66 protein-coding genes and 1 pseudogene (2 of these 67 cut by a window edge) are annotated in these 57,671 nt (G+C 37.7%); 13 read left to right on the forward strand and 54 right to left on the reverse strand.

The window, feature by feature from the left end; genetic code table 11:
• From ACIQZD_RS21860 to ACIQZD_RS21875, 4 genes are all read right to left on the reverse strand, one after another.
• Window positions 1-85, reverse strand: partial view of a C40 family peptidase gene (locus ACIQZD_RS21860; RefSeq protein ID WP_289348859.1) — the beginning only. It extends 395 nt beyond the left edge of the window; 85 of the gene's 480 nt are visible here — the first part of the coding sequence; the start codon lies at window positions 83-85; the stop codon falls past the left edge of the window.
• A gap of 199 nt (window positions 86-284) precedes the next feature.
• Window positions 285-557, reverse strand: coding sequence for a phage holin (locus tag ACIQZD_RS21865; RefSeq protein ID WP_137019549.1), 273 nt, complete (start codon window positions 555-557; stop codon window positions 285-287).
• A 424-nt stretch (window positions 558-981) separates the two neighbouring features.
• Window positions 982-2,160, reverse strand: a complete 1,179-nt coding sequence (locus ACIQZD_RS21870) for an LL-diaminopimelate aminotransferase (protein ID WP_402906365.1) — start codon at window positions 2,158-2,160, stop codon at window positions 982-984.
• A gap of 61 nt (window positions 2,161-2,221) precedes the next feature.
• A complete protein-coding gene (locus tag ACIQZD_RS21875) occupies window positions 2,222-3,112 on the reverse strand; it encodes a TIGR01777 family oxidoreductase (RefSeq protein ID WP_402906367.1) in 891 nt (296 codons plus the stop codon).
• A gap of 219 nt (window positions 3,113-3,331) precedes the next feature.
• Between ACIQZD_RS21875 and ACIQZD_RS21880 the strand changes: the two genes are divergently transcribed.
• The 7 genes from ACIQZD_RS21880 to ACIQZD_RS21910 all read left to right on the forward strand — a co-directional run bounded on the left by ACIQZD_RS21880 (window position 3,332) and on the right by ACIQZD_RS21910 (window position 9,693).
• A complete protein-coding gene (locus ACIQZD_RS21880) occupies window positions 3,332-3,514 on the forward strand; it encodes a hypothetical protein (RefSeq protein WP_402906369.1) in 183 nt (60 codons plus the stop codon).
• Window positions 3,515-3,631: 117 nt separating this feature from the next.
• Window positions 3,632-4,045: a GNAT family N-acetyltransferase gene (locus tag ACIQZD_RS21885; RefSeq protein WP_402906371.1), complete on the forward strand. Its 414-nt coding sequence runs from the start codon at window positions 3,632-3,634 to the stop codon at window positions 4,043-4,045.
• A 284-nt stretch (window positions 4,046-4,329) separates the two neighbouring features.
• Window positions 4,330-4,800 (forward strand): DinB family protein, encoded by a 471-nt coding sequence (locus tag ACIQZD_RS21890; RefSeq protein ID WP_402906373.1) that lies wholly within the window; start codon window positions 4,330-4,332, stop codon window positions 4,798-4,800.
• A 724-nt stretch (window positions 4,801-5,524) separates the two neighbouring features.
• Window positions 5,525-7,096: an S-layer protein gene (locus ACIQZD_RS21895; RefSeq protein WP_402906375.1), complete on the forward strand. Its 1,572-nt coding sequence runs from the start codon at window positions 5,525-5,527 to the stop codon at window positions 7,094-7,096.
• A 317-nt stretch (window positions 7,097-7,413) separates the two neighbouring features.
• Complete coding sequence (locus tag ACIQZD_RS21900) at window positions 7,414-8,238, forward strand: amino acid ABC transporter substrate-binding protein (protein ID WP_402906377.1); 825 nt, start codon at window positions 7,414-7,416, stop codon at window positions 8,236-8,238.
• Window positions 8,222-8,926 carry an amino acid ABC transporter permease gene (locus ACIQZD_RS21905; protein WP_402906624.1) on the forward strand — a complete coding sequence of 235 codons (705 nt, stop codon included), beginning with the start codon at window positions 8,222-8,224 and terminating at the stop codon, window positions 8,924-8,926. The genes ACIQZD_RS21900 and ACIQZD_RS21905 overlap by 17 nt, the downstream gene beginning before the upstream one ends.
• A gap of 29 nt (window positions 8,927-8,955) precedes the next feature.
• The gene (locus ACIQZD_RS21910; RefSeq protein WP_402906379.1) at window positions 8,956-9,693 is read left to right on the forward strand and encodes an amino acid ABC transporter ATP-binding protein; all 738 of its coding nucleotides are present in this window, start codon (window positions 8,956-8,958) and stop codon (window positions 9,691-9,693) included.
• A gap of 74 nt (window positions 9,694-9,767) precedes the next feature.
• Here ACIQZD_RS21910 and ACIQZD_RS21915 read toward each other — a convergent pair whose 3' ends face one another.
• The 3 genes from ACIQZD_RS21915 to ACIQZD_RS21925 all read right to left on the reverse strand — a co-directional run bounded on the left by ACIQZD_RS21915 (window position 9,768) and on the right by ACIQZD_RS21925 (window position 12,948).
• A complete protein-coding gene (locus ACIQZD_RS21915; protein WP_402906381.1) occupies window positions 9,768-10,943 on the reverse strand; it encodes an MFS transporter in 1,176 nt (391 codons plus the stop codon).
• Between the two features lie 438 nt (window positions 10,944-11,381).
• Entirely contained in the window at window positions 11,382-11,672 is a 291-nt protein-coding gene (locus ACIQZD_RS21920; protein WP_034305497.1) for a DUF3817 domain-containing protein, read from the reverse strand.
• 211 nt (window positions 11,673-11,883) lie between these two features.
• Window positions 11,884-12,948: a C45 family autoproteolytic acyltransferase/hydrolase gene (locus tag ACIQZD_RS21925; RefSeq protein ID WP_402906384.1), complete on the reverse strand. Its 1,065-nt coding sequence runs from the start codon at window positions 12,946-12,948 to the stop codon at window positions 11,884-11,886.
• A gap of 239 nt (window positions 12,949-13,187) precedes the next feature.
• Here ACIQZD_RS21925 and ACIQZD_RS21930 point away from each other — a divergent pair.
• A pseudogene (locus tag ACIQZD_RS21930) lies at window positions 13,188-13,343 on the forward strand (helix-turn-helix domain-containing protein); the annotation flags it as partial.
• A 526-nt stretch (window positions 13,344-13,869) separates the two neighbouring features.
• Here ACIQZD_RS21930 and ACIQZD_RS21935 read toward each other — a convergent pair.
• The 4 genes from ACIQZD_RS21935 to ACIQZD_RS21950 all read right to left on the reverse strand — a co-directional run bounded on the left by ACIQZD_RS21935 (window position 13,870) and on the right by ACIQZD_RS21950 (window position 15,894).
• Window positions 13,870-14,040, reverse strand: coding sequence for a hypothetical protein (locus ACIQZD_RS21935; RefSeq protein ID WP_402906386.1), 171 nt, complete (start codon window positions 14,038-14,040; stop codon window positions 13,870-13,872).
• 306 nt (window positions 14,041-14,346) lie between these two features.
• Window positions 14,347-14,589 (reverse strand): hypothetical protein, encoded by a 243-nt coding sequence (locus tag ACIQZD_RS21940; protein ID WP_402906388.1) that lies wholly within the window; start codon window positions 14,587-14,589, stop codon window positions 14,347-14,349.
• Between the two features lie 338 nt (window positions 14,590-14,927).
• Complete coding sequence (locus tag ACIQZD_RS21945) at window positions 14,928-15,131, reverse strand: YolD-like family protein (RefSeq protein WP_402906390.1); 204 nt, start codon at window positions 15,129-15,131, stop codon at window positions 14,928-14,930.
• A 181-nt stretch (window positions 15,132-15,312) separates the two neighbouring features.
• Window positions 15,313-15,894, reverse strand: a complete 582-nt coding sequence (locus ACIQZD_RS21950; RefSeq protein WP_402906392.1) for a cupin domain-containing protein — start codon at window positions 15,892-15,894, stop codon at window positions 15,313-15,315.
• 303 nt (window positions 15,895-16,197) lie between these two features.
• Here ACIQZD_RS21950 and ACIQZD_RS21955 point away from each other — a divergent pair, with 303 nt between their 5' ends.
• From ACIQZD_RS21955 to ACIQZD_RS21970, 4 genes are all read left to right on the forward strand, one after another.
• Complete coding sequence (locus ACIQZD_RS21955; protein ID WP_402906394.1) at window positions 16,198-17,565, forward strand: hypothetical protein; 1,368 nt, start codon at window positions 16,198-16,200, stop codon at window positions 17,563-17,565.
• 121 nt (window positions 17,566-17,686) lie between these two features.
• Window positions 17,687-18,529: a helix-turn-helix domain-containing protein gene (locus ACIQZD_RS21960; protein WP_402906396.1), complete on the forward strand. Its 843-nt coding sequence runs from the start codon at window positions 17,687-17,689 to the stop codon at window positions 18,527-18,529.
• A 137-nt stretch (window positions 18,530-18,666) separates the two neighbouring features.
• Window positions 18,667-18,843 carry a hypothetical protein gene (locus ACIQZD_RS21965; RefSeq protein WP_402906398.1) on the forward strand — a complete coding sequence of 59 codons (177 nt, stop codon included), beginning with the start codon at window positions 18,667-18,669 and terminating at the stop codon, window positions 18,841-18,843.
• A complete protein-coding gene (locus ACIQZD_RS21970) occupies window positions 18,840-19,088 on the forward strand; it encodes a hypothetical protein (protein ID WP_402906400.1) in 249 nt (82 codons plus the stop codon). The genes ACIQZD_RS21965 and ACIQZD_RS21970 overlap by 4 nt, the downstream gene beginning before the upstream one ends.
• 56 nt (window positions 19,089-19,144) lie before the next feature.
• Here ACIQZD_RS21970 and ACIQZD_RS21975 read toward each other — a convergent pair whose 3' ends face one another.
• The 38 genes from ACIQZD_RS21975 to ACIQZD_RS22160 all read right to left on the reverse strand — a co-directional run bounded on the left by ACIQZD_RS21975 (window position 19,145) and on the right by ACIQZD_RS22160 (window position 54,114).
• Window positions 19,145-19,462, reverse strand: a complete 318-nt coding sequence (locus ACIQZD_RS21975; protein ID WP_402906402.1) for a hypothetical protein — start codon at window positions 19,460-19,462, stop codon at window positions 19,145-19,147.
• Window positions 19,463-19,464: 2 nt separating this feature from the next.
• On the reverse strand, window positions 19,465-21,348 hold the full coding sequence (locus ACIQZD_RS21980) for a DEAD/DEAH box helicase (protein WP_402906404.1): 1,884 nt from the start codon (window positions 21,346-21,348) through the stop codon (window positions 19,465-19,467).
• 160 nt (window positions 21,349-21,508) lie between these two features.
• Window positions 21,509-21,853, reverse strand: coding sequence for a YolD-like family protein (locus tag ACIQZD_RS21985; protein WP_402906406.1), 345 nt, complete (start codon window positions 21,851-21,853; stop codon window positions 21,509-21,511).
• 151 nt (window positions 21,854-22,004) lie between these two features.
• Window positions 22,005-22,472: a PLAT/LH2 domain-containing protein gene (locus tag ACIQZD_RS21990; RefSeq protein ID WP_402906408.1), complete on the reverse strand. Its 468-nt coding sequence runs from the start codon at window positions 22,470-22,472 to the stop codon at window positions 22,005-22,007.
• Window positions 22,473-22,599: 127 nt separating this feature from the next.
• Window positions 22,600-24,486 (reverse strand): zinc metalloprotease, encoded by a 1,887-nt coding sequence (locus ACIQZD_RS21995; protein WP_402906410.1) that lies wholly within the window; start codon window positions 24,484-24,486, stop codon window positions 22,600-22,602.
• A 355-nt stretch (window positions 24,487-24,841) separates the two neighbouring features.
• Entirely contained in the window at window positions 24,842-25,186 is a 345-nt protein-coding gene (locus ACIQZD_RS22000; RefSeq protein WP_402906412.1) for a YolD-like family protein, read from the reverse strand.
• A gap of 272 nt (window positions 25,187-25,458) precedes the next feature.
• Window positions 25,459-26,472 (reverse strand): hypothetical protein, encoded by a 1,014-nt coding sequence (locus ACIQZD_RS22005; protein ID WP_402906414.1) that lies wholly within the window; start codon window positions 26,470-26,472, stop codon window positions 25,459-25,461.
• A gap of 178 nt (window positions 26,473-26,650) precedes the next feature.
• Entirely contained in the window at window positions 26,651-27,799 is a 1,149-nt protein-coding gene (locus tag ACIQZD_RS22010; protein WP_402906416.1) for a peptidoglycan-binding protein, read from the reverse strand.
• Window positions 27,800-27,854: 55 nt separating this feature from the next.
• Window positions 27,855-28,100, reverse strand: coding sequence for a phage holin (locus tag ACIQZD_RS22015; protein WP_402906418.1), 246 nt, complete (start codon window positions 28,098-28,100; stop codon window positions 27,855-27,857).
• A gap of 12 nt (window positions 28,101-28,112) precedes the next feature.
• Entirely contained in the window at window positions 28,113-28,382 is a 270-nt protein-coding gene (locus tag ACIQZD_RS22020; RefSeq protein ID WP_402906421.1) for a hemolysin XhlA family protein, read from the reverse strand.
• A 29-nt stretch (window positions 28,383-28,411) separates the two neighbouring features.
• A complete protein-coding gene (locus ACIQZD_RS22025) occupies window positions 28,412-30,391 on the reverse strand; it encodes a hypothetical protein (RefSeq protein ID WP_402906423.1) in 1,980 nt (659 codons plus the stop codon).
• A gap of 17 nt (window positions 30,392-30,408) precedes the next feature.
• A complete protein-coding gene (locus ACIQZD_RS22030) occupies window positions 30,409-31,506 on the reverse strand; it encodes a TrbL/VirB6 family protein (protein ID WP_402906425.1) in 1,098 nt (365 codons plus the stop codon).
• A gap of 11 nt (window positions 31,507-31,517) precedes the next feature.
• On the reverse strand, window positions 31,518-31,928 hold the full coding sequence (locus ACIQZD_RS22035) for a hypothetical protein (RefSeq protein ID WP_402906427.1): 411 nt from the start codon (window positions 31,926-31,928) through the stop codon (window positions 31,518-31,520).
• Window positions 31,928-34,228, reverse strand: coding sequence for a phage baseplate protein (locus ACIQZD_RS22040; RefSeq protein ID WP_402906429.1), 2,301 nt, complete (start codon window positions 34,226-34,228; stop codon window positions 31,928-31,930). Before ACIQZD_RS22040 ends, ACIQZD_RS22035 begins: the two co-directional genes overlap by 1 nt.
• Before the next feature lie 11 nt (window positions 34,229-34,239).
• Window positions 34,240-35,925, reverse strand: coding sequence for a distal tail protein Dit (locus ACIQZD_RS22045; protein ID WP_402906431.1), 1,686 nt, complete (start codon window positions 35,923-35,925; stop codon window positions 34,240-34,242).
• Window positions 35,922-40,859, reverse strand: coding sequence for a phage tail tape measure protein (locus ACIQZD_RS22050; RefSeq protein WP_402906432.1), 4,938 nt, complete (start codon window positions 40,857-40,859; stop codon window positions 35,922-35,924). The genes ACIQZD_RS22045 and ACIQZD_RS22050 overlap by 4 nt, the downstream gene beginning before the upstream one ends.
• Window positions 40,860-40,875: 16 nt before the next feature.
• Window positions 40,876-40,998, reverse strand: a complete 123-nt coding sequence (locus ACIQZD_RS22055; protein ID WP_318285165.1) for a hypothetical protein — start codon at window positions 40,996-40,998, stop codon at window positions 40,876-40,878.
• A gap of 59 nt (window positions 40,999-41,057) precedes the next feature.
• On the reverse strand, window positions 41,058-41,384 hold the full coding sequence (gene gpG, locus ACIQZD_RS22060) for a phage tail assembly chaperone G (RefSeq protein WP_342615068.1): 327 nt from the start codon (window positions 41,382-41,384) through the stop codon (window positions 41,058-41,060).
• Window positions 41,385-41,448: 64 nt separating this feature from the next.
• On the reverse strand, window positions 41,449-42,024 hold the full coding sequence (locus ACIQZD_RS22065) for a major tail protein (protein ID WP_342615067.1): 576 nt from the start codon (window positions 42,022-42,024) through the stop codon (window positions 41,449-41,451).
• 1 nt (window position 42,025) lies between these two features.
• Window positions 42,026-42,409, reverse strand: a complete 384-nt coding sequence (locus ACIQZD_RS22070) for a DUF3168 domain-containing protein (protein WP_342615066.1) — start codon at window positions 42,407-42,409, stop codon at window positions 42,026-42,028.
• Window positions 42,406-42,807, reverse strand: a complete 402-nt coding sequence (locus ACIQZD_RS22075) for an HK97 gp10 family phage protein (RefSeq protein WP_342615065.1) — start codon at window positions 42,805-42,807, stop codon at window positions 42,406-42,408. The genes ACIQZD_RS22070 and ACIQZD_RS22075 overlap by 4 nt, the downstream gene beginning before the upstream one ends.
• Window positions 42,804-43,220, reverse strand: a complete 417-nt coding sequence (locus tag ACIQZD_RS22080; RefSeq protein ID WP_402906437.1) for a phage head-tail adapter protein — start codon at window positions 43,218-43,220, stop codon at window positions 42,804-42,806. The genes ACIQZD_RS22075 and ACIQZD_RS22080 overlap by 4 nt, the downstream gene beginning before the upstream one ends.
• Entirely contained in the window at window positions 43,210-43,503 is a 294-nt protein-coding gene (locus ACIQZD_RS22085) for a phage gp6-like head-tail connector protein (RefSeq protein WP_342615063.1), read from the reverse strand. The genes ACIQZD_RS22080 and ACIQZD_RS22085 overlap by 11 nt, the downstream gene beginning before the upstream one ends.
• Before the next feature lie 9 nt (window positions 43,504-43,512).
• Window positions 43,513-43,677, reverse strand: coding sequence for a hypothetical protein (locus ACIQZD_RS22090; protein ID WP_202186710.1), 165 nt, complete (start codon window positions 43,675-43,677; stop codon window positions 43,513-43,515).
• A gap of 5 nt (window positions 43,678-43,682) precedes the next feature.
• Window positions 43,683-44,834 (reverse strand): phage major capsid protein, encoded by a 1,152-nt coding sequence (locus tag ACIQZD_RS22095; RefSeq protein ID WP_402906440.1) that lies wholly within the window; start codon window positions 44,832-44,834, stop codon window positions 43,683-43,685.
• Between the two features lie 14 nt (window positions 44,835-44,848).
• The gene (locus ACIQZD_RS22100) at window positions 44,849-45,562 is read right to left on the reverse strand and encodes a head maturation protease, ClpP-related (protein WP_402906442.1); all 714 of its coding nucleotides are present in this window, start codon (window positions 45,560-45,562) and stop codon (window positions 44,849-44,851) included.
• Window positions 45,559-46,701, reverse strand: a complete 1,143-nt coding sequence (locus tag ACIQZD_RS22105; RefSeq protein ID WP_402906444.1) for a phage portal protein — start codon at window positions 46,699-46,701, stop codon at window positions 45,559-45,561. Before ACIQZD_RS22105 ends, ACIQZD_RS22100 begins: the two co-directional genes overlap by 4 nt.
• A gap of 7 nt (window positions 46,702-46,708) precedes the next feature.
• Complete coding sequence (locus ACIQZD_RS22110) at window positions 46,709-48,352, reverse strand: terminase TerL endonuclease subunit (RefSeq protein WP_402906446.1); 1,644 nt, start codon at window positions 48,350-48,352, stop codon at window positions 46,709-46,711.
• Window positions 48,349-48,651 (reverse strand): P27 family phage terminase small subunit, encoded by a 303-nt coding sequence (locus ACIQZD_RS22115; protein ID WP_402906448.1) that lies wholly within the window; start codon window positions 48,649-48,651, stop codon window positions 48,349-48,351. The genes ACIQZD_RS22110 and ACIQZD_RS22115 overlap by 4 nt, the downstream gene beginning before the upstream one ends.
• Window positions 48,652-48,764: 113 nt before the next feature.
• Window positions 48,765-49,094 (reverse strand): HNH endonuclease, encoded by a 330-nt coding sequence (locus tag ACIQZD_RS22120; protein WP_402906450.1) that lies wholly within the window; start codon window positions 49,092-49,094, stop codon window positions 48,765-48,767.
• 61 nt (window positions 49,095-49,155) lie between these two features.
• Window positions 49,156-49,977 (reverse strand): hypothetical protein, encoded by an 822-nt coding sequence (locus tag ACIQZD_RS22125; protein WP_402906452.1) that lies wholly within the window; start codon window positions 49,975-49,977, stop codon window positions 49,156-49,158.
• 171 nt (window positions 49,978-50,148) lie between these two features.
• On the reverse strand, window positions 50,149-50,727 hold the full coding sequence (locus ACIQZD_RS22130; protein ID WP_402906454.1) for a BA5345 family protein: 579 nt from the start codon (window positions 50,725-50,727) through the stop codon (window positions 50,149-50,151).
• A 526-nt stretch (window positions 50,728-51,253) separates the two neighbouring features.
• The gene (locus ACIQZD_RS22135) at window positions 51,254-51,685 is read right to left on the reverse strand and encodes a hypothetical protein (RefSeq protein ID WP_402906456.1); all 432 of its coding nucleotides are present in this window, start codon (window positions 51,683-51,685) and stop codon (window positions 51,254-51,256) included.
• Window positions 51,672-52,103, reverse strand: coding sequence for a hypothetical protein (locus tag ACIQZD_RS22140; protein WP_402906458.1), 432 nt, complete (start codon window positions 52,101-52,103; stop codon window positions 51,672-51,674). The genes ACIQZD_RS22135 and ACIQZD_RS22140 overlap by 14 nt, the downstream gene beginning before the upstream one ends.
• Window positions 52,104-52,117: 14 nt before the next feature.
• Window positions 52,118-52,456: a hypothetical protein gene (locus ACIQZD_RS22145; protein ID WP_402906460.1), complete on the reverse strand. Its 339-nt coding sequence runs from the start codon at window positions 52,454-52,456 to the stop codon at window positions 52,118-52,120.
• Window positions 52,449-52,802 (reverse strand): hypothetical protein, encoded by a 354-nt coding sequence (locus ACIQZD_RS22150; protein WP_402906462.1) that lies wholly within the window; start codon window positions 52,800-52,802, stop codon window positions 52,449-52,451. Before ACIQZD_RS22150 ends, ACIQZD_RS22145 begins: the two co-directional genes overlap by 8 nt.
• 571 nt (window positions 52,803-53,373) lie before the next feature.
• On the reverse strand, window positions 53,374-53,916 hold the full coding sequence (locus tag ACIQZD_RS22155; RefSeq protein ID WP_402906464.1) for a tyrosine-type recombinase/integrase: 543 nt from the start codon (window positions 53,914-53,916) through the stop codon (window positions 53,374-53,376).
• 48 nt (window positions 53,917-53,964) lie between these two features.
• A complete protein-coding gene (locus ACIQZD_RS22160; protein ID WP_402906466.1) occupies window positions 53,965-54,114 on the reverse strand; it encodes a hypothetical protein in 150 nt (49 codons plus the stop codon).
• Between the two features lie 247 nt (window positions 54,115-54,361).
• On the opposite strand from ACIQZD_RS22160, the gene ACIQZD_RS22165 reads away from it, so the two are divergent.
• Window positions 54,362-55,117: a DUF4393 domain-containing protein gene (locus ACIQZD_RS22165; protein ID WP_402906468.1), complete on the forward strand. Its 756-nt coding sequence runs from the start codon at window positions 54,362-54,364 to the stop codon at window positions 55,115-55,117.
• 202 nt (window positions 55,118-55,319) lie between these two features.
• Here the strand turns inward: ACIQZD_RS22165 and ACIQZD_RS22170 are convergent, their stop codons facing one another.
• From ACIQZD_RS22170 to ACIQZD_RS22190, 5 genes are all read right to left on the reverse strand, one after another.
• Window positions 55,320-55,754: an ArpU family phage packaging/lysis transcriptional regulator gene (locus tag ACIQZD_RS22170; protein WP_402906470.1), complete on the reverse strand. Its 435-nt coding sequence runs from the start codon at window positions 55,752-55,754 to the stop codon at window positions 55,320-55,322.
• A gap of 155 nt (window positions 55,755-55,909) precedes the next feature.
• Window positions 55,910-56,161 (reverse strand): hypothetical protein, encoded by a 252-nt coding sequence (locus tag ACIQZD_RS22175; RefSeq protein WP_402906472.1) that lies wholly within the window; start codon window positions 56,159-56,161, stop codon window positions 55,910-55,912.
• Window positions 56,142-56,309, reverse strand: coding sequence for a hypothetical protein (locus tag ACIQZD_RS22180; protein WP_402906474.1), 168 nt, complete (start codon window positions 56,307-56,309; stop codon window positions 56,142-56,144). The genes ACIQZD_RS22175 and ACIQZD_RS22180 overlap by 20 nt, the downstream gene beginning before the upstream one ends.
• 14 nt (window positions 56,310-56,323) lie before the next feature.
• Window positions 56,324-57,106: an ATP-binding protein gene (locus ACIQZD_RS22185; RefSeq protein WP_342615045.1), complete on the reverse strand. Its 783-nt coding sequence runs from the start codon at window positions 57,104-57,106 to the stop codon at window positions 56,324-56,326.
• A protein-coding gene (locus ACIQZD_RS22190; RefSeq protein ID WP_402906476.1) for a DnaD domain-containing protein crosses the window boundary here: on the reverse strand, window positions 57,090-57,671 show its 3' portion. The gene runs 150 nt beyond the window's last position; 582 of the gene's 732 nt are visible here — the last part of the coding sequence; its start codon lies off the right edge, out of view; it ends in the stop codon at window positions 57,090-57,092. The genes ACIQZD_RS22185 and ACIQZD_RS22190 overlap by 17 nt, the downstream gene beginning before the upstream one ends.

Raw genomic sequence — 57,671 nt, forward strand, 5'->3', positions numbered from 1 at the left:
CCGGATTGAATATGAATGCCGTCAATAATGCTCCGATCAAAACTATGGCTGCAAGCCATTTTGAAACTTGTAAACTATAACTCATCCTTTTTCCTCCCCAAACTGAAAATGAACCACAATTTTAAATGTATGCTGCATTTCGGTTTTCAGACCAAAATCATTTTTAATTGGTGCGATCATCATTTCTCTGCAAAAAAACAAATAACCAGATAACGCCGTTGTGTAGCAAGTTACGGTGTTATCTGGTATATTCTACTCTTTAATAGATGAAAGAATAGTGCCCATTACTTAGGCTCATCGTATTGTCGTGCATTCTCACTATCGCTTAGACCTTTCGTGGTATGATCGACCACACCGCCGACCCCAAAGAATGTAAGCGCTATGAAGTTAATGATGCCTAAAGCCCCGTTCAATGCATCATCAGTAATGGTAAAGCCTATAGGGGTAATGAAATTGTTTATGAACGCGGCAACCATCTGCGCCAATAATAAAAGCCCAGGAAGGAGTACCGTGAATATAAACGTCGGATTCTTAAGACGCACTTTCCAGTTGATCATTGCTTTTCCCCCTCTCTATCATATTAAGTCCGAAAATAGTTGCGGACTTGCTATATATTATGCGGCTTGTCCTTTTTACGTTCGGAAACTCCATAAACAATCTATCGTTCTAGTTTCCCATTAACATAAAAAAGCCCATCGGGTGGATGGACCTTCTCTTAAACTTCAAATAGTTTTTAAAAACGATAGAGTGCCTCACTTTGACAAGTAAGCAACAACTTCCTAAAGCTCTATATACTTCCTCAGCGTGCCAGTTGATTCCTTCCTTTACTTAAATAAGCTTCTGCCTCTAAAGGAAGTCACCGTCCGCAAACCTTTTCTCTCAATCTCCCCCGGAAATGATACTGGCGGCAAGTCCTCTGCCAGCCAAAACCGTTTATACTGCTGAGGCAATTTATAACCTGATTATATTGAATGCTTGATTTCAAACTCCAATTTCTTCCTCCAAAAACAATCTGATCCGTTCGGCAGCTTCTGTCAATCTTTCGGTCGGCTGGACCAAGGCCATCCGAACATACCCTTCACCCTGCTTCCCAAAAGCATCGCCTGGAACGACCGTGACCCCTGCTTTTTCAATCAATGCATAGGCAAAATCACGTGATTTCCAGCCAGAAGGAATTCTGGCCCAAATAAACATGGTGGCTGAGGTTTTCGGCACATGCCAGCCCCCTCTCGCAAGACCTGATATCAAGGCATCACGTCGGGACTCGTATTCCTTAACCTGTTCGGACAGCAGCGAAAGATTGGAAGTTAGCGCCATCTCGGCAGCTTTTTGGATAGGATAAAAAACCCCATAATCGATGTGTGATTTCAACGTTCCCAGGATGTTCAGCGCCTCTTGATTGCCCACCGCATACCCAATGCGGCAGCCGGCCATGTTAAAAGTTTTGGAAAGTGAGTTAAACTCAATCCCCACTTCCTTGGCACCAGGAATGGAAATAAAACTAATTTGCGGATGATCATCAAAAATCAATTCGGAATAAGCAAAATCGTGAACCACCATGATCTCGTTCTTTTTCGCAAACGATATGACTTCCGAAAAGAAAGCTTCATCAGCAAGGGCGGTGACAGGATTTCCTGGATAACTGATGATCATCATTTTGGTCTTTTTCACTATTTCATCCGGAATTCCGTTGAGCTGCGGCAGGAATCCATTTTCGGCAGTGAGCGGCATCGGATAAATGATTCCGCCGGCAAGCTCTACACTCGCTTCATAAATTGGATATCCCGGATCTGGCACCAGCACATAATCTCCAGGGTTTATCATCGCCGTTGCCAAGTGTGCAAGGCCATCCTGCGATCCCATCAGTTGGAGGACTTCCCTTTCTGCATCCAGCTCCACTCCATAACGCATCCGATAAAAATAACGGACTGCCTCATGGAATTCAGGCGTACCTTTTAACGTATACCCATAGGAACTCGGATCCTGCGCATACTTCACAAGCGTATCCACTACGAAATCAGGCGGTGGTAAATCCGGACTTCCTACACTCAAATCGATAACATCCAGCCCACGTTTCATTGCATCCTGCTTGCGTTTCGCCAACTCTGAAAATATCCCTGTTGCGAATCTTCCGACTTTTTCAGATGGAGTCATATTCATTCTACAATTCCCCTCCATTAATGATTTATATCTATCATTATAGCAATCAATCTCGAGTACTTTAAGAATTCATCAGTATCTGTTCCAGAGCCTCATCAAGATGGGGGAATTTAAATGCATACCCCGCCTTTTCCAATCTCTCAGGTATGACCCACCGGCTTTTTAATATCAATTCCGTTTCGGTACCCATAAAGAAAGCCCCCATTTCAAGCATAGGTGTTGGACAGGGCAGTCCTATCCTAATATTCATGAGCTTTCTCAAATGAGCCATCAATTCACGATTTGTAACTGGATGCGGCGATGAACAATTGAATACCCCGCTCAAATCCTGATTCTTTCTTAGAAAAAGGACAATGTTAAATAAATCTTCTATATGTATCCAACTGAATTTCTGATTTCCTGATCCTTGATGGCCTCCCAGTCCGAATTTAACCAAATTCCTATATGGGGTCATCACTCCCCCATCTCCCAATACAATGGCGATCCGTAAAGCAATTTGTCTCGTCCTGGGTAATCGGAAATCGAAAAATGAGCGCTCCCACGCTTTCGCCACATCTACGGAAAAGCCTGAACCGATTACACCATTCCCCTCTGTCATTGGTTTATCCTCAGCATGCCTGTATATCGTTGCAGTACTTGAGTTTATCCATAATGATGGAGGATTTTCACATTGTTCAATCGCCTTACCTAGCACTTCAGTCGTATCGGTTCGTGAATCCAATATTTCTTTCTTATTCTTGGCATTGTAGCGGCAATTGACCGTTTTTCCTGCTAGGTTTATTAACATATCCGAATTATCGATCGTTTCCCTTATTCCTTCTATATCTTCCCAGCCAGTATGCGGGGTTTGCCTGGAGATGATCCTTACCTCATATCCCAAATTCCTGAAATGCTTTTCAAAGTATTGACCGACAAAACCAGTCCCGCCAGCTAAAACCACTTTCTTTAGCATATAGCCAACCCGCTTTCTTTTATGAGTGAATAGGTCCAATTGTAACCAGTTCAGCCCTTTTTGTGAATCTCTTCACAATTATACCATATCATTACATTAACTGGTATCACCACTACATAACGTATATGTGTGTAACTAATGGTGAACTTGTCCAAGCAAAAAGGAATATTACACATAAATTAGTAATGTGTAAATTTATAAAGCAAAGGGATGATTACAGTGTCAAAAAAACTAAGAAGAACTGGTGGATCCAATAATGGCGGTTCAGATAATGGCAATTCCGAAAATGGAAATAGCAGTGTTAGGTCTGCCTTGAGAAGAATCTTAAATGATTTATTAAAAAATAATAGAGGTACTTCAATCAAGGAACCTATTTCAATCAAGAAAATCAAAAGGGATTAAGATACTTCTTTTTTGAGATTAACATGGAAACCCTTTGGAATCTTTTAAAGGGTTTCCATATTAATAAACACTAATACGCTTTCCGCATTTTGGTTTAATAGAGAAAAAGGAGAAGTTATGATGTATTTTCGAGACTGGAAACCTAAAAAAGATATCAAAACTTTAACGGATATTACGGTAAGTAATTTCCGGGTTTCGTCTGATACAGTGCATGAAATTTTACAAAAGGCACATAAGGTACTTGTGATTTGTAATGATAAAGGTAAAATAATGGGATTTCTTTGTTATAATCTTTATTTATATAAAGTCGCTCATGTTAATTATGTAGTCCTTGACAAGAAATATAGAGGAAAGGGAATTCTGCAATCCCTTTTACCGAAATTAGTAGCTCATGCGAGAGAAAAAGGTATCCTTACAGTGTCCGGTTTGGTAAACAAAAATAACCCTGAAGCATTGCAAAAATTTAAAGACTTTGGCTTTAAACCAATTATAACTTATCAAGATGACATTCTAATTCAATCCTTTATATAACAAGGGCCTCCTGCCCCCGCTTTGCGTATTAAGAAGATAGATTTAAAAAATACAATCTATTTTTACCTATAGATTAAATATGAATCATGTGTTCCACCATACAAAACTAGGGAATGAAATCGCCTGTAAATTCTGCATGAATTCATGGGCATTTTCCCTGTACTCTCATATAAATTCACCACCTCATATATTTCATTTAATTTTCTATTTTTTCAAATGAATCCCATTATTTTCACCTTCCATTCGTGTATAGTGAATGTATACCTGCAAAAAGGGGGATCTTTATGAAATCGATAGAAATTATCATCTTGAATCTGGAAGAGGTTAGAAGAAGAAACATTAAACTATGGACTTCAATACCTAAAGGAACACTACATTGGAAGCCAGACGACAAGGCAATGAGCTGTTTAGAAATGGTTAGACATGTCCTTGATAGTGAGCATTACTATCATTTATCCATTAAAAATCAAGGCAGCTTACCCGTTTATGAATCACCATTTGAAAAACAGCCGCTTATCTCTGTCGAAGCCGAATTAAACTTTGCGGAACCTTACAGGCGTGATTTTTTGGAAACAATCCTATCCTTCAGCGAGGACGACTTATCCACTATAAAAATTGATCGCTCCGATATTGGGTATATCAGGGATTTAGGAGATATGTTGCTAAGGATCGCTTATCATGAGTCTGTACATACTGGTCAATTATTGGACTACTTAAGAACTGCTGGAGTTCCTAGAATTAGCGTTTGGGATTAACTGCATCATTTTCAAAGGGTGTTTGATCACGGTGAAGCACCCAGACTGTAGGCAAACTCGATGAAAATCGAGTTTGCCTACAGTTTTTTTATTGCTTGTACAATTTGGACGTTGAGTTCCGCTCCAGGCATTCGCTTTCCGCTGGCGGTCCGGGAGCCTCCTCGGCGCCGTTGCGCCTGCGGGGTCTCCCCCTGGACGCGCTTTTCCCGCAGGAGTCTCGCACACCCGTTCCAATTAACTTAGTTTTAAATTTTAGATAGAACCCTTTTGCCTATAGTCTTTATTGTTTTAAAATGGAATTATTTAAACTTGAGGTGATGAGGATGCTTGCTAAATATGATTCTAGAGATCAACTTGAAATGATTACTTAAATCAACTGGTGCGGCAGACCACAAAAGTTTTGTATTGGGAACGATTGTAACACCTGGAAATACACATGACAGTTTTTGAAGATCAAACTGTAGATCATATCAATCTACTCGAAGCTAAATAATATAGTTTTCGAGGCTGTAGAGAAAAAAATCTTCTCTACAGCCTTTTTTGTTTCAAGCCCCTCCACCTTCTCTCCTCTTCAAGTTCCAAACCGCTGTCACCGCCCAATAACATATAATGGAAGAAAACCTTTCATTTACAAAATCCATACTCCCCCCAAACGGGCTCTTAATATTTTTACAATAAAATTAGCTTGTTCAACATTATTTCAATATATGGAGGGTTCCGTAAGATGATTAATAAGTTCAGGGCTTTCACAGTATCGGTTCTAAGCATAGCCATCCTATTTCAGGGTCTTCCGGTCGCGGTTGCTGCAAATGATTCAGCAGACAATCAGACAAATCCGGGAGGCAGATGGATGAAGGGGGAATATCATGCCCATACCACTCAGTCCGATGACGCCGAGGGATCACAGAGCCTTGAAAGCTTGCTAAATAACGCATTTGATAAGTATGGTATGGATTGGATGGGAATTTCCGACCACTTGAGGATGTCTTCAAGGGATGCTGAGGGAAATTTGATTCCAGGCGGGCCGATACCGCTATCTCAGGGAATCATACAATATCAAGCCCCGAAAATGGAGCAACTGCAAAAAGAGGGCAAATTTAAAAATAAAGTCATCTTTTCAGGCTTCGAATGGGATATGCCTACATACGAGCATGTCGGCATAGGCATTTTGGGAGATCAGCCGGGCTCACCTAAAAGTCTGAAAGCTGGCAATCAGTTCGAATATCTGTTCACCAACCAAGATGAAAAGATGTTTGATCCTGATGATGTAGCCGTCTGGAACGCACAGGATCAAAGAGCCAATAAGACATCCGAGGATGCCCGAACAGCATTTGCATGGCTCGAGAAAAATTATAAGAATACAAGTTATGCCATATTGAACCACCCATCAAGAAAAAGGGTGTACAACATATCTGATTTTCGCGACTTCAACAATATCGCCCCGGATGTCATGTTCGGATTTGAAGGTATGCCAGGTAACCAGATGGAGCCTGATAGAGGCGGTTTAAATCTGACAACACCGGAAAACCGGACCTACGGCGGATCCGATTATATGCTTGCCAAGGTAGGAGGTGCATGGGATGCGCTTCTTGGGGAAGGTCGTAAGTTCTGGAACTTTTCCAATTCGGACTCCCATTTTGAAATCAGTGAAAACCGCCTATACTCAAGCGGCTACTGGCCAGGTGAATATTCCAAGAATTATACATGGGTAAATGGTTCATCGATGCAATCCGTTCTTGATGGCATGCGATCTGGGAAATCCTTCTCCGTTTTTGGTGACTTGATCGACGCCCTTGATTTCCAAGCTAAAAACGGAAACAGCAAGGCAGATATGGGCGGGGATCTTAAGGTGAAGGAAGGACAGATGGTCAAGATCACCATCCGATTTAAAAGCCCCCAAAAGAACAATAACGGGGACCCCGTCAAGGTGGATCACGTGGATCTAATTTCCGGGGAAGTAACCGGGAAGGCAGTACCTGGAACACCTGCTTATAATAAAGCCACCAATGATACGGCAAAAGTGGTTAAACGCTTTACAAGTAAAGACTGGAAAGCCGATCGCGATGGTTTTCATACCATCACTTACAAGGTGAAAGCAAATAAGGATCAATATTTCCGTTTGCGCGGCACGAATCTAGGGGAAAATGTCTCTGGAGAAACGATGGACGGTGAACCGCTGATCGATGCAAAGACTGAAATCGAGGATAACGAAACACGCTTTTCAGAAATAAACAAACGTAACTATAAAGACCTTTGGTTCTATTCGAACCCTATCTTCGTCAGTGTAGAGGATTAAAATCATAAAAAACGTTAAGTTAAAAAGAATCCTGAAATAGTTCTGGACAGTCCAAAAAGCCCCTCTTCCACTTAGCTGATAGTTGACGTGGATAAGGGGCTTTTTGTCTCCTTAGAATGGATATCGGTTCAGTTCCTTCTCTGGATGACTATACATCTTTCTTTTAGTATTATTTCATTTCAATGCGTGAAAATCCGTATAATTCACCAAGTTTCATTAACACTAATCATGTAAGTTATTTTCATTGACTTTTTTCCTTTTCTTGTTTAGTATCACAGTGTATCAATCCCTATCAGATTACTAGGAGGTTTACCCAAATGAAAAAAATGGTTGCACTTTTATCGCTATTGTTAGCTTTCACGGTTGTACTTACCGCTTGTGGTACCAATAACAAAAATGAGGCAAACGATACCGACAATAAATCTTCATCACAAGAAAGTCTATATGACAAAGTCAAAAAAGATGGCGTATTAACTGTTGGAACTGAAGGTACATATCCTCCTTTCACATTCCACGATGATTCAGATAAACTAACGGGATTTGATGTTGAAATTGCTAAAGAAGTGGCAAAACGCCTTGGAGTGAAAGCTGAATTCAAGGAAACACAATGGGACGGCATGTTTGCAGGCTTGGATGCAAAACGTTTTGATATGATCGCAAACCAAGTGGGCATCGATGAAGACCGTCAAAAGAAATATGATTTCTCTGACCCATATATTCAATCAGGGGCCGTATTGCTTGTACACAAAGATAATACGGATATTAAATCCTTCGATGATTTGAAAGGCAAGACCTCTGCACAATCTTTAACGAGTAATTACAATGAGATAGCCAAATCACATGGTGCTGAAGTTACAGGCATTGAAGGGTTTTCTCAATCCGTACAGCTTATTGGTTCTAAACGTGTAGATGCCACGATCAATGACAAATTATCTTACCTTGATTATAAAAAGCAACACCCGGATGCACCTATCAAAGTCGCTGATGAGGAAGAAAGCGGAGTCCCAAGTGGTTTAATGTTCAGAAAAGACAGCGGCAAATTAGTGGAAGAAGTAAACAAAGCACTTAAAGCAATGGAAGACGACGGCACGTACGCGAAAATCTCGGATAAATGGTTTGGTGAAGATGTTTCTCCTAAGTAATATTTTCACCGACCCCGAGCGTATGGACCAGCTTGTTTCCATCGCTCAAACCTCCCTCTATCCCATGATAGAGGGAGCTATTCAACATACGATTCCACTAACATTGATCACATTCGTTCTCGGCCTTATTCTCGCTGTACTCACAGCATTGGCTAGATTATCTTCCATTAGAATCCTTCAAATAATTGCGCGTGTATATGTGTCGATCATCCGCGGGACACCTTTACTTGTGCAATTATTTATCATTTTCTATGGACTTCCAAATTTAGGTGTAACCATCAATCCTTTCATATCGGCTATTATAGGATTCTCTTTAAATGTAGGAGCATATGCTTCGGAAATTATCCGGGCAGCCATTTTATCCATACCAAAAGGGCAATGGGAAGCAGGCTATTCAATCGGGATGACATATACCCAAGCTTTAAAGCGCATCATTTTGCCTCAAGCTGCGCGGGTATCCATTCCCCCATTATCCAATACGTTCATTAGCCTTTTAAAAGATACATCGCTTGCCTCACTCATTCTTGTAACGGAATTATTCCGTAAAGCTCAGGAAATCGCTGCAAAAAACTATGAATTTCTACTACTTTACATGGAAGCAGCTGCTTTATATTGGATTTTGTGTACCATTCTATCTTTCATTCAAGGAAGTTTAGAGGACAGACTTAATCGTTATGTAGCAAAATAAGAACCGCAGTAGTTAAAGGAGATTTTAAAATGATCAACATTAAGAATCTTCATAAATCATTTGGTGACCTTGAAGTATTAAAGGGCATCGATTTGGAAGTGGAGCAAGGTAAAGTCATTGTATTGATCGGTCCTTCGGGTTCAGGTAAAACAACCTTTCTTCGGTGTTTGAATCTCCTTGAGGTACCAACGGACGGGACGATTGAAATCGATGAAACCATAATGGACTTCAAAAAACCCGTTAGAAAAAATTCGATTACATCTTTTCGCAGTTTAACAGGGATGGTTTTCCAAAGTTATAACCTCTTCCCCCACAAAACAGCATTGGAAAATGTAATGGAAGGACCCATCATTGTAAAAAACATAGCCAAACATCAAGCGAAGGAAACGGCTGCTGCCCTGCTTACAAAAGTCGGCTTAGGTGAGAAAATCGATTTTTATCCGTTTCAATTGTCCGGCGGACAGCAGCAACGAGTCGGAATTGCAAGGGCCCTGGCCATGGAGCCAAAGGTCATGCTATTCGATGAACCCACTTCCGCTTTAGATCCCGAACTGGTTGGAGACGTGTTACAGGTCATGAAAGACCTGGCGAAAGAAGAAGGCATGACAATGATCGTTGTAACCCATGAAATGCGTTTCGCCCGTGAAGTCGCCGACGAAGTCATTTTCATGGATGAAGGAAAAATAATGGAGCGTGGAACACCCGAGCAGATTTTCACAAACCCTAAAGAAGCGCGCACACGTAAATTCCTCAATATGATTCAATAAAAAAACGGTGCTATTCAAGCACCGCTCGCAGCCCCCCATTTTTAGAAATGGGGGGTTTTTTGCCCACCATCAAATTAATGAGATGCTTGAACCCGTCCAGTCTGTGTCCGTGCATGGTATAACTGAAAAAGAAGCAAAGCAAAAACGGAAAGGATCGCTCCCGATATAAATGGCAAATCAATCGAAATCGAAAATAACCAACCGCCTATCGGAGGACCTGCAATCCTGCCGAACGAGTCGAAGGAAGATAGCAGTCCAGTGACACTGCCATGGCCCGTCATGGAACTTTTGGTCAGCAGCGCCGAAATTGCCGGACGGATGAACCCATTTCCCACTCCGAAAATCGTCAGGAAGATCGCCGATGTCCAAAAACCGGAAGAAAACAGGATGAGAATGAAACCAACTGCCGATACGATGATTCCCATTCGGATGACCGCGCCTTCCCCATATTTCTTTGTCATCCTACCCACTAATCCACCTTGAACGATCGCACTGCCAAACCCCATGATCATAAAGATATAGCCTAATTGGACAAGGCTTATATCAGCCTTTTTGGCTGCAAAATAGGCAAAAGTCGTTTCGAGTCCTGCCATTGAAAGGGTGACGATCAATTGCAGAAAGAACATGGTTTTAAGAGGCCCTTTAAAGGCTTTCCACATGGACTCTTTATTTTTTGACTGTTGGGCCCTCTTTTCAACTGTATGTGATTCCTTCAGTAACGCAATCACTAAGAATAAAGTAATCAAAGAGGATATTCCAGCAATGTAAAACGGTAAATTCAAACTTGATTTGGAGAATACCCCGCCAATCGCCGGTCCAAAGATGAATCCAAGCCCTGTAGCTGCACCGATGATTCCCATCCCTTTTCCTCGATCTTCCGGCGTCGTGATATCAGCCACATACGCCATTGCGGTCGGCATGTTTGCCGATGACAAAATCCCGCCAATGATCCTTGCTACAAATAATACCCATAAGGAATCTGCCGAAGCCGTGATAAAAAACGAAAGAGCCAAGCCAGCAATCCCGATTATCATGACAGGCTTACGTCCTATCCGGTCAGATATACGTCCCCACACCGGGGCAAAAAATAATTGCATTAATGAATAAACAGCCATTAAAAGTCCAAGCTCAGTAGGACTGCCACCAACCTTTTCTGCAAGAAACGGAATGACGGGAATGATGATCCCAAATCCGACCATGACTAAAAACATCACTAAAAAAAGAACGGGTAACACCTTTTTTGTTTCCATTATTTTTTTCTCCTTTTACTCTTCCACATTCGCTGCATACGGCAATGAACTCCTGAATCATATTACTTAGCATAATCTTCCTAACAATACTTTAAACAGTTTATCATACAACCTTTACCAAATCAGTATGAAGCACGATCTTCTTTCGAAACTCCTTTAAACTAAATAAAGATCTGGCATCAGAATCCTCATTTCAACAATACATTTTGAACGCTGTGTAGGCAGCGCTTGTTTTACCATATGTTTTTTTTATATTTTCCACTTTTAATAATGGTTCCATTTGTTTCACCTCTTCAGTATTGTTGATACTTATACTTTACATGCCCATTCTTACAGCATCTTTGTGCCAACCTTACAGCAAGCTTAAATCCATAAAAAAAACGCCTGCCATTTTTATAGGAAGACGTTTTTTTATGGATTTTTTAAAAGTAAAAGTACTTAACTTTGCTTCAGAAGCCTGCGATCGATTACAAAATTACCAAATGGAATGAATGAAACGATGAAAATCATCGCCATTTTTAAAAAGGACCATTTTGATATGATGCTCACATACAGTAATAAAAGCCCAAATACGACAAATAAGAAACCATGGATGCTGCCTAAAATGAGTGTTGCTTCCCCAATATCCAATATGTACTTAATCGGCATACCAATGGCAAGCAATAAAACATATGAGATTCCCTCAATTATTGTAATAAACCGAAACCAACCAATAGCTGTCGAAAACATTCGCTCATCCCCTTATTCATTGTACAAGTACGGCACACAAACAGACTTCCAGCTTCTTGTCCCCAATCCAAAATCTATTACTTTATCATATTATATTACTGTGACATCCACTAATAAATAGTACCAGGTTTGCCTAAAAATAGAACAACAAAAGCCCAATCCAAGGATTGGGCCTGTCAACAGCGCAAGGTTCGAATTTACTTAAATACGTTCAATTCCGAAACCAATTCGCTCCCTCATCCATATGCACGAAGGGAATATCCGTATCAATTACACCTTTGATTCGTTTTAACTCAACATCTTCCCCTTCAAGCCATTTCGCAAAATCTATTGAAGTCGGCTCCTGGTTCCCTCCCAAGGCAATCCAAGCTTTCATCTCCTTAGGTAAATAAGCGGATGTATGAATTGTTCCTGCCCAGCTGCTATATAAATCCGAGAAGACACCTTGATTGGTATCATTAAACAACCTATAAGCATCGTAGGCAGATGAGAGTTTCCCTTTTTGATCTTTGATGATCTCCAATCGGCGTTTCGAATCGATAAGATGGTTACGGTTTTCATTTTTCATGATTTCAAAGTGATTTGTACAGGCATTTGACGTGCGCACCTCTACATTTCTCGGGGAGGTTTCAACGATATAGGTACTTCCGCTTTTATCATAGACGACGTAAGTGAACGAATGACGATGCGGGATTTCCTTCAACATCGCGACCGCTTCCTGAACGTTCGCACAAGATTCAATAATCAGTCTGCCAATCATGCAGCAAATGAAACCATCACCAGGGTTCTTGCGATTCATGAAGTTATAGCCTATCACCAAACCTTTTTCATTCATTCCATCCATCCGACCAGTCCCTCGCTGACTCGGGCCGATGCTTGAATATCCTTGATCGGTTGGCTGGAATAAGACATAGCGTCCTTCATAGGTCTTTGGGTGGTAATCATAATTGCGAATGAGATAATCATCGCCTGTCAGGATGGAACAGCCCGACCGAACATAATCCAATCGGTATCCACCAAACTCTTGCAGCACGCGGTCAATTGGCCATTTCAGCGCTTCTTGCAACCCCAGTAATTCTTCCCAAACTCCAGGGGCGAATTGTGTAATTGCTTTCTTGACCTCTTCTTCATCAACCGTAAACCGAGGCTGCCTGATCTTCCACTGATCTTCACGATTTTTTACCGTTAGTGAATCTTTTAATTCCTCCCCTTGCATGTATCCAAACTCATAATGTGTACCCCGAAATTGTATGACATCACTATATATTTGCTTCACGGCTTATCCCTCATTTACAGTAGTTGCTATTCAAGTTAAGAATACTTGAAGTATTGTTGAAAATAAAGAAGATAAGCCTTTAAAATTCATGAAACAACTCACCACCCCGTACCTCCCTGATAATCTGTAACTAGGCATATTTATGAGGGGGACGGATCTGGAGATGGAATTTACTGCACTCCATGGCGTGGCGATGGCAATGAACCTTTTTGGTCACGGAATAGCATTATCAGGGTAAACAAGAAATAGAAATAGGCACCAAAGCATTCAAGGAATTTAAGGTTAAGAGTGGAGTTAAGATGCATAAAGGGCAGTTTGCTTATTTTAATGGGATTGTTAACAAGCTTATGAATGACCTTTACTTTGATGCTGAGTTTATACACAACTTTAATTGAACATAAGAGGCAGGATAGTTGAGGAAGGATTCACTTTAATAAGACGAAATTTTACTATATTTGAGGAGTCCTGCTTATGGAAAACTTATTCCAAAGATAGAAAAGACCTGTTTCATGTTGTAATAGGGTATATGAATTCTCCTTTTGATTTTTGACTCGTCTTACAATGCCGTATAAGTAAGGAACAAAAAAAGGCCTGGTAATACAGACCTCTTGTCGTAACCTATTTCGGGAAAGTGATTCCACTAATAAAACCAACTACCTTTTAGATTTATCTTTTATAGTTTTTGCTATTGCTAAAAAAACTATAAATCCGATAATACCCACGAAACCTAATATATTAATTATCGTAGACAATCCGATTCTTCCTTTCCGTTAATGATCTTATTCTTTATTTTGAATAACAACTCTAAAGGAACCAAAAGTTTGTTGACTCTCGTAATTATCAATTGATGCTTCATAAGGAAAAAACGGGAAATTGATGAGTTGGAAATTATTTCCTCATTCAACGTCAGGTAGATTAAAATCAAAAAGAAAGATGTCTAGTTTCTGGTGGAACAGTGGTATATAAGACTCCTGTGTTATCTATGACCGGAACTTGTTCCCAATCTTTTAAAGCTATGATTGCATATCTGATCTCTTCATTCGTCTCATTTCCGGCAGAGAGCTTAAGCTTCTTGCCTTCTTTTTCAGTCATAATTGATTGCAACTTTTCCTAGCTATTTGTGATAGATATATTTTCATTTAATCCATCCTTCACAATAGCATCCAGGTTTTACTTCCTTTACTTTATTAACATCTTTTCCGCTGTCAGCTTTGTTGATGGAATACCGCATACTTAAAACTTGTTCTGAAATTCCTGCCTTAATTAGATCGAGCTCCTTCAATTTACACACTGGCTTTTGCACGATTACAAAAGTCAATTCACTGGAGTCGGAACGAATAGGAACAGCAACATTGAAGTTTATGGAGCTGTTAGGTTTCATATCAAAGAAATATTTATTTACGTCCTGCTCCTTATTTTTAAAACTTTAAATTTTACTTGTTTATAATCTTCAAAAACAAGTAAAGCATACTTTCTGTCCTCATCAATGTCGTTGTCTACTGAGGCAACAACTGACACTTCATTGTCTGTACTATTAAGTGTACTTCCTTCATCGATAACTTTACCTTTCAAATTTTTCAACCCATATCCAACCGAACCATAATCAGGCGCATTCGTTGCTTCACGTTCTTGTTCAATCAACCATATCAGAAGTGCTTAGTTCTTTATGTGGAGATGAAAGAATAAAACCAGTAAAAAACTCCAAGCAATAACAACACTGATCTTTTCAAGAATTTAATTGAATATCAAGAAACTGCTAATTTCATTTTTTATTATAATTGGTTTAGAGATTCAGATATCGAAAATAAGTTAAATAGGCAAAAAAGAATAAGAAAAACGACCATTAAACAGGGATTAAAGTTATTGAAAGGTAATGTAGAATGACTCATTTCTATAAAGCATTCATAGGTAAGCCCTCTCGTTAGAGAAAGGGCTTTTTCATCTTAATCCTCTACGATCACGTCAATAATCTCATCAAACTAAATATACTCAAAGGAACTATCTTTCATCTGAACACCCAACTCTTTCGTAACAGGATGAATGTACACACAGTATCCATGCCATTCTTTTGAATTTCCCTCATTATGTAATGTAAAACTTATTGGTAAATGATATTCCATCGCATAGTGAATATTGTTTTCAAACTCTTCAACCTGGTATTCATCAAGGATAGGTTTTTTCATTTAAAGCTTTATGTTCCGGCATAATTAATGATGCTTGCCATTTAACGAGCTCTCTATCACGAATTGTACTCATCAGAAAGGTCCCTCCTTTACATCCATCATGTACGAACGGGCGTTCCTGATAAAATCAGAAAAAAATCCCTTCCTAGTTAAGGAGAAGGGTTTTTTTTAAAGGGTTGATCTATTGCCATAACCGTTGCCCTTCTTCCGCAGCCAATGCATCTGCTTTGGTAACATGAACAGTGCTAAATGGATGGTTAGGAGGAGCATATATCGAATAAAGTTTTAGAGGAATATTACCTGTATTGGTTATATTATGCCATGTGCCAGCAGGTATCATTATTGCATAATCATCATAGACGCTTCTTACAAAATTTAAGTTTTCCTTTCTATTACCCATTTGAACAACCCCTTGACCTTGTTCTATACGTAAAAATTGGTCAACGTTTGGGTGAATTTCTAAACCAATATCTTCACCAACTTTAAGACTCATCAATGTAACTTGCAAATGTTTTCCTGTCCATAAGGCTGTACGGTAGGTAGTGTTTTGTTTCGTAGCCTCATTGATATTCACTACAAATGGTTTATGTCCATAATCTTTTACCTCAATATTATTTCTTCCGTTTGATGATTGTAAAAAAACCAAATTGTTAGCATTATTAAAACTCCAATAAGCAGGATTTCTTACATAGTTATACATCGGAACATTAACATAATAAGAATTTTGATATTGATAGGGATGGATATAAGGAACATAGTACATTTTTTTTCAACCCTTCACAGTTTATAAAATTATAATATGCACTTGTTAAGTGAATGTACTTGAAACATAAAAAAGCCCCCACTCAAATCGAGTAAGGGCTTTATATTATGCAGTAAACAATTCAGTGAAAGTAGCTTTCCCTGCTTGCCTATCTGCAGAGATCTGACCAAGCAATCTCTTCTAAAACTCGATATTTACATCATAAGTGAAAATTAGATAAGCCTTTAAAATTCATGAAACAACTCACCACCCCGTACCTCCCTCATAATCTGTAACTAGGCATATTTATGAGGGGGACGGATCATGGAGATGGAATTAACGGCACTCCATTGGATTTATGTTGTATTCATTGCATTGATAATCGGGTTTATGGTAAGACGTCGTGATACTACCCTCATCTGCATAGTTGGTATTTCCCTTTTGGCTTTAGTGGCTACAGGCAGTTTAGCATCTTCCATTAGCGGGATATTCAACAGCTTCATTTTCGCAATCACGGAATTAATGTCCACGATTTTAATCATTTCAATCATCGTTGCCATGAGCACGGTTTTAACGAAGTCGGGCATTAATGATGTCATGATTGCACCTTTTGCGAAATTCATTAAAAATCCTACACTTGCCTTTTGGGTAATCGGAATCGTCATGATGATGATATCCTGGTTTTTCTGGCCATCACCTGCCGTTGCCTTATTGGGTGCCGTTCTGCTCCCCGTTGCTTTACGGGCTGGTTTGCCTGCCCTTGGCGTGGCAATGGCGATGAACCTTTTTGGTCACGGAATAGCATTATCAGGGGATTTCATCATTCAGGCTGCCCCTAAACTAACGGGTGATGCGGCTTCCATACCAGTCGGTGATGTCATCACTGCGAGCATCCCCCTTGTCATTACAATGGGGGTCGTCACCACCATCTCCGCCTTTATCCTTTTAAAGCGGGATATGAAGCTGGGAAAAATCAAGGCGGCGGATACTGAGGGGATTGTCCAAGAGCAGACAATCAGTGAAAATCTGCTCACGCTGGGACAAAAGAAGTTTTTTGCTATTTTCATTCCGATCGCCTTTCTGTTGGATGTTGTGGCATTGTCGATCTTGAAGCTGCAAGGCGGAGATGCAACGGCATTGGTTGGGGGTACTGCCGTTTTCATTTTGCTGATTTTATCCCTTGTAGCACATAAACAACAAGGACTTGAAAAATCAACGGCCTATTTGATTCAAGGTTTTCAATTTGGCTTCAAAGTATTCGGACCCGTCATTCCGATCGCTGCATTCTTCTATCTAGGTGATTCTGGGTTCAATCAGATCATCGGTGACTACTTACCAAAAACATCCCTCGGCATCGTTAATGACCTCGGTGCCGCCTTAGCGGCCTCCGTTCCTTTAACGAAAGAAATAGCCGCCGTCACATTAACGGGCATCGGTGCCATCACCGGCTTGGATGGATCGGGCTTCTCAGGCATTTCTTTAGCGGGTTCTGTCGCCAAACTTTTTGGCACGGCAATCGGAAGCGGAACCGCAACCTTGACCGCACTCGGGCAAATAACCGCGATTTGGGTTGGCGGAGGTACACCTTCTTCGACTAAAAACATTTCTTGCGTCTACCGGAAAACACAAAAAAGCACAGCGCGTATAAATAGTGTTGGACCACTAACTATACCGTCCGCCTACTCACGATAGGCAAACACTTGCTGTACCCTTATCCACATTTTACAATATGTGCTGGGTTGGAGCAACGTTTGTCATGATCAATAATGGTGAACGTTGCTTTTTTGTTTCCAAAAAGGAGACAGCATCTAGTATGAAAAAACGTATAGACGTAATAGCCAATGAAGAATCTTATAACAACCTTTCATCTTTAAAAGATATTGAAGAATTAAATAAAACGGTAAGAGTATATAGAGACACTATTCGTATGTCTATTAAGCGTACAGATGTACAAGCCAGACTTATCGCTTTACTAGAAGTTCTAAAACGTCACAGCTGCAAGCAAATCGGCGTGAGCTATATGTGTAAGAATACAATTGCAGATAAGCTTGAAGTATCTTATAAAACTGTTCAACGTTTAATGAAGAAACTTGAAGACCTTGGCATGATCCGCCAAGTACCCATGAAGAGAAAAAAAGATATGATGCAAACAGCCAATGCCATTATTATTCAACCTGCGGAAGATGAAATGTCCTACAAGCCCCATGTAAAAGAGTCCAAGAAGTGTCCGGCCATTAAAACAACTACTTCTTTCTTAAAACTAAATATTAAAAACAATAAACGTAAAGCCGCTGCTCATTTCTTTCATGTGGATACTCAAGAAAACTCTTTAAAAAATGCAAATTTCGTAGCCCATTGGGTTCCTGATGTATTCAGTAACCTAGTAGGTTCATTCTACGAAAAGGCTGAAACTATACAGGAATTTTGGAAGGTAATTAAACAGTGTAATAAAGTGATTGATTATTCCACTAACAAAAGAGCATTTACAGGTAAACAGGAATTAGAAATCGGCACTAAATCATTTAAGGAATTTGCTATGAAGGTGAAGAGTGGAGTTAACATGCATAAAGGGCCATTTGCATACTTCAATGGGATTGTAAACAAGATTATGAATGACCTTTACTTTGATGCTGCATTTATGGACAACAACAATTAATTTTTTGATAATACACTTGATGAACAGGGGCAGGGATAATCGATGAAATTAAAAAGCAACCCTTATATATTCTTGAGTTGCTTTTCCTTTTAGTTCTATAGTTCATTTTTAATTGTTCGTACCCATAGAATCAAGTTATGGATACATTCGATAACAGAGACCAGCCCGATAAGAAAAATAAACCTTTTGGCAATTTAATTGCCGAAGTAAATATCCCTTATAATAAAAAAGGTAAAGCAAGGGTTGGCGCAGATAACCTAAATTATAATTTTCAAAAAGAAATAAAGGTATTCTCAATGGGGTGTGAATTTTGAACATAAATATCAAGGTTTATTTACATTCAAAAGGAACAAAGTTCTTACAAAGTGGCAGCTTCCCTGTTCCTAATTCAGATTTTAAAAAGGATCCTGATTGGACAGCAGCTATTGCGGCATACGAGTGGATTCAGCAAATTAATATTAACTTTGCAGCAAGTGAAGATTTTCGAATAAATCAGGTAACTTATAACGAAGATATTGATATTACAGAGTTAGTTAAGAAGGTTAAGCCTATTATTTAGAATGATTTCCCTTTTTATATAAAAAGCAGCCCCTCTCCTTAGGAGAAGGGCATTTTTTAAGCGTTTTTTTTCACCTTATGGCCTATAATTTGAGACATTAATTTTTGTTTTTCAACTTCTCTGTCATAAATAGTTTTTCTTTCCTCTTGAATGATGGATTCTAACTTATAAAGTAAGTCATCTTTAAAATAATATCTATATTCAGCCTCTAATCCATCTTGTAGGTAGCAAAAAGTATGAGCTATTATTACTTCATTAACTTTCTCAAAATTAACTCTGGTATAATTTGGTAAATTAAGATTAGTTAGAAGTGTTTGTGGCGTCAGTTTGAGACTGTACGTTTCTTCAAATAATTTTTCAATTAGTTCAATCATAATCACTTCTCCTTTATATAATGTTTTAATTCATTTACTACAAAATCAGTATATGTTTCGACTTGCTTAATAGCTCTTTCAAAATCGTCTAACTTCCAATCTTTTCTGTTCTTTCTATTGAATTTCAACAGTGACATATTAAGATATTTCCCCAACGTGGCTCCGTTATCATCTTTGTTATCATATGGTACTTTATCAGAGTTAGCAATAAAATGATGGCGCACTTCAGTAATTTCCCGACTATTTAAATTGAGTTTGAAGTAAGAAAGAATATCTGGTATTATTTCCTCATTAATCTTAGAGTTCAACAAAGAGCGAAGGTTTTGTTGATATAAATCCGGACGCAATAATCTCTCAGTTTCAGCATCACTTTTCACGTTCATTTGTTTATTTAAACTAATGGCCAATTCTTCTGTTACTCCAAAATCAGACATTAATTTTTGGATTCTTTCTTGTTCTTCAGCTAATTTATTTTCTCGTCTTTTGATAAGCATTGTGTCCATAAAAGTGTCCGTACTTGTTAAATAGGAATCAGATTCTGCCGTATTTCCAAAATCAAGATCATCAAGAGGTGTAGTGGGTTTTAATGTTTTTTCACTTTTATATTTTTTCTTCATTTCCTTAATTACGTTGCTTCTATCTATTTCATTTTTATATCTTTCCCACAGATCATCTAAATTTAATTCTTTATGATGAATTACTTGCGCAATATTATCTTCTTCGTTCACTGTATATCCATCACTAATGGAGACAGACCTTAAAACCCTTCCTATAAACTGCTGATATGGGAGGTCAGACTTAAAAGGTCTAAAAATCGCTGCAATTGTTAAAAATTTATGGTCATATCCTTCACCTAACAGTGCAACATTGACAACAACTTCAACCTCATGTGTTTCAATTTTATCGAATTCTTTTTTTAATTCACTTTTTTCCATTTTGCTATGGACAATTGCAGTTTTTAAACCCTTTTGTTCATAAATCCCTTTTAATTGTTCTGCATGTTCAATACTACAAGCAACTGCCACAATTTTATGGGGATTATTATTCGTCATATCTTTTTTAACGTTTAGCATACTTATTGACCGTTCAACAACACTCATATTACTTTTATATGATAAGGCAACACTTCTGGCAATCCAATCCTCTGGTTTTAAATCCATTACTTCTTCTAGGGAATATAATTTATCATCATTCTTATCCAAAGTAAAAGACATCTTCTCAGGTACGTGTGTGAATCTTTCTAAAGATTTTACATATCCATTTGCCATGGCTTGCCCAAGCCTATAACAATATATTTCTTCCCCTTCAATTTTAACACCATCACTTCTGAAAGGAGTACCGGTTACCTTTAAGATCTTGGCATCCGAAAAATACTTAATAGCATTTTTCCATGTATGTGCTTCAGAATGGTGTGCTTCATCAATAATTATCATATCGAAGAAGGATTGATCTACTTTTTTAAGCAATGAACTTTCTAATCTCTCTTGTAGCTTATGAACATTCAAAATGACCAAATCAGCACTTTCTAAAATATCCTGACTTAATTTCCCGGAATATTCAATTACCGTTGGTAGTTCATACTTACCAGAAAACACTTTGGTTGATAACCAAAAATTCAACGGATACATGGGATCTAATGAGCCTAGAACTGTATCTTTTACAACTGTTTGAGGAGTTATAATTAAAACTCTTTTTTTAGCTATTCCATAAGGGGCAATCGCCATTAACCCAGTTTTTCCTGATCCTGTGGGTAATACAATTATTGATGTTCTATCATTGTCATCATTCGAATAATGTTTCAACATTTGTTCATATGCAAATATTTGTGGATCTCTTAAATTCACATTACTTCTGATATGCGGATTTGCAACTAAATAATGATTCATAATATTCCTCCCCCTCAAATCTTCTTAGTATTATTTTCCTAATTTAATAATGTTACCATATATTCTACTTCGTTTTGGTAACTTCTTCAAAAAATACAAATACTATATAAAAGAATTAAGTAAGATAAGCCCCTCACAATTAAGAGAAGGGCTTTGTATATTAATCCTCTACGATCACATCAATAATCTCATCAAACTGAATATACTCAAAGGAACTATCTTTCTTCTGAATTCGCAACTCTTTCGTGACAGGATGAATGTACACACAATAACCATGCAATTCTTGTAGGTTTCCCTCATTATGTAAAGTAAAACTTATTGGTAAATGATATTCCACCGCAAAGTGAATATTGTTTTCTAACTCTTCAACCTGGTATTCATCAAGGATAGGCTTTTTATTTAAGAAATAATCAACCTCACCTATTTTTTTATTTAAAGCTTTATGTTCTGGCATAATCAATGCTGCTTGCCATTTAATGAGCCCTCTATCACGAATTGTCCCCATCAGAATAATCCCTCCTTCCATCCATTATACACGAACAGTTGTTCTTATAAAAAGCAGAAAGAAATTCCTTTGAAAATGAAATAACAAAGGAATTCCTCTGAAAGGTGTAACTAGTAAAAAATGTTTTAGAATTAAATATATATTTGAGTTATTATTCTAACGGAGTATATTCATACTCCACATTTTTTTTGTCGTAAACTTGATTACTTTTTTGTGTATTAAATACACCTTTGGTATCAATCCATAAATCATTGATTGTATTTGGGTGTCCAGGATCTTTGTTAGGAATACCTACCCATGAATAAACAGGGAACTTCCATTTTTTTACTTCCCCTGTAATTCTAGAAGCCACTTCAATATAATCAAGTTTCCACGCTGGACTATCGTTATTGAATGATTCTACGTATAAATATAGCTCCTTTATATCACCTAAAAATTCATCTGTTATTAGACCATATGTCCATGAGCTTCCTCTCTCAGCATCCCGATATCTTTCATAATCTAAGTAGTAATCTCCAGCTGTAGCTTGATTACCAATAAGCCTAAGATAAGCATTTTCATCAGTACCTGCACCTTCCTCGTTAGCTGTATACACAGTCACATTATAAGTGTGGGGCATAATTTTACTCCTCCTTGTTATAAGTTAGAAAGTTCTTTTGTTTATTAGTTAGAACATCAATTTTTACACAATACTTAAACATGTTTTTATACAATAGAGAACTTCCTACATAAGATTTCTCTGTTATTTAACTTTTTATGATTGTATAATCATCATTCCAAATACCAGTATTAGAATCCCTGAATATATGAGCCAACTGAGTTTCATTATCACATAATGCCACAACCTCTAGGTTACCAGGGGTACCATAATTACTTTGTATTAAGCCAACAGCATCAACTTCCCCTAATTCTGTAGCAAAAATAGTTCCTTTACTCCAACAAGGATTGAGTTCATCATTATTTCGAGAGAAATGGACAAGTCCACCGGAAGCCAGAGGAATAATTAATTCAAAGTTTCCTTTTGTTCCATATTGGCTCTGAAGAAAAGCTGGGTTTCCTCTAAAAAATAACTTTGGGTTACTTGGTTCACAAAATTCTAGAGCTAATGGTTTACTCCATATACCAGTATTAGAATCACGGGACATATGAGCTAACTTTCTTCTAGTATCATGTAATACCACAACCTCTAAGTTACCAGGGGTACCATAATTACTTTGTATTAAGCCAACAGCATCAACTTCCCCTAATTCTGTAGCAAAAATAGTTCCTTTACTCCAGGACAGTTTGGGATTATCGTTATCTCGCCAAAAATGAGCAAGTCCATTCCTTGAAAGAGGCGCAACTAATTCAAAGTTTCCTTTTGTACCAAAACGACTTTGTATAAATGCAGGATGTCCATTAAAAGTTAACTTCACATTATTTGTATCATAAAGTTCGAGTAAAGAAATGTTACTCCATTTTTTTGTTTCAGAATACCGAGTTATATAAGATATATGGCCCCTATCGTCTAATGCTATAACTTCAAAATTTCCGGAATAATTACTTTGTATTAGTTTTGTACTTATAAATTTATAAGTATTAGGAACATTTATATCAGAGGAAGTCCAATTTGAACTAGCATTATCATTATTTCGGCAAAAGTAAGTAATATCACCAGTAGAAAGAGGAACAACTAATTCAAAATTCCCTTTAGTCCCTACATTACTTTGTATAAACATTGAACTTCCTGAGACAGCGCCAGCAAAAGTTGGATCTTGGTATACTAAAAATGATGATCTTGGTCCTTTGAGGCAGGCATCCATACGAGCAACTTGCCCTTGTGTAAACATATACATGTCCTTATCAGCTGTATAATCCATAAAATTCATGTACATATCACCGTGTGGCCCATTACTACAAGTAATATGTGTACCAGAAGGAGGCGGATTATAATTAGCCATTTCTTGTGTTGGCGTATCGTCAACAAAATCAGTATCCTCACATAATGCTATTTTACTGTCATGCTTTCCCCAAATATGATATAAGTTTAGCCAATGTCCAATTTCATGAGTAGCTGTTCTGCCAAGGTTAAAGGGTGCTCTGGCACTACCGGTTGTGCCAAATGCTGAATGTCTTATAACAGATCCGTCTAATTCAGGGGCACCCCCTGGTAATGTGGCAATTCCTAAAATTCCAGTAAGTTCACATAACCATATATTTAGAAATTGATTTGAAGGGCGAGGGTTCGCTCCTCCAGTAGTGGCTGATTTTACATCGTTAAGATTTGTTTTTGAGAAACTTGAAACTGTCGTTATAGTTCTCGTAATTTCACTCAGTACAAATTCAATGCGAGCATCACCAGTTATTCCAATCCAATGAGAAGGTACTTTACCTAAATCAGAATTCCTTCCTCGAAAATCCAAATTTAAAACATCAATTTGACTGTTGATTTGTGCATCTGTAACAATATTTGGAGTTTGATGCACAATATGAACCACAATCGGGATTGTAATTACGTTTCGATTCGAAATCATGTGATTACCCATTATATAATCATTACTGAATTTTTCAATCTTCATTCTTTCTTCAGCATATGCCTCTGATTGACTTAACAACCAATTATGATAATCCATAGTGCCACAAGAACGTGTCATTTGTTTTCACCCTCAAATAATGATTAACTTACTTTTATATGATTCTCACTCTAATCATAATTTATTTATAATTTCTTTCTATTTAAATTTTGTAAAAAAATAACATTATTACAAATTAATTACTATGATAATTTTTAAGGCTGAAGATTAAAATATTAAAATGGAGAATATTGATAAGGATTAATCTAATCATTTAAACCACTGGAATTATAATAAGGGTTAGGAATTACATAAATGAGTTATTGAGATCCTCATCTCCTTTAATGATCTAACCAGCACCTTTAGTTCATTAAGAAATTCAATTAACAGCGCTTCAACAAAAAAAGCCCCTACTCTTAGCGAGTAAGGGCTTTTATTAATCCTCAACGACCACATCTGTAATTTCTTTAAACTGAATTTTCTCAAAGGAGCTATCTTTCTTCTGGATTCGTAACTCTTTTGTAACAGGATGAATGTACACACAGTATCCATGAAATTCTTTTGGATTTCCCTCATTATGTAATGTAAAACTTATTGGTAAATGATATTCCATCGCATAGTGTATATTGTTTTCAAACTCTTCAACCTGGTATTCATCAAGGATAGGCTTTTTATTTATGAAATAATCAACCTCACCTATTTTTTTATTTAAAGCTTTATGTTCTGGCATAATCAATGCTGCTTGCCATTTAATGAGCCCTCTATCACGAATTGTCCCCATCAGAATAATCCCTCCTTCCATCCATTATACACGAACAGTTGTTCTTATAAAAAGCAGAAAGAAATTCCTTCCTTGGGCTAGATAAATATTGATTTTTGAACAAATAAAAGAGACCACATATTGCGGTCTTCCTTTATGCCCTATGGAACTACTCTCCACAAATGCTTCTTTTGTGGCTGCTTCTTCTAAGGATTACTTAAATGGGACACTTACTCCGATTATTCCGATTATTTTTTAACAGCTCTTGGCCGCAGCTTCTTTCATTTTTGGGATTAATCGTGCACTTGGCGCGACCATGGGTGAGTGTGTTTATTTCGACATTCAGGACCGCATGTAGCAGTTTTAAATATCTCTTTTATTGGAAATGATTTTCCGCAAATCACACATTTTCTATTAACGGTTTTGCTTTTAGCAACTTCTTCTTTATATTTATACTTACTACGGCAAGTTTTCTTGCAAAATCTAGTGTTTTTATGTTGATTTGTAAATTTGATAGACTTTCCGCATCCCTTGCAAGTTCTTGTTAAGACTTTTATTTCTTTCCTGCCATCCCACGGTTCGCCCGTGCCTTTATATAGTTCTTCAAGGGTAATAACACTACCAGTTCCCTTGGAATTATTTTCCTCAGCTGTTATCAGTCTAAGATTAAAATGATGTGACAGGACCGGAGCTGGAACCCCATTTAAATATCCATCGTGAATACTATATTTGTGGTCAATTTGCATACCTTCGGGACGTTCTGTTCCATAGAATCGGTTAGCAATTCTCTCACAAGCCTTTTTATATTCGCCGTAATCTTTTAAATGAGCCATTTCATATCTTAATTGGGCTTTTTCTGATCTCTTTTTATTTATTTCCTCCAATTTTTTCTTATGCTTTTTTTGAAGAGTAGGGTCATTTGCCCACCTCTCCTTACCTTGTTTAATATTATTTTCGGCCAGTAATTTCTGATGGCTTTCAAGTTGAGCTAGTTCGATACCGGCCTCTTTAAGTCTCTTTGTAATGGATTTACGATTTACTCCAAAAAACTCTGCTACTTCATAAATAAACATTCCTTCATTTATTTTCTCAATAATTTTCTCCACCGTGAGAGATCCCCCTAATTTACTTTCAAAATTAGTCCTTAACGACTCTCCTTTTGAACGAATAGGAATATTATATTCATTTAAACGTTTTCTGATTGTATTAACATGGCAATTAAACTTTTTACTAATGGTATTTAGACTCTGTTTTTGATTTATATAAAGTTCGATTAATTCTTCTTTTGAAATATGCAATTTTGGCATTATTAATCACTCCTCATACAAATAATGTCAAATGATAGGGTTACTTTCAAGAAGAATTGAGATATTTAACATGGTATATATTACCAATAATTCCCCCCTTTGTTCATTAAGAAATTGAATAACACATTTAACAGTGCATCAACAAAAAATAGCCCCTACTCAAAGTAAGGGCTATTTATTATGCTACAAACAATTTAGTGAAAGTAGCTTTACCTGCCTTCTTATCTGCAGTTATCTTTCTAGCTTTCTGGAATTTAGATAATGCTGATTCAGTTCCTTTTCCGAAGATAGAATCAAGTGATCCAGGGTTATATCCTTCCATATAAAGTGCAGCCTGTAGGATCCATGTAAGATTGCCTTTTGCACCTTTTTCAACAGTAACGATGGCAGCCTTAGTCTTAGCTCCCCATTTCCCATCCACAACCAACTTTTTATTAAATTGTTTATTAAGTTCAGTTTGTAGTGCTTTGATAAGTGATGATTTTGTTTTAGGGCCATTAAATCCATCCACAATAAGACCAGCTGCATAACGGCTATTTAAAGTTTTTTGAATGGATTTAATTGTTTCATCTCCACTGTTCGAAGTTTCGTCCTCCTCATTTATTTCTGGTTGTACAATAACCTCTATAGCATTTCCAAAATTGATTTTCTGACCTATTTTTAATTTAGTTGGATCGATACCTGGATTTGCTTTTATTAAATCTTCAACTTGAACCCCGCCTGTTCCATCCTTATGTGCAATGCTCCATAAAGTATCACCTTCTTGGATTGTATAAACATCAGGAGCCGGTGCTGGTTTGGATGGAGTTTTTGAACCTTTCCAATCAAAAGCATCTCTGTAGTTATACTGACAGCAGGCTTTCCAACTATAACCTGGCATTTCATTATGGGCATTATCATATTTCCCAATCCCATCTATTACAAGTGCAGTGTGAAGTTCTGCAATACTGGCAAGTGTGGCATCATCCATAGTGTCGTATCGATAATCTCCAGCAACGCAGATACCAAGGGAGAACTGATTGCTATTCCCCACATGATAGGTCCTGCGGTCGATATCGTTCGCATATACAATCCTAGCTCTTTTACCGTTTGGTGTGTTAATAACATTCTTGGGCTCGATAACAAATGTATACCCGATGCCAGGCCACCCCAGCGTGTTTACATGGTAACCCGCGAAGCTTGCAGCATCAGAACCACCCAAATCTTTCTTTGTTAAGGAATGGTGCCAAACTCGGTGGGTAATTGCTTTTGTGCGTTTTGAATAAGTGCCTTTGGATATTAATTTACCTCTTTTATCAACCAATTGATGAAGTTTAGTAAAATTCATTTTCCATCGTCTCCTTTTAATTTAAATTCAAAGAAAAAGCCGCCCGGTGGGCAGCTTATTTTAATCCATTCTTTTTCAAGACTTCTTCTTGTTTTTGAGCTTTCTTAGTCACTAAATATTGATTTTTATATACTCCATATAAAGCAAACCCAAGAGGGACTGCAGCAGTAAGGAAGTTAATAAATGAGTTGATTGTATTTTCATTAAACCATTCAAACTGATAACCTAGCGATTGAAAAAATAAAAGCAGTGCCCCGAGAGCACCGCCAATCATTGCTACATATTGTTTTATTTTATCCATAAATATTATCCCCTAAATGTTTTTAATTGCTGCATAAAAAATGGCTACGGCTCCACCAATTAACGCAACAATTAGAGCGTTAGTAATTGTTCTCCGTAACCATTTCGTATCATCTTTAATATCAGTTAAGTCTGTTTTCATTTCTCGAATATCGTGATCATGAAGCATAGATTTGTCTTGAAGGTTTCTGATATCCTGTTTCATTAATACCCTATCAGCCTTTAATTCATCGATATCATTTTTAACCGCCTGTTGCCATGTGTCCAAAGAATTCTCCTCCAATGTCCATGACCCCCTTTAATAAATTCTCTCTATATATTTATCTTTGCTTCTAAAGCTGCTAGTCGTGCTTCTAGGTTGGATATCTTCTCATCTTGAGACTTGACTTGTTCTTTTAGTAAAGTGATTTCCTCTTTCTGATCACGTACAACAGGAATAAGCAAAGTCCAAAGGCGGTCATACATTAGCCCCTCTACTTCGCGAGTTCCATCTTCATTAAATTCGTATGTCGCATATTCCGGAAGTCCTGCCGCTATAACATCTTCAGCGATTAAGCCTGAAACTCGTTCTAATTGGGGAATATCAAGTTCTGCCCAATCAACAACCTCACCAGCATGCTCCCTTGTAAGTGCATCGGCATAAGCTTCCGTAGCTGCTTTGTCATACCATGTTTTAGGATTAAGGTCTAATATCTTGTACGGGTCCAATTTCGAATCATCAATTTCTAGCTTATATTTAGTAGCCGATGTTGTCCGACCAATTACCCCAGACGATGTTACATACATATTGGCTGCAGGAGAATATGTACGGTTGAATACGGTTATCGACTGAACGTATGGGCTTGTAGCGTCGGAACCTAGGTGCATCTCTGCTCCTCCTGTCGAATTCAGTAAAGACAGTTTTCCTTCTGCTTCGAAACTTCCACCTGAATTTTGGATTACGTATCTGTTACCCGTAATATAGAAGTTACCTGTTAATCCAATGGTGGCTCGTCTAGTTGTTCCTGTGAAAAATTGAAGTTGTCCAGCAGCATTACTACCATCATCCGGTGATTCTTGAATCTTCCAACCATTACCGCCTAACCACTCAATTCCCTCATTATTACCAGGGTCGTTAAAGGTTAAATGGTTGACGTTATTAATGCTTTTGTTGTTCATGTTCAAATCGCTTCCGAGTCCTGCCACTGTCAATTGACCACCAATGGCTACGTTACCATTAAGTGATGCTAGACCATTTACTATCAGTTCACTAGTGGTCACTTTGGGTGTTTCCAAGAACTCAGCCCTAATGTTTGTTTGATGTTTAAGGGTGGCATTGGGATTAAGTTCGGTAAACAGAATATATTTTGGTGCAAGATCTATTTCATATATTCCGATACCATTAGCATCATGACCAACCATAAATATAGCACCATCATTAATGTGAAGGTCGTCGGCATTTGCCCGGGATATAATATCAGGGTTTTTATCGGTTACAAATATCTCTCCCTCTTTCATTTGTACAAATGTGGTACCGTCACCCCAAATTGGCTTATTGGTTACTTTCAAGGTAGAACCAGAAATATCAACACCTTTTATACTACCAGCAGTAACGTTACCAATGTTTGCAGATATAGCCGATAGAGTACTAACAGATAGTTTACTAGCATCGATCACACCAGCCGCAATTTTATCAGCAAGGATTGCTCCAGCTGCTATCTGAGCAGCACCTATAGCCCCAGCTTTTATATGTGTTGCGTCTATTACTCCAGCAAGGATTTTGGTTGCTGTTACGGCGTTCGCCGCTAGTTCACTTGCTGTTATTGCATTAGCTGCTATCTGATTTGCTGTTAATGTGTTCGTTGCTATTTTACTAGCGTCTATTACACCTGCTGCTATCTTATCGGCGATGACTGCACCAGCCGCAATTTGACCTGCTCCGATTGCTCCAGCTGATATATGTGTTGAGTCTATTGCTCCAGCTAGTATTTTTTCCGATGTTACTGAATTTGCAGATAAAGCGATTGCCATGATACTACCTGGTACAAATAAAGACCCATCTAAAATAGTACTACCTGGGACTACCATATGGGTACCACTCTTATTAAGAAATACTAATAAATCATCGGGTCCCAGTGATGGAAATGCATTCGAACCGTAAAAACTATGAGGGTCTGCAAACTTCCAATAAATATAAGCCAGATTTGTACTAGCGTTTTCTACGTTGTATACTTCGCCTTTATAACTGATACCAACATCCGACCACTGTATATAACCGTTGGATGGAGTGTTATCAAGTACTTGCATAGCCATGTTGTTTCACTCCTTTTTTAGAAGAGGAAATGAGTAGCCAAGTTGAGTTTATCCTCAGCTATAGAACCCGCCCCTAGTTGTGCGCTTCCAACAGCCCCTGCTCCAATCTTTTGGGATGTTACAGCACCGGTTGCTAATTCGGTTGAACCAACTACGCCACTTGCAATCTTACCTGATGTTACGGCACCTGTTCCTAGTTGTGTACTCCCTACCGCACCATTAGCAATATTCCCTGATGCAACAGCTCCTGTCCCGATTTTACCGGAAGTGACTGCTCCGTTTGCTAGTTCTGTACCAGTTACCGCATTAGCCCCAATCTTACCGGCTGTTACCGCACCTGATCCTAACTGAGTAGAACCTACAGCGCCACTAGCAATTTGAGATGTTCCAACTGCATTAGCTGCGATTTCGGTTGAACCTACTGCATTCGCTCCAATCTTACCTGAAGTAACAGCACCTGCTCCCAATTGAGTAGACCCTACTGCACCAGAACCAATTTTTGCTGAAGTAACAGCACCTGCTCCCAATTTGACCTCTGTTATTGCTCCATCAGTTAATTGACCTGAACCGACTGCTCCATTTGCGATTTTAGACCCTAGAACAGCACCATTTGCTAATTCATTCGATCCAATTGAACTGTCCATTAAAGCAGAACCTGGAGTCAATTTACCGGCTTGCATTGTGCTTGTGAATTTACCACCTTCATTAATACCAACTAGAACGTCATCGTTTGTTAAAACTGGCTTGGTATCAGAAGTTTGTAAAACAGTGTTTGGTGCTGCTGAGAAATCCCACCATAGATATTTCTTGGCTGTGTTACCATTGGTTAAAGTATATGTGACGCCTTTATACACAATGTTTATATCCGCCCATGATACAGATCCGGCTGCTGGACTATTGTCAGTCACTGTGTAACCATCAATCATATGAGATGCTAGATTTAAATCTGATGTTTGAATACGTCTTTCGCCATTCCCTAAGTCTCTCAATTGACCCATTCGATAGGTTATATCATGTAGAGTACTGGCGAATTCCTTATTCATTGTTTCTCTGACACTTGAAAACTCATCCGAGATAACGCTAGCTACGATTTTCTTAATATACTTTTTTATCATTTGGATTCCCCCTAGAAAATTAAATGTGTTGACCATTTCATCTTTTCTTCACTGATACTAGCCCCATCAAGCTTTGCACCATTCATACTTGAACCGTCTGACGCTGTCCAACTATCCACTAAATCCTTCGTCGCTTGTGCGATTGAATCAGTAATACTTAACCATGTGACACCGTTAAATTGTAATGGTGTGACCGTACCATCTTCTCCAGGTTTAAACCATAGATCACCTGCTTTCGGATTTTCAGGTTCCGTTGCATCGTAATAGTTCGTATTTTTACCATTGGCTGATGTCATCGCTTGGTTCGCTGCTGCCTTTGCCAATTCTGATTGTTCTAGAGCATTATCAGTAGTTTCGATAGCGTCGTTTGCAACCTTTGTTGTATTCGTAAATGGAATGTCTACACTGCCCATAATTGTCATTATGGTTCACCTCTCGTATGCTCATTAATGCGAAATAGCTGATTTGTTCGTTGATTTTCCTCAATATCTTCATTTCCAAAAGCAAATCCCTGAATAAGCCACTTTTTACCGTTTGAATCATAGTAATAGCTGATGGTTTCTGGTTCATTATGATCATTAATTTCCTCTATGGTCCCTTTATCCAACGTGTATACTATTCGATAAACAAGCGATTTAGAGCGAATGTCAATGCAATATAAACAACGTTGGTCAGCACCTGTTGAACCTCCACTTGTAAAGTAAACATAAGGATAATCTAAACAGGCTGATTGGTATGTTTGCTCAGTTCCAAAATAGTTAATGTCGCTTCCTTTGGCTGTATAAATAGGTTTGAACTGATGATTAAGGACATCACTTTTTTTACAGACATAAAATATAGGATCAGCTTTTCCCACGACAAAAAGAACGTACCCATTACGCACGTCCAAGTTTGTTCTATAATCGCTAGTCACACTCAATAGATTGACAATGCTGCTGTCTCCCCATTTCAACACTTTGTTAGCCTGATATTTAAATTTAACAATATGCCATTTATTATTGTTGTCACGATAATAAGACCAAATCCACATCTGTCCATTTATATATTCAATCCCAAAGTGAGAGCCATGCCCCCCATTGATTGCCCACATTCGGTCTTTGATTGCACCTGTTAAGTCCGTACGGGTAATGACATAACTTGAAATCGCCGTGCCATTTTTTGAGCCTGTGTAGGTCTGGGACCAATAGATATCTCCTCGATTATTATCAACCTGTGCATACTGTGCAACGCTTTTGGTGAAATCGTCCCAGCCAGAAGGAGCAGTCATTTGCAATGTACAGAAATAGGCTGCATCTTCTTCTGAAGCAAAAAGGATTGGATCAGTTAATCCATTATCGACCTGACAACGGATAGTGCTGCCCACTACCTCAGCCCCAACATAAAGAACATTCCCTATTGCTTTATGTGCATTTTCCCAAACGGTATCGTGACTTCCATCGGAATTAATTTTTACCCATATGAATTTTTCTTTTGCAATTTTTGATGTGATTTCCTCAACTCCATAGTAAACACGGATAATGATTCGTTTTTCACCATCATCTGCAAAGTCCGTTCCATCTGGGGTGAAATATTCGATTTTATAAGCTTTAGCCTGTTCTGCAGCTTGTTCTGCCTGCGAAGCTTTTGCTCTTAATTCCCATATATCCTGTGGAGTGACAGCCTGGATTTCAATGTATTCCCCCAAGACGACTTTATTGTTTGTCGGATTAGCCTCAGATTCATCTAATTGAATGGTCCTGGCTGAAATCGTCAGTTCAGGTTGCATAGTAAAGTCAACCACGCCGATGTGATCCCCTAGATTAGGCTGATATCCAAGGTGTGCAACATCCACTTCATAGGTGTATTTGGGATGATTGTACTTATCCATCTGCTTTTTACCCCAATCGAGGAGGCCACTTGGATTAAGGATACTATCATTCACGATATATCCTTCTAAAAATTCATTCCCGTTATTGTAAAGATCATTAGCATCCTCATCAACAATGTACTCATGGCCATTATTGACACTTGTAATCGTAACAATTTCATTCTTGCTATTAGTACCTCCGTATACAAATAATTTAGTATACATTTCATTGTCACTACCTGTGCGTTTTAACCCTAGTAGGTCATGACTGTATTCCAGGCGATATCCCGGAGATTCGCCTAACTCCTCCACAATGTCCATTAATATCCGGACAATTTTGCCGTTATAGACTTGGACATAACCACGAATTTCAACACTGAACTGTCTTGTGAGCTGATCCAGCCAATATTGGGCATTATTCCCCGCAGAGAATTCAAGGGATTTCGTTCCACCAAAAAAGTCCATATTTCCAATTTCTACTCCACTACCTTGCGAAATATATTCAAATGCAGTTTGGCTGCTTGCAGCATTGAATGTCTTTGCGGGGACTATCTTATGCAATAGTTTCCAGGCCACCAAGTTAATGGCTTGTACATTCTTTACGTGAGTTGGGCCGATTACATCATCTTCCCAGTCAATAATTCGATAGCAATAAAAAAAGCCATCATTAGCCTGTTTTAGAAGGTGATAGCCTTGTGCCATGAATTCCGTTTCCCTATATCCGTATGGGACACTGATTTGCAGGGTATCCAACCATATTTTCCCCTGCTCATCAGCGATTTTCACGGATCGTAAATCATTATAAAACTTGCAGCCTCTCCCATTTAAATCTAAAACTCCACACACATTTAAATCAGGATCCAAAATCGTATACAAGTTATCACCTCCTAATTATTGGTTGGCCTATATTCATAGTACCAATCTGCTTCCCCAAGGTCTGGTTCAAAAGCGAATGTTTTTTGAATGCTCCCTTGCATAGTTGGGAAATTAGAACCGATATAAAAATTCTCCATAAAGGGGGCACCATTTTTGTAAACGGTACGATCTTCTGCATTAATCTTGATTTCATCGCCTTTATGAGCAATGACGGTCGGTGCTTTTGTAGAATTATTGCCGCCATCAATGATATTCCAAACTTTTACATCAGTTAGGGCCATATTGTTACGCTTGTAGGCTTTTGGTGGATTTGCTGCATCCTCTTTAATATCCATCTTTGCAGTATAGAAAGCAATTCCAGCTAGTTTTTTATTTGAAAATTGATTTTTTGTATCCGTCCAATTTACAATGATTGGTTTATCCCAAAGAGGATTTGAGTAGGAATCAAGCTTTAGGATATAAACTTGATATTTGTTTCCGATTTTCTGTAGCCTTAAATATCCATAGAAATCGGTAAATGTGTTTGTTGATGAATCTTCGTCAAGCTTCACTGTTTTCCATTGCTGAACTGTTTTTGTTTTTCCTTTTGATGTTACTTTCTTTGTTCCAGCACCCAATTTTATTGTTTTGGTACTTTTCTTTCCTTTGTTCACTTTCCCTTTACCTGCATAAATATCTTTGAAATTACTAGCTGTTCCTAAACGAAAGTGAACTTCTACTTCTTCGCTATTGCCAACATCTTTAAGCATGATTTTCCCAATTCTAGCTCCGTTTTCATCCAATAGATATACTTCGCATTTGCCACGTGCGCGAGGATAATATTGATAATTATACATTCTAACCAATAACCTATAATCATCGTAGGCATTTGGCAGCCATTGTTGTCTAACTGGTCCATGCCATTTATAATCATTTGTGGCTGGGCCAAAGTTTGAAACTCCATTAGAGTCCAGGGCCACCTTTATTGCATTCGCTGTGCTTCTCATTTGACCACTCGGGATGCCATTTTCAAGTGTAAAGGTTAAGTTACTATTCGTTATTTCAGTCCAGGTAGCCAAAGTATTACAAGGGTCATGAAGTACAAGTGGTTCCTTGTTTATTGGTGAATCTCCTGTGTCCGGGTCCACGTCTGTCCCTAAGTACACATAATTCCCATCCTCATCAGTAATGGCTATTTTAGTAACGTCCTTTTTAGGCAAGCATGTAAAAATGGGATAGCACTCGGCCGTCCCATTTGGAGAAATTGTTGTTGGATTTGAAAGCATATCAGTCGTTTCGTATTCCCCATACCCTTTAGGGTCTGAACAAGAAAAAGTAAGGGTGAACCTAGCCCAATGAGAGGTTTCGCTGATTCTTTCTGGTTTGGAAACACCACTAAAATGGCCGTAATAGGTGTAATCGGATTCGTCGCTAAAAACCATAGGATATTCATCATCCCCTGTTTGCATGATTAACGTAGACAGAGCATGTAATTTTTTTACCCGATCACTTTCAGAATCAGCTTGAATTGTTACCTCCAGATCAACTATTTTTTGACCATAACTATTGCCTTGAAACAGTTGTCCAACCATACCTGGTATAACTTGAACGTTTTCACTAATTTCAGCTGTAACATTCCGATTTATCTCATTTGTAATTAAAAATAAGTCATCCATAGAATTAAAGCCACAATAGTTAAACGTTATTTCCTCACTCATATGCTAGTCACCCCCTTAGCGATGTTCCTGATTTTCATCTCAGATTGGCTATATTTTTTGTTATTGTTATAAAGGGCTTTTCCATCCAGATAAGTATTTGTGTCTTTCAATAGGATTTTAGATAAAAGGCCAAGTTGCTGTTGTAATAATTCAATTTGAGTATCCTGTTTTTTCAGCAAAGAAAAAATAAGACTATTATCGTTGCTACCAGACGGATCACCAAATATTTTACTAGAAACAGCAGCCAGTAAATCTAGCGCTCTACTACGTTTGTCTGGACTTAGTGGGATAATGGCTTCTGGTTTATTCCCTTCACCTACCATCGCCAAATGTTCCTTGGTGATGATGCCGCCATTTTCATAACCATGACCATGTCCAATGTATTTAAGCATATTGGATCCATAACGGGATTTTGCATAGTTCATACCTGCAAGTAAGCTGTCTAAACCGTTCTTCCAATTCTTATGGCCTGGGAATGAAAATGCGGAAAATGTTGGCGGGATCACCTGGACGAGGCCGCGTGCAAGTTGTCCACTGTAATAGTTGACATCTTTTACCCCTGATGACTGGATAGCATGTGGATTACCGCCAGATTCTGACTTGATTTGCCTTAACCAAGCGTTCACGTAATTAGCACTAGTAGGGAGGCCATTCATGCTTAATGCTCTCATGACCGTGCTCCGCCATCTTTCAACTCTACTGCCCACAGGAGCCGCACTGCCTCCGCCGCCGAAGCCATCGAACAATGAACCGAAATAATCCACTGCTTTATTTTTCGCCCATGACACAACACCCTTCCCGCCAGCCCATTGGTTCGCGAATGTAGGGAATGTATCTTTAAAATTCAGTGACTTTTTAAGCTGGTTCCATAACTTAGAAGGGCCTTTTGTGATGATATCGAATGCATCTACAGCTTTCCCGCCCAATGTTCCTATACCGTCTAAAACTTTGTTAGATCCGTTAATGATGTAATCCATAAATGAATCATCATCGCCTGTACCTTTTGCAAAGCCAGGAATTGAATTTGTAGGGAAATTATAGCTGCTTAATACTGCTTTTGTTTTGTTATGAGGAAGAATAGCTGAACCTCTTGGCAAATTCATAAGTTCAGTGCCTGTTGTACCAACCAATCCAAGACCTTTACCCGGTAAGTATCCAAGCTCTGGGCCTTCTTCGCCAACAAAAGATAGGCCGCCTTTAAAGGGACCTTGAAACGTGCCTTTAGCGTTTTGGGCTATACCTCCAGGATAACTTGCATTGAATTTTGGAGGGGACGAGGTCTTTTCTTTATTACCAAATAGACCTTTAACCCAACTAATCGCGCCTTTTAAGAAACCTGTTAAGCCCTGCCAGGCTTTTCCTACTCCGCTTGTTTCTTTTTGGGCATTTTCAATATTAATTTCCTTTTGTTTTTTGGAAGCTTTTACGGACTCGCTTTTTTGTAGCGATGCATTTTTAATAACACCGTCTTTTTTCTTTTTAGCATGAGCGACGATCTTGTCTTTTTCATTTTGAGCATCTTTAACAATCTTGTTATACTCATCTTTAGAAATGACGCCTAATTTCTTGTATTGCACTTCAGCATTATGAACTTTATTTAAGCGTTTTTTTTCTGCATTTTTTATCGTTTCTTTATATTCTTTTTCTGCTGCTTTAATGGTCTGATTCATTTCTTCGGTCGTAATATCATATCGTTGCTTACTTCGTCTCTTGTTTATGGCGGTTATTTCATCTTCACTTTTGGCCATCTTGTTAATTTTTGTATTATACATCTGGTCATTGATCTGGTTAATTTCAAGCTTTTCACTTCGAGTTAGGGCTCTTTTTTGTTTAGAGGCACTACTCATAATCTGTTTAATGCGCTCATTGCCACCATTGACTTTAGCAATTTCGGCCTTATGCTTTTCATCTAATTTTTTTAGCGCATCATCTTTATCTTTTTGGGATAATTCCTTATTAGAATTCAAAGCCTTTACAGCTTCGACACGTTCTTTCTGGTGCTTATCTTTTAAGGATGAAAGAACACTATTGGTCATGGAATTATATTGTTTGGTGGTGTCATCTTTAATCTTTTTATTTATCACAGTATTGGATAGCATGATTTGATTAAGCTTGGTTTTTGCCCCGGTATATAGCTTGTCATACTCACCTAGTGCCTTTTGGGTCGAATCTGAAACTCCCTTGATTTTCAGGTTAAGTGAAGCGCCGTTTTCTGCTGTTTTCGTCGCTTTTTTACGGGCAGCTTCCTTCTTATCCTGTTTATCAAAACTCTTCCCAATAGCAGCACCAACGTCTTTCCCGACAATTCCACCGATAATGCCTCCTGCTATCCCGCCGATGGCTGTTCCAAACACTGGAATGACAGATCCTAACGCCGCGCCTGCTAAAGCACCAGCACCCATTCCTCCTAATGCACCGCCAATTCCACCGCCAATTGATTCTTTTGTTCCTGAGCCGTTGGCCAACTCATACCCTAATGCGCCGACTCCAACAACCGTTCCGATTGAGCCAGCCCCTTTTACAAATTGTAAGGCCTTGGCACCTTTACCAACCTTTCCTGCATTTTGAGCCACTCTACTTCCACTAGAAACAGTGGGAGTGATGGTGGTTCCTGCAGGTGCCTTTTTGCCGCCTGCTATCCCGCCGCCACGAACGCTATTGTTGCGTTGTAAGGCTCTGGTATTGGTATTAAGGGCAGCCGTCTCAGCGTTTAAAGATTGTGCGCTGCCTTTGGTCATGGACGTAAAGCTACCTAAATTAATGACACCATTTGATAAAAACTTAAGTAGGCCAGCCCCGCCAAGCGTAATCTTACCAACTCCAGCAACTAAACCGCCAATACCAATCGTTAAAAATCCAAGTGCCGCACCTACACCTGCAGCCCCCACGCCGATTGCTGTCCATTTTGCGATGGTATGCTGGGTTCCTTGGTCTAGTTTATTGAACCATCCAACTACATCCTCGATGGTACCAGCTACCGTTTTTATAGTCGGGATCAATGCAGTTCCGAAACTCGTGGCAGCACTCTCAGCTTCACCTTTCATTTTTTCAATAGAGCCCTTTAATGTGTCCATTTTGGTGGCAGCTACATCATCGGCACTAATTTTATTAATGGCTACGCCCATTTCATCAAATGCTTCAGCACCTGATTTACTGGCAATCATGGCCCCACGAATGGCATCCGAACCAAAAATGGTATTAAAGGCATTGATTTTTTGTTCTTTTGATAGATTCTTTGTGGATTCTTGAAGAATATTGAAAACTTCAGACATGGATTTAACATTACCTTGCTCATCAAAGAATGATGATGAAAGATACCCACTCGTTTTTTGAAGTCGATCGTATTCTTTTCGTAATTTTGCCTTAGATGCCCCAGAACCAAGTTCTTGTTTGGCTAATTCTTTGAATGCCTTATCCAAATCCGGAATCGTTCTTGAAGCTGGCTGAATGCCCTTTTCCACTAAGTACTTATATCCGGCCGTTGTATTGGTTGTGGCAATTCCTAGTTCATCCATCGCGGTTGCAGCCGCATCAGTCTGCGGAGACAATCGCATTATCATGGTTTTTAAGGATGTACCGGCATCGGATCCTTTAAGCCCCGCTTGAGCGAAGACGGCCAATGCTGTGTTTGTATCTGCAAAGCTAAAACCAACGGGGCCTGCCACACTTGAAACCTGGGATAATGAATAATTCATTTCTTCCACGGATGTGGCGGAAGCATTTGCAGAACCGGCTAGTAAATCGGCTGCCTTTGCCATATTAATATTGTCATCTCTAAATGAATTCAACACGGTGGAGGCTATTTCAGCTGCTTGACCTAATTCCAATTCACCAGCAGTGGCTAATGAAAGGGATGCTTTTAATCCACCGCTCATGATGGATTCTAGATCAACACCTGCTTTAATCAACTCTTGCAAGCCTATGGCCACTTCTTTATTGCTATACTTTGTTTCCATTCCAAGTTCATTTACAAGGCTATTCATCTGTTTTCCATATTGTTTCCACTCTTGCGGACTCATGAGTGCCTTAATGTTGGCCATAGCTTGTTCAAAATCAGCCGCTTGTTTGATGGTATATCCTAAACCTATACCGCCAGCTAAAGTAATGCCGCTAAAGCTAGATGAAATCGAATGCCCTGTTTCATTTAATGTTGAACTCGTGTTCATTGCGCGATTAGATAAACCTCGAAGCTTTGATTCAGCTTTTCCGATGTCATCCGCTAACTTACCAAAAGAAGGATGGACAGTGGAGATTTTTCGATTCAGAGTATTGAATGATGAATTCAATTTTTGTTGTTCATCCACGAGGGACTTGTATTTATTTTTGGCCTCAACGACTCTGCGATCATGTTCTCCAAATTCCCTTGTCAAATCCGCTACTTTTCGCTTTTGAGAATCAACAATCTGTTGATGGATATTAGCCTGGTCACTTAATCCTTTAAGCTTATCCTTTTGAGCAGAAAAGGATAACCCGCTTTTTTTCTGGCTGTCAACATGGTCGTCCGTTTTCTTTTTAAGTTTGGCCAATTCGGATTCTAAATCTTTCGTGGACGATGTAAAGTCGACCATTTTGCTGGTAGCATCTTTGACTTGCTTTTGCCAGGCACTTTGTCGCTGTACGGCTGTATTAATTTCTTTATTTAAATCTTGTATAACCTTTGAACTTTCTCCGTTTGTCTTGAGCTCATTTTTACGTTTTTCATTCAATTGCTGAATGCGTTTTTCGTTCAGAGACATGATTTTATTCAAGCCGGCAACCTGCTTACCTAATGCACCATATTTATCATCTGCATTATTCAACACGGCCATATTGGCTTTCATTTCCCGTTCTGCGCTTTTAATCGATCGGTTTACAGCCGTTAAAGATTTGATGAAATTGGTGGACGATAAATACATTTCGATAATCATTTTTCCAAGGGGTTGATTTCCTATCAATTAGTTTCCTCCTTTCCTAGGATAATGTTTTTACAAAATCCGCTAAATCCATGGCTTTTTCTTTTTTCGGTTTTTCATCATTATTTAATATTTCCATCAAATGATAGTAATCGGCATTCACAACATCTTGATAACTCATGCCCTGCTGCATTAAATTAAGAAAAAGAGCATTTAGATTATCAATGGCTTCTTGTGGGGTTAATCCAGTTCCGCTTCTACTTCCCCGTCCTTCATGAACTGGATCAACTTCTGACTCTTTTTTTCACTGTAACCAAGAACCTTGTAATATACTTCATACAACTTCTGCATCAATTCATGTGCCTGGATACCATCTAGAATGTCATTTGCTTTAATGCCAAATAGATCGGCAACAAAATTGACAAGAGCCAGGGTAGATTCTTCATCATCTTCATAAATGGCATTATTCAGCTTTAACGCTGTAATTAATTGCTTGCCGCTTACCCATGGTTGTGTATGGGTAGTAACTTCTTTTGTTTTGGAATTGGTTAATTCTAATGTGTACATGTTTCATCCTCCAATTTTTATAAAAAATAAAATGAAAAAGCCCTCCATAAGGAAGGCTTTCTATTTATCCAGCTGGCGGTGCTATAGGGGGAAATGCATATGCTTTTAACTTTGTAGCAATTTCCGAACCGATTCCATAAGCAATGGTTTCTCCATCGTTATTTGCAATACATTCCATGGTCAGCTTTTCATCATCTGGTTCTGATGGTTTATCTTCACTTGTTTTAAGCGATACGTCCCCGGCAGACATTTTACCTTTTAATAAAGCAAATAAAACGGGCTGGCCTGTTGCATCTTCTGATTCAAGTAATGCTGCCACATACGGTGCCTCTGTACGCTCACCAATCAATGTAAAGCCATCTGTGTGTTTCTTACGACCAAGAACCGCTTCTGTCATTTCTTCTGGTACGTCTAGAATACTAATTTCCGCTTTAACGTCACCCGTACCTTTTGCAGATACGTAATAAGCCACATTTGAAGCATAAACCTTCACAGATTCAGGGGAGATACCTGAAATGGTAGCTTCCTTGGTACCACCCTTATTGGCCTTACCTTCTACAACAAAAACAGATGATGTAGCTTTACCATCTTTATCTAAAACGACAAATGTCGCTCGCTTGAAACCTACTCTAATACCCAATTTACAACACCTCTTCTTTTATTAGTCCTCTATAACGCCTGGCATCCACAAAGCGTTTTGTTTCGTTGAAGTATTCATCTAAACCATCTTTTAACTGTCCGAAACCAAGCTTTTTTAATTCCTTTTTTATCTCAGCCTGAATCTCTTTAACTTGCAAACGGTTCGTTGATTCCACATCAATTTGATACAAATATTCATTCGCATGGTTTTCATTACTGGCATACACAGTTGGAACAGGAACATCCAATGGATCAATTACGATAAAAGGTTTACTGGTATTTCCTGTTTCGGGATATTCATAAAATTTTATCCGGTCTTCGCAAAGGGAAACGATCACTTCATTTGAAATTAGCTGGTTATAGATCACCATTAATCCGTCAGTCATAATTGTTTTTTCAGCTCCTTCGTGACCGTATGCAAAAAGGCTCCTTCACTATTCGAAACTGCTCGTTGAATAGATCCGTAGCCTTTAGGTTTTACTTTTTCCCCATTTCGGTTATAGCCAAATTCATTTAGATGGACTAATCGATAACGCTCTTTTGGCCCATTCCAACCCACTAATACCGATTTAAAACCATTTTGGTTTGTTACCTTACCTACGATAATTTCTTCCTCGGAGGCCCCGGTATCTTTAAACTTCTCGAATTCTTGGGAAATGGTTGCTGCAACCACATGGGCTCCTGCAGTTAAAGCTTTGCTGGACACTCTGCCTAAAGCCTGTTCTGACAATTGTTTTTGCAGATTTTTATAAACTTCCTCGAACCCCTTAAATTCAACACTCATGTGATCACCGCCAACAAGATGGTAATAAAATCGTTTTTTGTTAGGTTGGGTCGAACGTCAATTACATTAAAGCGAATATATTTACGTTCGCCATCTATCATTTTTGAATAGCGATCATCCTGCAATTCTGCGTAGTGTTCAGTGTCGGGGAAAAACTCACCGAATGAATCGCGTATATTAATCGTCACGGCATTTTTCGTATTCATAAATTTTAGCTGTTTTTGTTCCTTACCGGAATTGAGAATCTCGATATCTTTCATACTCGCACTATACACTTCCGCAAAACACTCATATATCTGGATTAATTCTCCTTCACCTGGCTCAGGGCCAGTATTCGGAGCATATTGGTAAAAACAAACGGGTGTCCTTAACTCACCGCTACCAATTTTATTTGGATTAAACTTAGGTTTCATCAGTAATCTCCACAGAAGGTATATAAAGCTCCAAAGCTAAAGATGTCATTTGCGAAGCGAAATTATCGTTAAAAAACTCTAGGGCATCATTATAAACATAGCGTGAACGCTCGAAAACCAACTCCCTAGCCCTTCCATTCGTTTCAATAGTAAAGGGTCCACAATGCGCTTTTATATCCTCAGCAGAGGAAGATAGGATATCTTTTAATGTATCATCCTCGATACTATGAGAAATTTTCATGCGTTTTTTAAATTTAGTTAAGATTTCGTCCGTGATTTCCAATTAAATCACCTACTTTTCATCTTCATTTTCTTCTACCCTACTTAAAAAAGAGCCATCAAGGTTTTGTTCAACCTCTTTAGCTCTTGTTACTTTCATTTCAATTTCTTGATTAGGTACATAAACCTCATTTGTATGGATATCCTTGAATGTTTTTAACACTTTATATTTAGCCATTATGATCACCCTTCCGGAGTAGTACTAATAGATAAGGTATAAATTGCTGTTGCTTTATTATCATCTGCTTTACCAAAAGCGAATTGTTTGGCTGTGTAAAGATAGCAATCTTCCAAAGCAAGTGTTTGATCAAATTTGTTAATTTGTACGCCGCCAGCTGTATAAGCATCATAACGATTGTTTACAAAGGCAATAACTTCCCCAGCTGTAGCAAATTCAGATTCTACAATACGCAAGTTAAAGGGTAGAGCTGTAACATACGTTCCGTTTGCATTTAAGAACGTGTATTGCGCTTTTACTTCCCAGGAATCTATAGGGTTAACAACTAAAACAACTTTTCCTCCAATTTTGACAGACTTACCGTTTGATTTAGTGGAAAGGTAACTCATGACTTGCGCTAGTTCTTTTACTGTTGTTTTTGAATCAGCGAATGTAAGAGTACCAGCAATGGCCTTTTTAGCGTGCCCTGTTGCTGGGTCTACCGCTGCGTCTAAATCACGAATTAAGCCAATTGGTTGGTCTTTAACAGGACCCACACCATTGATAAATCCATTTTCTAAGGCAACTGCAAATGTTTCAGCAATTTGTGTACGAACATATGACTCAATCCAGGCAGGCCCAAATGTATCTAAATCTTTGGGAAGCACAACAAATGCAGTCAATTTAGATTGTGTGACTTTTTCTTCGCTAAAAGCCGCTTCAAGTTGTCCCTTGATTTCACCAAATACTTTACCCCATACAGCAGCACCAGAAGGATCAGACTTGATAATGCGTGTAACAAGACCCTTTTTTTGCAAATTGATTTCGGATAAGAATGGATGATCCGTTGTTAAGTCGTCAAAAATACGGTCAACAGTCGTTTCTGGCAGAATAATATCATCTGTAAACCCGTCAGATTGCACGACAGCATTGAAAAATTTTGTTTCTTCGGAAGTTAGAACATTTACACCACGAGCAGCTAAAATCGTTTGATCCGCATTTTGGGTTTGTACAGCCTCAGTGATTTGAGTCCGTAAAGAATTTACGAGCTCATCTTGCATGGTGTTCCAAGCTGATTCGATTTGCTCGGGAGTTGATCCTTCATTTTTCACCACTTTTGCATATGCTTTTTTAGCATCGTTATATGCTGCTGTATGATTAGTTAATTTAATGGTCATTATTTTTCCTCCAATTAAAAAATGAACCCTCGTTTTTTCGCCACAGGCTTAGGTTCATTAGTTTGTTTAATATTCTTCTGTAGGTTAGCTGTTACTTTAGCAACGATGCTATTCATTTGTTCGTTGCTAAAATTGATAAAATCATCTCTCTCTGGTTCATCCGGGTCCTCAGCAGTTTCAATCGAATCGACAAACCCTTTTTCCAGTGCCTCTTCTGCCGTTAACCATGTTTCAGCTTCAATCATATTCCTGATTTCCTCAGAGCTTAACCCTGTGCGCTGTTTATAGATAGAAACAATTGATTCATCAATCGTTTCTAAAGCATTCATGGTTTTTTGAATATCGCTTTTTGTACCATAAGCAAATGTTGCTGCTTCATGGATCATTAGATTTGAACCGGTACGCATGATAATTTCATCTGCACCCATCGCAATAATGGAAGCCGCTGAAGCTGCCAGGGCCGTAACCTCTACAATGACATGTGCACTATGATCTTTTAAGTAGTTGTAAATTTCAATGCCGTCAAAAGCATCGCCTCCACCGCTATTTAACTTAATGCGAATGGTAGATGCCGTAACACCATCTAAAGCCCTGCGTAAATCATTTGCTGACGTGGCATCATAAAACCATCCACCCTGACCAATTGCCCCACTTATTGTCATGGCATGTTCATCGCCATCAAGACTGTTTGTAAATTTATGCGCTACTTGTTGGATTTTTTTCTTCATTCATTTTCACCTCCCTTCGGTTCATCGATGCTTTCATAGTTTTTAGTTAATATAAATTCATCAAGTTTCGGATTGTCTGAACGATTAAATCCAGCTTCCTCACGCAATTCATTTCGTGTAAATGTACCTGACGCTATTAACTTATCAAACGCTGCAGCAAGTTCAAATATATCTTTCACTTTTACGCCAATTGCCTTAATGTGTTCTCCATCTTGGTATTCCTGTCGCGTGATTGTTTTTGCGTTTAATTCATCTGTTATTTTCTTAACCAGTGGATTGATACATAGCTTGATATAAGCTTTTAAGCCGCTATCAAGATCTGCAACATCCCCGTGCAATAAATTGATAGGGATACCCAATATGTTCGCTACATCGTCTATCAAGGCCCGTTTTACCTTGTTAATATCCTCGTGGCTTGGACCCTTTACACTTCCGTTTGAAAATTCTTCGTAACTGATGCCTTTAAACAAAGGGAAGATGGCTGTTACTTTATCCCTGACGGCCCCTGTGATTTTATCGATGAGAGACTGTGTTTTTTCCGTGTCGTTCAAATCATGGGATGTATCGAACTTGATAGCCCCACGAATTTGAAAGCTTCGTTTAGATGATTCGATTAATGACCCAAATAGCTCGGCATAATCATTAATTAATCCATCCATAAAAGATGTTAAACGCTTGTTATTGTAAGTAAGATAAATCACTTCATCCATATTCCACACTTTTCTGTTGAACATGAAGTTTTTCACCGTAACGCTTTGGAATGTGTCTGGGAAAAGTGCGTATTCATTCCGAATGAAAGAGTCTGCAATTAGCAATTGATCCTGGTAAGGAATAATGAGCACTTCATTATTACTGATTAAATTAGCGATAACAGTTTGCCAAAAGTCTGATGCCGTCATGTCGGTGTTAGGACGTACATTAAAAGCATAGTCTAACTCATTGCGGATCCGTTCATGTTCACGCATATAACGAAATTCGGTTTGAGAAATAGTTCGAGCAATAAAATTGATGCATGTTTCTAATGCAATTTCCTTTAAATACACTTTTTTGGTTGCTTCAATAGCAAACTCATAATCATAAGACGATGCCAGTGCTTTGTTTTTAGAAAAGATACTGTCAAATAACCCGATTGTTTTCACCCCCTTTTTAGAACACCAAACTGTCCATTAAATCCAATGAGCTGCTTAAGTCCATTTCATCGATTTCATCAGCTCTATACATGGCATGGATAAACGCCTGGAAACCATCCGTTTTACGCCTGTGTTCATCCTTTTTGATATATTCTTTATTTCCATCATTTTTGATTTTCACGGCTGTATTGCCTACATACCAATTCATTAACGGATTCATGCCCCATATAATTTTTTTATTGGCAAATGCGTCCTCGATTCTAGGAGCTAGCAAGGAATGGATGGCTCTAGGATTCCGGACAATTTCATAGTCCAAACCATTTGCCTCAAATAACGGGCGGAGTAAATCCATTCTGAAATTATCGGAGATAACTTTAGTTAATCCGTACTTTTTCTTTTGTTCTAAGAACCAATTGACAATGTGTTGTGGATCAATGGAAGGCTCATCCACGATGGTGAGTAACCCTTGTTTTTCCCATTCGTATATAGGCGGTTTTAACTTGGCCACTTCTAAATATTGTTTTCTAGCAAAACTATGCGTTACCCAAATGTACTTACCTTCAACTTTAAAAAGAAGTCCGACAGCTGCAAAATCTCGGATGGATGCATAGTCTAAGCCACCTATGCATGTTCGATTTTTCAATTCCGGCAATGTTATGTTAGTCGCTAAAACTTCATTCCACGGTGCAACGACCTTTTCTAAGTTGACTTCTGGTAGATTCATTCTCTTTGTCATGAATTCTTCACGATTCGAGGGATTACTCGCTAGCTGCTTAAATTGAGTTAGGACCTTTTTAAATAACCTCTTTGCATAAACGCTCCTGGGCTCACTAAACATTGGATTTGCCTTTTCCCAGATATCGGGATCATCCACTTCTTTGCTTTCATCAATTTTACAAATGAACGGGAAAAGTGGGTCGTCTAATTCTTTCCCTTCCAGGATGTTCATGGCACGTTCCTTCATTTTATCCAGGAAGCCCTCGCGAACATATCCATCAGTCCCAATAAAAAATTCCCTACCGTTTGGTACTTTACCAAGTCCGCTAGAGAATACATTTACAACATCAAAATTTTCATATTGATGAATTTCATCATAGATAACCGCTCCATCACGGAGACCATCCTTTGTCCCGGCATTGGAAGTATGGTATTGAAGGACGCTTTTTGTATCATTACCGGTGATTTCAACCTTAGTACAATAAAACATATCTTCAAGAACTTTGTTTACCTCAATCGCTTCATAGATTTCTTTAAATGAAATCTTAGACTGCTTTTCGTTATTAGCGACAATGGAAATATTATATCGAGGTATTCCATGTAAAGGACTGAGAAAAAAATGACTGAGTGCAGATACAAACCCATTTTTACCGCCGCCCCTTGCCATGAAGATTAAAAATTGTTCGTAAAAAATGGAATCATCTTCTTTATAAAAAAGAAAAACAAAGGCAGCTATGAACTTTTGAAAAGGCTGCAATGGAAAATACCATTTCTCAGCAAACTTGATGAAATTCTCTATAAGAGTTTCATCAAAATATAAATCAACCCTGGTCAGGACTCTTTCTTGTAAATGGTCGAGTAACATAATGCGCTCTTTATTGAGTTGGATCTTTCCGTTTTCGTAAAGGTCTATATAATCCTGTACATATTTATTTGAAATCAAATTAGATCACTAGCACTAGGTTTGCTTTCCTCTTCAATTTCAAAATCAAAACTCTTTTCGATACTCAATAGCGATCCGCTAATTTTCACCTTTTCAGCAATCGCAGGGTTCGGTTTATTAAATTGTTGAGATCCATTGATGATTTCAATCATCGTTCCATGTTTATTAATGTCTTCATCCAAATTGTTAAAAAGTTCCACGAGATTGATATACCTTTCCACTTTTTCCACTTGCATCAAGTCATTCTGGTCAATTTTAGACAATAGCTGTTTCTTTAGCTTTTTCACCTTAACTGCCATGATTTCACCCCCCTTACATCTAAAAACGATAATGAATCTGGAAAAACGACCCCCTCCCCGGTCCCCGGGAAAAAAATAATTGCCAAAATATTTTGGTGGGGGGGACTACCACACTACCACATCTCATCGTCCCATCTTTTCTTTTTCTGTTCACCGAATACACGATCATGCATCTTGTTATGACAGTTCAGGCATAAGGTTTCAAGGTTATCTAATACCAATGCCAATTGAGGATAGTGTTCAATCTCATACTTATGATGAACGTTTAGCTCTACACTCTTACGTTCTCCCTCTACCTTGATTGAGTCCACATGTACTTTACCGTCACGCTTACACTGTTGGCACTCATGGTTATCCCTCTCTAATGCCTGCTGTCTTAGCTTGTTCCAATCTCCTGTCCTATAGAACTTCTTCTTCTGTGCCTCTGTCTTGTATTCAACCATCCTTTCTTATTCCCCTCACCCTTTTTTCTCCAAAATAAAAAGCACCCACGCAGGATGCTTCTTAAGTACTCTTTTCAGTATGTATTTTCAGATTTTCTTCAGATTTATTTTTTACAACATCTATTTTTTCTCTAATTTTTTCATTTACCTTGAATTTTCTGACACCCACTAATTTGCCTTCCGTGTCTCTAGGGGCCTCTATTTGAACTAAATACTTGCTGTTCACCTGATCTATCAATAACAATCTTAATAAAGTTAAGGGAATTACCTCATTATGTTTATCGGAAATTTTCTTTTGTATTTCTTTCAAAGTAAACTCAATGAAACCATATTCAGTTTTGATAGTTTCAAGCATTAACCCCCGAGGCCTTCTAATGTTAAAATCAGAAGTATTCCCAGATTTTAAAGGTTCAACAACTTTGTCTTGCGGGAGGTTATTCTTGATTATCTTGTCTAATGACTCACTAAAGTTAGACAATTCATTGTTCAATATATCAATTACTTCAGATTTAGAAATATTCCCATCTTCATCACTTAATGTTTCTTCGATAGATTCAGCAGCTATGTTTAGACGAGCGTCCAACATTTTTTTGACTTCTTCTACACTACTAAATTCTGATACCTTTTGTCCCATTGAGTTTATTTTTTCATCCATTCTAGCTAACGTTTCACTCATTTGGGTAGTAAGAGTTTGATTATCACTATTTTGTTTAAAGCTTGTATACATTGCTACAAATGCTAATGCTATTGAAATGCCATTAACCATAAAAGAAAAAATTTCCATGAATGTTTGATTATCTGATAAACGAAAAGCAAAAACAGATATATTAATTATTATTAATATTCCAGTTAACCAAAACCAATCTTGTTTTCCCCACTTCAATATCCTCATCTCCTTTTTGTCTTATCATATTATACGACAAAACAACATATTTCCTAACAATAATTGATAGTATTAGAAAACATTGCAATATACACAAATCTATCAGTATCTATTTCATTGATACCAATCTTCTACCCTCCACCTTCTTTATCCAAATAAAAAAAAACACTTCTAGGTTGAAGTGTCATTTTGCCTTTGCTTATTCAAATAATGATTGTGGTATCTATCAATGTTTTCGCTCGAGTATTGTCTACTTAAGAGAAGAACTGTAAATAATGCTAACAATATTATGAAATACCACCAACACCACGCATGAAATTCATCCATAGTACAGTTAAATATCAATATTACAAAAGCTGAGATACCTAAGCTCATAACAATACCACCAAGCTCATGCTTTTTAGATAGTAAATAGCGATACCGCTCTTTAAGTGCATCTTTCATACCATCTTCATTGTCATCGGCAAAATATTCATCAATATCAAGCTCTTCATCAAAATAAATTGTCCATTTATCCTTATTTACTCTTGGCAATACCCAAAATAATGAATGATGTATTTGGTTTAATAAATATCCTAAGGGTACACCTAATACCGTTAATACTGCCCCAATTGCCAGGAGATCTGAAGCATTATAGACCTGTTTAGATAAAAAATCAAAATATGTAACAATCATATATGGTGATAACACCATTACCATTGTCCATCCAGGTATTCCCCACCTTATCAAGTACTTAGTATCAAAATTCATTAAATCACTCCTCTAATCAATATTTAGACAAAGAAATGAAAAAATCCTTCTATAATCAATTCAGAGGGTTTTCTTTATATATTTTCTTTATATATTTTCTTTAGGAATTTCACTCTAACGGAAGAAAAAAATTTTAGAGTACTGCGATTCGAGTACGGAATATTCGTTTGTGTGTTTTAGGACATAAAAAAAGCACCCATGAAAGGATGCTTAAAGTTCTGTGGTACTTATTACCTTGAACCTATTTTATTTAAAGTTAATTTCTTTCCTAACTCATCTTCTACTAACTTATCTAAATCATCCCCTGGTTAATTATTAATTTCAACGATTTCATAATAGTGTTCCTTCCCAGGTAAGAGTCTATCAATCACCATTTCATACTTTATATATTCTGTTTTCACTCTCATTAAACCACACTTTTTATCATAAATTTCGATACAATGAGTGGATTTCCTGCAAAATAAAAGCATTCAGTTTAAATTCTTTAAATATTAGTATCCACCCTAGTTTAGATTTAATAAATTATTTATATGGTTTTTTTTATAGGGATATCTTCGTTAGAGTAATGGAGTATACTTGAAAACCTTTTTGATAAATAATCATTTGAAAGTGATATACCAAATGCAAATATTGATAAAACATCACTTAACCTTGGTGAAATTTTATTAAATATTCCTAGTAAAATAAATATCCCTGCTCCAATCAAAGTTACTAAAACAATGATAATTTCCACTAATTTAACTCTATGCTCTTTCTTTTCTTTCCATAGGTGCATTGACGTCATTAGATGATTCCTAGTAGTAAACAAGGTAACGATAACGGCGGCCAAAAAAGAAATACAGCTAATGAAAAAAACGAAAGGAAGGCTGTCAACGAAACATCTTATAATTCCTAAAATTATAAAGGTTAAAAAAGAAACCATTTGTAGTAAATTAATGATTAATTTATTCTCGCTCATTAGTTAATTCCTCTTGAACATCACGGTATAAAAAACTAGCATAATTTATATACTCATCAAGTTCCATTGAATTAAATGTTGGGTTGTCACCTCTCTCCATAGAAATTGCATGAGAGTATGTAATAAACCGAACTCCATCTTTAGTCTTTCCAAGAGCTAAAGTTCCAAAAATAATACTGGTTGCATTATAATCCATAATAAATTCAGAAATTTCTTTTAACATTTCTTCAGGGAACTGAAACAATTTGGGAACCATAATCCTAATACAATTCACTTTCTCATTACTCTGTATTACCATTAAAAAGTTTAAATCTTCTTTTAATATAACGTTGAATGTATATGCGTCTAAATCTTCTATTAGTTTGGCTTTCAACTCGAGTTCATCAATTGCTAATTTAATTTTGTTAATAATTGTCATATTATATCCTCCGATTACACCGTTAACATGGTCACTCCATCAAGATCATTAAAAAATTCCTTCTGATTTTCATAATATTTAACACATACTATTTGATTTTCAAAAGAATTACTTATAAAATTCCGTGTCACACTTATAATAGTGTTAAATTTTTGTTCATCAATTTTTTCTGGAACCATAAAATGAATTTTATTTGGTGTTATATCCAACATCAATTCCATTTCGTCTTGAATACCACTTACATTTGAGTGAGAAATATTATGAAAATGCATATCATAATATTTCTCGCTCTTTTCTATAATTCTCTTATAATCATTCTCAGGATCAATAATAAGTGCAAAAGATTTACTCATCACTATTCCTCCCAAAAAATACAGAATGAATATTATTTACAATTGATTTTTTATATTTATCCTGGCTGTAATTACGGATATTAATATCATAGTTAGCAATTTTCATAATATCATCAGAAGTTAATTTTTTATCCCATTTTTCGTGAATCAAAGTTATATCTTTTACTACCCAATCATTATTTATACCCTGATAATGCTTTATTAACTCTAAGCGCTTTTCAATAGTATAAAAAGATAATGCCCATTCTTCCATTTCTTCGAATTGCTTAGATTTCAGAATAGCTATTCTTCTTTCTTCTTGTTCAAGAAATTCTAAGTTACTTTTACACGAGAGGAATTTTTCCATAGGCTCCACCGTTCATTTATTATTGTAAATACAGTATATCATTTCCATATTATCAATTGCATTAATGAATTAAATAATTATGTATTGGAAGATAGTTAAGATTATGCTAATCCCTTTTCTGCATCATTTTCCATAATCCAGAAATCCCATTCTCCCTGGAGTTTTATGCTTGGTTAACACTGTACAAAAAGAACAGTCACTCGGCCATACTCCGAGTATCCACGAATAATAAAATCTTCAAGTAAAAAAAGTAGATGCGCCGCAACAACTAAAAATCATCACGCCTTATTTAGAATCTTCACTTCTATACTATTACTTTATAACAGTAAAATGAATAAGTGACCGTTTATCGTTCGCAATTCGTTCGCCTTCCCTTAGCTTATTCGATACAAAAGGGACAAAAAATACCCCTTTGAATTAGTTATAATCCAGATTGTGTATAATTCACACGAACCCATCTATCCTTACAGTCACAAAGGATTTCATTGTCTTAAAAAATGAATTGAACAACCGACAGGTTGAAGCGAATTAAAAAGAGCAAAAAAAATAGAAGAACCCACAATAAATGAAATCACCAATCAATTTTTCCCTGCATTTTGTTGAGCTCATCTTGTTTAATTCCGATATAAATTAACGTTTCCCGTTGGTCCGTATGATTAAGGATTTGTTGAAGCGCTACAACATCGTTGAATTTCTTGTAATGATTATACCCATAAGTCTTTCGAAGGGAGTGAGTCCCTATTCGTTCGAGTCCAAATTCTTCTGCCAACTGGATCAAAATTACATATGCCATTCCTCTTGTAATCGGTTTGTTTTTCCCATTCCGACTTTTGATTAAAAACTCGCTTTTGGGCTTGTCTTTCACATAGCTCCGAATAGCTCGTTTTAATTCGTTGGACATCTTTACTTCCTTATGTTTATCCGTCTTTTTTTCCTTTAAGACAATGTCCCATCCTAAAACATCCCTCACACGCAAACGAAGAATATCAGAGATACGCAAGCCCGTATGGATTCCCAGTAAAAACAGGATGTAATTTCTTTCATTATTCTTTTTAAGAAAGTCTTTCATTTCCTGAAGTAAGACCTTATCACGAATGGGTTGGACTACGTTCATCTGATACACCCCCTTTTTTATAGGTTTCCAATCGCTTCCATCCTCTTATTATTTATTAATATAGGCTCCACCTTTGTGACGTCGATAAATATCCCTTGTTTCCCCTCTTAGTTCCCGTGGTTCCCGTTTGCTGAACTTTTCTTTCCTGAGTCTTTCAAGGTTCTTCTTCTCCTGCTCAGGAGTTATCTTAGGTCTCATCGTTCTCACCCCAATAAAAAAAGCACCCTATAAGATGCTAAGATGCTTTTCATTACTTTTCACGTAGCCATAGCTCACAAAATCATTCTACTTATCACTCAATGTCTTATCTCTATTTAATTGACTCGCAGCCACAGTTAACCAAAAACCAATGCAGAAAATAAACCATGTTGTTAAAATTGGATGCTCATATATTGCTTCCAAAATTCATACCTCCTATAATTATTAATGGAAAGGTGATGATAAAATGGAAATTAATGTTTTTCCAAAATTCATTGATGCTGCGGCAGGGCCTCCTGCACAAGCCGTGGGGAATACCCTTGCTGATATATGGCAACTTGGTATTGGCAATCATGTATCGCTTTGGATAAAAAAACAAGAAGTACGTCAGCAACAGAATTTACAAGATTATATACAAAGAGTGGAGATGAAAACACAAGAAATTCCTGAAGAGTTTTTACAAGAACCTCAGCTTCATATAGTTGGTCCTGCTATAGAAGCTTCAAAATATTACATTGATTCAGATATTCTTAGAGAAATGTTTGCTAATCTTATTGCTTCATCTATAGATAGTAGAAAGAATACTGAAACACACCCTTCTTTTGTTGAGATAATTAAGCAACTCTCACCACTTGATGCTTCAATTTTAAACAACTTTAAAAATATCAAACAATACTCAATAGCTGAAATAAGATTCACAAAGGAAACCCTTGAATATCACACGTACCAAAAACATATTATGAATTTTAAAGATAATCATTCTTTTAAGAGTTACGCCACTTCACTTTCTAACTTAGAAAGGCTTGGATTATTTAACATTGACTACTCATCACACTCAGCAAATGAAAGTGAATATGATTTCATTAAAGTTCATCCTGCTTACATAGAGGCTGAACAGAAAATAAATGAAAGTAAGTATGAAGGATTCACTATGGTTAAATTCCAAAAAGGACTTTTCATTAAAACCCCATTATGTGAAGATTTTACAAGTATTTGTTTATAATACACAGCATTTTGATATGCCTTAATTGCTAATTATAGACCGCCACTATTCAATCAAAATGGGCGGCTGCCTTGCAAGGAGCAGCCGTCACTATCACCAATTTTGCCCTTTCATTTAGGGTAATATTTAATTTTCCATACTATCATCTTACTACCTTAAAACTAATAATTCATGTCGCTTTTACGGTTAAATTACGGTCAAATTATCCCACATTATTTATTAATCCAAATGCTTCAGCAACAATTGCTACCATTTCTCGTTTAGCTCTATAATATGTCTTGTCCGTAAGTTCTAAATCGTTATAAACCTCTACATCTCTTTTTCCGAGAATATAACGATTTTCCCATATATTCTGTTGTAAGGGTTTTAAACTTTCGAATACCAAATGTAATTTTCTTTTTGTTCTTAAGTATTCCTCTATTTCAAATTCAGTAATTGCTGAATTTTCTACTGAACTATAGAATTGATTTCCTCTTTGAATCTCTAAAGGCTCAGGATTTTGCGTCAATCTTGGCTCAAGATCCATTTTCTTGCTCTCAATGATCGCATCCAGTATCTTATATCGACTCATTAGCTTCTCAGCCTTACGTTTAACTTCTTTACTGATTGTTGTGTTTAAGAATGATAGTTGATTCATGTAATTCCTCCTTCACTATCTAGTCTCCTCAAGGGAGTCTAAATAATACAATTCTAATTCCTTAATACTCATTTTTTCGAAGTAAACTCGGCTGTAATTCATTTTCATTATTAAAATCTCAATCAGGAAATCTCTATCCTGTTCATTCATATTCATCAACTCAGCAGCCCTTTTAAATCCCGGTCAATAGTTAGTAAGGCAATTTCAACTGCAGGGCGGCAGAAGTGCTGAGAAATCTCTAATATTGTGGCTCCTTCATTGAACAGCCGGTCGAATTCAATGACTTCTGTATCATCCCAATACCAGTCAACATCCTCATCCTCCAGCATGATATAGAGGTTATGGCGCTTGTGATAAAAGTACTTCTCTTCTGTGTTCTTGATAACTCTACTTTCCATATCTCTCATGACGTTCCCTCGCTTCCTTCAAGATTTTCTCAAGCTGTGGCTTTCTCGTTGTTGCCCAGTCCGGGAGACAGAAGCAAGGATTGATCCACTCCAATCCCTTGCCTATCTTTTTCGAGGTTTTTCCTAGTCCATTACAGTTATTGCACATTTCAATCCCCCTCTTTACCAAGCTTGTGTTCTATAATCCTTGCCTTCCATTTCAATCAAACGTGTACCCTTCATCATCCTGCTCACTATACGGCCACCATGAGTGCCATATTTGGAAGATAACTCTTTGGAAGATAGATTGGTCGTGAATACTTTAGGCTTGTCCATACGAGAAGTTATAATTTGAAACAGGATTTCCGATGCCCAGCTTTCTTTGCCGTTTTCCTGCTTCACATACTCAGCCCCTATATCATCCATGATTAAAAGGTCAGCTTCTGCACATAATCTATAAACATCTGATTCTGAAAAACTCGAATCCTTGTAAGATTGTCTTATCATTCTCAATAAAGAAGGTGTATCAATGAAAATAATCTTCTTCCCAAGATTCTTGAGATAATTAGCAATGGAATGCGATAAATGTGATTTACCTAATCCATAACTTCCTTTAAGCAGCAATGAATGAAATCCAGTTAAGTTATCAAAGTTTTCTGCAAACCATTGGCATTTCTTCAGAGCATCCTCTTTGCTGTTGTGATCTGGTAAGTAGTTTTCGAAGGAAGCTGATTGTAAATCGTCAGGAATGAGACTATAGCGTTCAAATTGCTGAATGATATCTAAATCCCTTTGATGGTCCATCGCTTCTTTATAGGCTGACATTTCCTTTTCTAATGCTTTGTTATCACAAGTAAGGCAATCACTTATTTTCTCACCTTTGGGATTCTTCACGATTGGTACAGAGGAACCGCAATTTAAGCATGTTCTCGAACCTACAACTTGAATCTTAGAAAAGGTTGTCAATGTAGCTTTCAGGCTTTTCAGGAGTAACGCCCCCTTTACGACTCAATTCATGAGATAAAACATCATTGATAGTCTTTAGGTTTTGGCTGTTCCAGTTTTTAAGGATTGCTTCAATATAGCTCCAGGTTCTTTTATTTTGAGCTAATGCTCTTTTCATTGCTTCTATTACTGCTTCTGGTGACATGTCTTCTTCCCATGTTGCTATGCTTTGAACAAGGAAAGGAGAAATGACTCCGAAGTTTTCTTGGTAGAAGGCAACCGCGTCCTCATTATTATTTTGTTTTTCTTTTTCTTTTTCTTTTTCTTTTTGTCCACGTATCGTCAACGTATCGTTACACGAATCGTCAACGTATCGTGAAAACTCTATTGAAATTGATTCATTAGGGATGTGGGTCATGATCTCCCTGAGCAAAGTTTTATCTTTAACCTCTGATAATTCCTTCTTCACACAATCAATGACAGGCTTTCCAGCTTTGTTCAAATTGTATTTACCCCAGTTGATGATTGCCATTTCCCTTGTCGTTTCGTTGTATTTAACAAGATTGTGCATATTATTAAAACGTTC

Origin of the sequence: Peribacillus sp. NPDC096447 (assembly GCF_044762725.1) — a bacterium.
GTDB lineage: Bacteria > Bacillota > Bacilli > Bacillales > DSM-1321 > Peribacillus.

Excerpts from the sequence above, each read along its gene's own strand:
- ACIQZD_RS21915 (WP_402906381.1), bottom strand. The coding sequence starts at position 10,943 with ATGGAAACAAAAAAGGTGTTACCCGTTCTTTTTTTAGTGATGTTTTTA.
- ACIQZD_RS22150 (WP_402906462.1), bottom strand. The coding sequence starts at position 52,802 with ATGGAAAAATTCCTCTCGTGTAAAAGTAACTTAGAATTTCTTGAACAA.
- ACIQZD_RS21875 (WP_402906367.1), bottom strand. The coding sequence starts at position 3,112 with ATGCTAAAGAAAGTGGTTTTAGCTGGCGGGACTGGTTTTGTCGGTCAA.
- gpG (WP_342615068.1), bottom strand. The coding sequence starts at position 41,384 with ATGTACACATTAGAATTAACCAATTCCAAAACAAAAGAAGTTACTACC.
- ACIQZD_RS21885 (WP_402906371.1), top strand. The coding sequence starts at position 3,632 with ATGATGTATTTTCGAGACTGGAAACCTAAAAAAGATATCAAAACTTTA.
- ACIQZD_RS22000 (WP_402906412.1), bottom strand. The coding sequence starts at position 25,186 with ATGGGGACAATTCGTGATAGAGGGCTCATTAAATGGCAAGCAGCATTG.
- ACIQZD_RS21870 (WP_402906365.1), bottom strand. The coding sequence starts at position 2,160 with ATGAATATGACTCCATCTGAAAAAGTCGGAAGATTCGCAACAGGGATA.
- ACIQZD_RS22135 (WP_402906456.1), bottom strand. The coding sequence starts at position 51,685 with ATGAGCGAGAATAAATTAATCATTAATTTACTACAAATGGTTTCTTTT.
- ACIQZD_RS21890 (WP_402906373.1), top strand. The coding sequence starts at position 4,330 with ATGAAATCGATAGAAATTATCATCTTGAATCTGGAAGAGGTTAGAAGA.
- ACIQZD_RS22120 (WP_402906450.1), bottom strand. The coding sequence starts at position 49,094 with ATGGTTGAATACAAGACAGAGGCACAGAAGAAGAAGTTCTATAGGACA.
- ACIQZD_RS21905 (WP_402906624.1), top strand. The coding sequence starts at position 8,222 with ATGTTTCTCCTAAGTAATATTTTCACCGACCCCGAGCGTATGGACCAG.
- ACIQZD_RS21900 (WP_402906377.1), top strand. The coding sequence starts at position 7,414 with ATGAAAAAAATGGTTGCACTTTTATCGCTATTGTTAGCTTTCACGGTT.
- ACIQZD_RS21910 (WP_402906379.1), top strand. The coding sequence starts at position 8,956 with ATGATCAACATTAAGAATCTTCATAAATCATTTGGTGACCTTGAAGTA.
- ACIQZD_RS21895 (WP_402906375.1), top strand. The coding sequence starts at position 5,525 with ATGATTAATAAGTTCAGGGCTTTCACAGTATCGGTTCTAAGCATAGCC.
- ACIQZD_RS22170 (WP_402906470.1), bottom strand. The coding sequence starts at position 55,754 with ATGAATCAACTATCATTCTTAAACACAACAATCAGTAAAGAAGTTAAA.
- ACIQZD_RS22090 (WP_202186710.1), bottom strand. The coding sequence starts at position 43,677 with ATGGCTAAATATAAAGTGTTAAAAACATTCAAGGATATCCATACAAAT.
- ACIQZD_RS22030 (WP_402906425.1), bottom strand. The coding sequence starts at position 31,506 with ATGATAAAAAAGTATATTAAGAAAATCGTAGCTAGCGTTATCTCGGAT.
- ACIQZD_RS22100 (WP_402906442.1), bottom strand. The coding sequence starts at position 45,562 with ATGAAGAAAAAAATCCAACAAGTAGCGCATAAATTTACAAACAGTCTT.
- ACIQZD_RS22115 (WP_402906448.1), bottom strand. The coding sequence starts at position 48,651 with ATGGCAGTTAAGGTGAAAAAGCTAAAGAAACAGCTATTGTCTAAAATT.
- ACIQZD_RS22165 (WP_402906468.1), top strand. The coding sequence starts at position 54,362 with ATGGAAATTAATGTTTTTCCAAAATTCATTGATGCTGCGGCAGGGCCT.
- ACIQZD_RS22180 (WP_402906474.1), bottom strand. The coding sequence starts at position 56,309 with ATGTGCAATAACTGTAATGGACTAGGAAAAACCTCGAAAAAGATAGGC.
- ACIQZD_RS22130 (WP_402906454.1), bottom strand. The coding sequence starts at position 50,727 with ATGAATTTTGATACTAAGTACTTGATAAGGTGGGGAATACCTGGATGG.
- ACIQZD_RS22155 (WP_402906464.1), bottom strand. The coding sequence starts at position 53,916 with ATGAACGTAGTCCAACCCATTCGTGATAAGGTCTTACTTCAGGAAATG.
- ACIQZD_RS22025 (WP_402906423.1), bottom strand. The coding sequence starts at position 30,391 with ATGGCTATGCAAGTACTTGATAACACTCCATCCAACGGTTATATACAG.
- ACIQZD_RS22175 (WP_402906472.1), bottom strand. The coding sequence starts at position 56,161 with ATGAGAGATATGGAAAGTAGAGTTATCAAGAACACAGAAGAGAAGTAC.
- ACIQZD_RS21920 (WP_034305497.1), bottom strand. The coding sequence starts at position 11,672 with ATGTTTTCGACAGCTATTGGTTGGTTTCGGTTTATTACAATAATTGAG.
- ACIQZD_RS21955 (WP_402906394.1), top strand. The coding sequence starts at position 16,198 with ATGGAGATGGAATTAACGGCACTCCATTGGATTTATGTTGTATTCATT.
- ACIQZD_RS22145 (WP_402906460.1), bottom strand. The coding sequence starts at position 52,456 with ATGAGTAAATCTTTTGCACTTATTATTGATCCTGAGAATGATTATAAG.
- ACIQZD_RS22095 (WP_402906440.1), bottom strand. The coding sequence starts at position 44,834 with ATGACCATTAAATTAACTAATCATACAGCAGCATATAACGATGCTAAA.
- ACIQZD_RS21995 (WP_402906410.1), bottom strand. The coding sequence starts at position 24,486 with ATGACACGTTCTTGTGGCACTATGGATTATCATAATTGGTTGTTAAGT.
- ACIQZD_RS21965 (WP_402906398.1), top strand. The coding sequence starts at position 18,667 with ATGGATACATTCGATAACAGAGACCAGCCCGATAAGAAAAATAAACCT.
- ACIQZD_RS22035 (WP_402906427.1), bottom strand. The coding sequence starts at position 31,928 with ATGACAATTATGGGCAGTGTAGACATTCCATTTACGAATACAACAAAG.
- ACIQZD_RS21865 (WP_137019549.1), bottom strand. The coding sequence starts at position 557 with ATGATCAACTGGAAAGTGCGTCTTAAGAATCCGACGTTTATATTCACG.
- ACIQZD_RS22055 (WP_318285165.1), bottom strand. The coding sequence starts at position 40,998 with ATGAGTTATCAAGATGTTGTGAATGCCGATTACTATCATTTGATGGAA.
- ACIQZD_RS21960 (WP_402906396.1), top strand. The coding sequence starts at position 17,687 with ATGAAAAAACGTATAGACGTAATAGCCAATGAAGAATCTTATAACAAC.
- ACIQZD_RS21945 (WP_402906390.1), bottom strand. The coding sequence starts at position 15,131 with ATGAAAAAACCTATCCTTGATGAATACCAGGTTGAAGAGTTTGAAAAC.
- ACIQZD_RS22160 (WP_402906466.1), bottom strand. The coding sequence starts at position 54,114 with ATGAGACCTAAGATAACTCCTGAGCAGGAGAAGAAGAACCTTGAAAGA.
- ACIQZD_RS21985 (WP_402906406.1), bottom strand. The coding sequence starts at position 21,853 with ATGGGGACAATTCGTGATAGAGGGCTCATTAAATGGCAAGCAGCATTG.
- ACIQZD_RS22010 (WP_402906416.1), bottom strand. The coding sequence starts at position 27,799 with ATGAATTTTACTAAACTTCATCAATTGGTTGATAAAAGAGGTAAATTA.
- ACIQZD_RS22080 (WP_402906437.1), bottom strand. The coding sequence starts at position 43,220 with ATGAAACCTAAGTTTAATCCAAATAAAATTGGTAGCGGTGAGTTAAGG.
- ACIQZD_RS21975 (WP_402906402.1), bottom strand. The coding sequence starts at position 19,462 with ATGATTGAACTAATTGAAAAATTATTTGAAGAAACGTACAGTCTCAAA.
- ACIQZD_RS22045 (WP_402906431.1), bottom strand. The coding sequence starts at position 35,925 with ATGAGTGAGGAAATAACGTTTAACTATTGTGGCTTTAATTCTATGGAT.
- ACIQZD_RS21980 (WP_402906404.1), bottom strand. The coding sequence starts at position 21,348 with ATGAATCATTATTTAGTTGCAAATCCGCATATCAGAAGTAATGTGAAT.
- ACIQZD_RS22005 (WP_402906414.1), bottom strand. The coding sequence starts at position 26,472 with ATGCCAAAATTGCATATTTCAAAAGAAGAATTAATCGAACTTTATATA.
- ACIQZD_RS22015 (WP_402906418.1), bottom strand. The coding sequence starts at position 28,100 with ATGGATAAAATAAAACAATATGTAGCAATGATTGGCGGTGCTCTCGGG.
- ACIQZD_RS21950 (WP_402906392.1), bottom strand. The coding sequence starts at position 15,894 with ATGTACTATGTTCCTTATATCCATCCCTATCAATATCAAAATTCTTAT.
- ACIQZD_RS21935 (WP_402906386.1), bottom strand. The coding sequence starts at position 14,040 with ATGACTGAAAAAGAAGGCAAGAAGCTTAAGCTCTCTGCCGGAAATGAG.
- ACIQZD_RS21990 (WP_402906408.1), bottom strand. The coding sequence starts at position 22,472 with ATGCCCCACACTTATAATGTGACTGTGTATACAGCTAACGAGGAAGGT.
- ACIQZD_RS22075 (WP_342615065.1), bottom strand. The coding sequence starts at position 42,807 with ATGAGTGTTGAATTTAAGGGGTTCGAGGAAGTTTATAAAAATCTGCAA.
- ACIQZD_RS22140 (WP_402906458.1), bottom strand. The coding sequence starts at position 52,103 with ATGACAATTATTAACAAAATTAAATTAGCAATTGATGAACTCGAGTTG.
- ACIQZD_RS22070 (WP_342615066.1), bottom strand. The coding sequence starts at position 42,409 with ATGACTGACGGATTAATGGTGATCTATAACCAGCTAATTTCAAATGAA.